General features: G+C 63.0%; 52 protein-coding genes and 1 pseudogene (1 of these 53 running past the window's edge). 25 read left to right on the plus strand and 28 right to left on the minus strand.

The annotated features are described in order from the left end of the window. Nucleotides 1–307: pseudogene (locus tag NKH16_RS08415) on the plus strand (transposase); the annotation flags it as partial. Nucleotides 308–555: 248 nt separating this feature from the next. Here the strand turns inward: NKH16_RS08415 and NKH16_RS08420 are convergent. The 5 genes from NKH16_RS08420 to NKH16_RS08440 form a co-directional block, all read right to left on the minus strand. Then, on the minus strand, nt 556–1308 hold the full coding sequence (locus NKH16_RS08420; RefSeq protein WP_023675240.1) for an SDR family NAD(P)-dependent oxidoreductase: 753 nt from the start codon (nt 1306–1308) through the stop codon (nt 556–558). Between the two features lie 61 nt (nt 1309–1369). Then, nucleotides 1370–3622, minus strand: a complete 2253-nt coding sequence (locus tag NKH16_RS08425) for a PBP1A family penicillin-binding protein (protein ID WP_352749825.1) — start codon at nt 3620–3622, stop codon at nt 1370–1372. 291 nt (nt 3623–3913) lie between these two features. Then, nucleotides 3914–4165 (minus strand): hypothetical protein, encoded by a 252-nt coding sequence (locus NKH16_RS08430; protein ID WP_352749827.1) that lies wholly within the window; start codon nt 4163–4165, stop codon nt 3914–3916. A 202-nt stretch (nt 4166–4367) separates the two neighbouring features. Then, nucleotides 4368–4988: a ribonuclease D gene (locus NKH16_RS08435; RefSeq protein ID WP_023675237.1), complete on the minus strand. Its 621-nt coding sequence runs from the start codon at nt 4986–4988 to the stop codon at nt 4368–4370. A gap of 103 nt (nt 4989–5091) precedes the next feature. Further along, complete coding sequence (locus tag NKH16_RS08440; RefSeq protein ID WP_352749828.1) at nt 5092–6477, minus strand: M20/M25/M40 family metallo-hydrolase; 1386 nt, start codon at nt 6475–6477, stop codon at nt 5092–5094. 444 nt (nt 6478–6921) lie between these two features. Here NKH16_RS08440 and polA point away from each other — a divergent pair, with 444 nt between their 5' ends. Continuing rightward, complete coding sequence (polA, locus tag NKH16_RS08445; RefSeq protein ID WP_352448350.1) at nt 6922–9870, plus strand: DNA polymerase I; 2949 nt, start codon at nt 6922–6924, stop codon at nt 9868–9870. Between the two features lie 317 nt (nt 9871–10187). Here polA and NKH16_RS08450 read toward each other — a convergent pair whose 3' ends face one another. Further along, nucleotides 10188–10592 carry a Fur family transcriptional regulator gene (locus tag NKH16_RS08450; RefSeq protein WP_023675234.1) on the minus strand — a complete coding sequence of 135 codons (405 nt, stop codon included), beginning with the start codon at nt 10590–10592 and terminating at the stop codon, nt 10188–10190. A 211-nt stretch (nt 10593–10803) separates the two neighbouring features. Here NKH16_RS08450 and NKH16_RS08455 point away from each other — a divergent pair, with 211 nt between their 5' ends. The 3 genes from NKH16_RS08455 to NKH16_RS08465 all read left to right on the plus strand — a co-directional run bounded on the left by NKH16_RS08455 (nt 10804) and on the right by NKH16_RS08465 (nt 14189). Then, nucleotides 10804–13005: a caspase family protein gene (locus NKH16_RS08455; RefSeq protein ID WP_352899051.1), complete on the plus strand. Its 2202-nt coding sequence runs from the start codon at nt 10804–10806 to the stop codon at nt 13003–13005. Between the two features lie 102 nt (nt 13006–13107). Then, a complete protein-coding gene (locus NKH16_RS08460; protein ID WP_352746435.1) occupies nt 13108–13488 on the plus strand; it encodes a hypothetical protein in 381 nt (126 codons plus the stop codon). Beyond that, complete coding sequence (locus tag NKH16_RS08465; RefSeq protein ID WP_352456781.1) at nt 13485–14189, plus strand: DUF4760 domain-containing protein; 705 nt, start codon at nt 13485–13487, stop codon at nt 14187–14189. The genes NKH16_RS08460 and NKH16_RS08465 overlap by 4 nt, the downstream gene beginning before the upstream one ends. Before the next feature lie 84 nt (nt 14190–14273). Here the strand turns inward: NKH16_RS08465 and NKH16_RS08470 are convergent, their stop codons facing one another. Next, nucleotides 14274–15356 carry a trypsin-like serine peptidase gene (locus tag NKH16_RS08470; protein WP_352746433.1) on the minus strand — a complete coding sequence of 361 codons (1083 nt, stop codon included), beginning with the start codon at nt 15354–15356 and terminating at the stop codon, nt 14274–14276. 392 nt (nt 15357–15748) lie between these two features. Between NKH16_RS08470 and NKH16_RS08475 the strand changes: the two genes are divergently transcribed. Further along, complete coding sequence (locus NKH16_RS08475) at nt 15749–16837, plus strand: S1 family serine peptidase (protein ID WP_352448356.1); 1089 nt, start codon at nt 15749–15751, stop codon at nt 16835–16837. A gap of 67 nt (nt 16838–16904) precedes the next feature. Here NKH16_RS08475 and NKH16_RS08480 read toward each other — a convergent pair whose 3' ends face one another. Beyond that, on the minus strand, nt 16905–17255 hold the full coding sequence (locus NKH16_RS08480; protein ID WP_352448357.1) for a hypothetical protein: 351 nt from the start codon (nt 17253–17255) through the stop codon (nt 16905–16907). Nucleotides 17256–17445: 190 nt separating this feature from the next. Between NKH16_RS08480 and NKH16_RS08485 the strand changes: the two genes are divergently transcribed. Then, a complete protein-coding gene (locus tag NKH16_RS08485; RefSeq protein ID WP_352448358.1) occupies nt 17446–17742 on the plus strand; it encodes a DUF2934 domain-containing protein in 297 nt (98 codons plus the stop codon). Nucleotides 17743–17789: 47 nt separating this feature from the next. Here the strand turns inward: NKH16_RS08485 and NKH16_RS08490 are convergent, their stop codons facing one another. The 8 genes from NKH16_RS08490 to NKH16_RS08525 form a co-directional block, all read right to left on the minus strand. Continuing rightward, a complete protein-coding gene (locus NKH16_RS08490) occupies nt 17790–18482 on the minus strand; it encodes a molybdate ABC transporter substrate-binding protein (RefSeq protein ID WP_352448359.1) in 693 nt (230 codons plus the stop codon). 117 nt (nt 18483–18599) lie between these two features. Beyond that, entirely contained in the window at nt 18600–19646 is a 1047-nt protein-coding gene (mgrA, locus tag NKH16_RS08495) for an L-glyceraldehyde 3-phosphate reductase (protein ID WP_352746430.1), read from the minus strand. 131 nt (nt 19647–19777) lie between these two features. After that, complete coding sequence (locus NKH16_RS08500) at nt 19778–20926, minus strand: Gfo/Idh/MocA family protein (RefSeq protein ID WP_352456787.1); 1149 nt, start codon at nt 20924–20926, stop codon at nt 19778–19780. A gap of 12 nt (nt 20927–20938) precedes the next feature. Beyond that, on the minus strand, nt 20939–21685 hold the full coding sequence (locus NKH16_RS08505; protein WP_023675224.1) for a sugar phosphate isomerase/epimerase family protein: 747 nt from the start codon (nt 21683–21685) through the stop codon (nt 20939–20941). An 87-nt stretch (nt 21686–21772) separates the two neighbouring features. Continuing rightward, nucleotides 21773–22885 (minus strand): ABC transporter ATP-binding protein, encoded by a 1113-nt coding sequence (locus tag NKH16_RS08510; RefSeq protein WP_352448362.1) that lies wholly within the window; start codon nt 22883–22885, stop codon nt 21773–21775. A 5-nt stretch (nt 22886–22890) separates the two neighbouring features. Next, nucleotides 22891–23820 (minus strand): carbohydrate ABC transporter permease, encoded by a 930-nt coding sequence (locus NKH16_RS08515; protein ID WP_023675222.1) that lies wholly within the window; start codon nt 23818–23820, stop codon nt 22891–22893. Continuing rightward, nucleotides 23813–24706: a carbohydrate ABC transporter permease gene (locus NKH16_RS08520; protein ID WP_352448363.1), complete on the minus strand. Its 894-nt coding sequence runs from the start codon at nt 24704–24706 to the stop codon at nt 23813–23815. Before NKH16_RS08520 ends, NKH16_RS08515 begins: the two co-directional genes overlap by 8 nt. 107 nt (nt 24707–24813) lie before the next feature. Beyond that, nucleotides 24814–26052: an ABC transporter substrate-binding protein gene (locus NKH16_RS08525; RefSeq protein WP_352456792.1), complete on the minus strand. Its 1239-nt coding sequence runs from the start codon at nt 26050–26052 to the stop codon at nt 24814–24816. Between the two features lie 394 nt (nt 26053–26446). Between NKH16_RS08525 and NKH16_RS08530 the strand changes: the two genes are divergently transcribed. Continuing rightward, entirely contained in the window at nt 26447–27496 is a 1050-nt protein-coding gene (locus NKH16_RS08530; protein ID WP_254816774.1) for a LacI family transcriptional regulator, read from the plus strand. Between the two features lie 283 nt (nt 27497–27779). Here the strand turns inward: NKH16_RS08530 and NKH16_RS08535 are convergent, their stop codons facing one another. The 10 genes from NKH16_RS08535 to NKH16_RS08580 all read right to left on the minus strand — a co-directional run bounded on the left by NKH16_RS08535 (nt 27780) and on the right by NKH16_RS08580 (nt 37731). Continuing rightward, nucleotides 27780–28775 carry a hypothetical protein gene (locus NKH16_RS08535; protein WP_352746425.1) on the minus strand — a complete coding sequence of 332 codons (996 nt, stop codon included), beginning with the start codon at nt 28773–28775 and terminating at the stop codon, nt 27780–27782. Continuing rightward, nucleotides 28772–29887: an AAA family ATPase gene (locus NKH16_RS08540; RefSeq protein WP_352746422.1), complete on the minus strand. Its 1116-nt coding sequence runs from the start codon at nt 29885–29887 to the stop codon at nt 28772–28774. Before NKH16_RS08540 ends, NKH16_RS08535 begins: the two co-directional genes overlap by 4 nt. Next, complete coding sequence (locus tag NKH16_RS08545; RefSeq protein ID WP_352746420.1) at nt 29884–31062, minus strand: GmrSD restriction endonuclease domain-containing protein; 1179 nt, start codon at nt 31060–31062, stop codon at nt 29884–29886. The genes NKH16_RS08540 and NKH16_RS08545 overlap by 4 nt, the downstream gene beginning before the upstream one ends. Before the next feature lie 443 nt (nt 31063–31505). Then, entirely contained in the window at nt 31506–31736 is a 231-nt protein-coding gene (locus tag NKH16_RS08550; RefSeq protein ID WP_352746417.1) for a hypothetical protein, read from the minus strand. 187 nt (nt 31737–31923) lie between these two features. Further along, on the minus strand, nt 31924–33348 hold the full coding sequence (gene gnd / locus NKH16_RS08555) for an NADP-dependent phosphogluconate dehydrogenase (RefSeq protein WP_352746415.1): 1425 nt from the start codon (nt 33346–33348) through the stop codon (nt 31924–31926). 140 nt (nt 33349–33488) lie between these two features. Then, nucleotides 33489–35114, minus strand: a complete 1626-nt coding sequence (locus NKH16_RS08560) for a copper resistance CopC/CopD family protein (RefSeq protein ID WP_352746412.1) — start codon at nt 35112–35114, stop codon at nt 33489–33491. A 56-nt stretch (nt 35115–35170) separates the two neighbouring features. Then, on the minus strand, nt 35171–35689 hold the full coding sequence (locus NKH16_RS08565) for a YcnI family copper-binding membrane protein (protein WP_352746410.1): 519 nt from the start codon (nt 35687–35689) through the stop codon (nt 35171–35173). A gap of 25 nt (nt 35690–35714) precedes the next feature. Beyond that, nucleotides 35715–36251: a copper chaperone PCu(A)C gene (locus tag NKH16_RS08570; RefSeq protein WP_352746407.1), complete on the minus strand. Its 537-nt coding sequence runs from the start codon at nt 36249–36251 to the stop codon at nt 35715–35717. Nucleotides 36252–36352: 101 nt separating this feature from the next. Beyond that, nucleotides 36353–36709 carry a DUF2946 family protein gene (locus NKH16_RS08575; protein WP_352746405.1) on the minus strand — a complete coding sequence of 119 codons (357 nt, stop codon included), beginning with the start codon at nt 36707–36709 and terminating at the stop codon, nt 36353–36355. Nucleotides 36710–36828: 119 nt separating this feature from the next. Further along, nucleotides 36829–37731, minus strand: coding sequence for a GntR family transcriptional regulator (locus NKH16_RS08580; RefSeq protein WP_352746403.1), 903 nt, complete (start codon nt 37729–37731; stop codon nt 36829–36831). A gap of 255 nt (nt 37732–37986) precedes the next feature. Between NKH16_RS08580 and NKH16_RS08585 the strand changes: the two genes are divergently transcribed. From NKH16_RS08585 to NKH16_RS08605, 5 genes are all read left to right on the plus strand, one after another. Beyond that, nucleotides 37987–39492: a UxaA family hydrolase gene (locus NKH16_RS08585; RefSeq protein WP_352577423.1), complete on the plus strand. Its 1506-nt coding sequence runs from the start codon at nt 37987–37989 to the stop codon at nt 39490–39492. 329 nt (nt 39493–39821) lie between these two features. Then, nucleotides 39822–40817 (plus strand): ABC transporter substrate-binding protein, encoded by a 996-nt coding sequence (locus NKH16_RS08590; protein WP_352746401.1) that lies wholly within the window; start codon nt 39822–39824, stop codon nt 40815–40817. A 104-nt stretch (nt 40818–40921) separates the two neighbouring features. Further along, the gene (locus NKH16_RS08595; RefSeq protein ID WP_352746398.1) at nt 40922–42475 is read left to right on the plus strand and encodes a sugar ABC transporter ATP-binding protein; all 1554 of its coding nucleotides are present in this window, start codon (nt 40922–40924) and stop codon (nt 42473–42475) included. Continuing rightward, nucleotides 42472–43437 carry an ABC transporter permease gene (locus NKH16_RS08600; RefSeq protein ID WP_352448376.1) on the plus strand — a complete coding sequence of 322 codons (966 nt, stop codon included), beginning with the start codon at nt 42472–42474 and terminating at the stop codon, nt 43435–43437. Before NKH16_RS08595 ends, NKH16_RS08600 begins: the two co-directional genes overlap by 4 nt. Before the next feature lie 70 nt (nt 43438–43507). Next, nucleotides 43508–44524 (plus strand): zinc-binding alcohol dehydrogenase family protein, encoded by a 1017-nt coding sequence (locus NKH16_RS08605; protein WP_352899060.1) that lies wholly within the window; start codon nt 43508–43510, stop codon nt 44522–44524. Nucleotides 44525–44542: 18 nt separating this feature from the next. On the opposite strand, the gene phnF is transcribed toward NKH16_RS08605, so the two are convergent. Beyond that, a complete protein-coding gene (gene phnF / locus NKH16_RS08610; RefSeq protein WP_352448378.1) occupies nt 44543–45286 on the minus strand; it encodes a phosphonate metabolism transcriptional regulator PhnF in 744 nt (247 codons plus the stop codon). A gap of 134 nt (nt 45287–45420) precedes the next feature. Between phnF and phnG the strand changes: the two genes are divergently transcribed. From phnG to phnE (NKH16_RS08670), 12 genes are all read left to right on the plus strand, one after another. Beyond that, nucleotides 45421–45882 (plus strand): phosphonate C-P lyase system protein PhnG, encoded by a 462-nt coding sequence (gene phnG, locus NKH16_RS08615; RefSeq protein ID WP_352899063.1) that lies wholly within the window; start codon nt 45421–45423, stop codon nt 45880–45882. After that, nucleotides 45882–46493: a phosphonate C-P lyase system protein PhnH gene (gene phnH / locus NKH16_RS08620; protein WP_352746390.1), complete on the plus strand. Its 612-nt coding sequence runs from the start codon at nt 45882–45884 to the stop codon at nt 46491–46493. Before phnG ends, phnH begins: the two co-directional genes overlap by 1 nt. Nucleotide 46494: 1 nt before the next feature. Next, nucleotides 46495–47607, plus strand: coding sequence for a carbon-phosphorus lyase complex subunit (locus NKH16_RS08625; protein ID WP_352746388.1), 1113 nt, complete (start codon nt 46495–46497; stop codon nt 47605–47607). Beyond that, nucleotides 47604–48515 carry an alpha-D-ribose 1-methylphosphonate 5-phosphate C-P-lyase PhnJ gene (locus tag NKH16_RS08630; RefSeq protein WP_352746386.1) on the plus strand — a complete coding sequence of 304 codons (912 nt, stop codon included), beginning with the start codon at nt 47604–47606 and terminating at the stop codon, nt 48513–48515. The genes NKH16_RS08625 and NKH16_RS08630 overlap by 4 nt, the downstream gene beginning before the upstream one ends. Then, complete coding sequence (phnK, locus tag NKH16_RS08635; protein ID WP_352746383.1) at nt 48512–49288, plus strand: phosphonate C-P lyase system protein PhnK; 777 nt, start codon at nt 48512–48514, stop codon at nt 49286–49288. The genes NKH16_RS08630 and phnK overlap by 4 nt, the downstream gene beginning before the upstream one ends. 2 nt (nt 49289–49290) lie before the next feature. Then, entirely contained in the window at nt 49291–49998 is a 708-nt protein-coding gene (gene phnL / locus NKH16_RS08640) for a phosphonate C-P lyase system protein PhnL (protein WP_352746381.1), read from the plus strand. After that, the gene (locus NKH16_RS08645) at nt 49995–50612 is read left to right on the plus strand and encodes a DapH/DapD/GlmU-related protein (RefSeq protein WP_352746378.1); all 618 of its coding nucleotides are present in this window, start codon (nt 49995–49997) and stop codon (nt 50610–50612) included. The genes phnL and NKH16_RS08645 overlap by 4 nt, the downstream gene beginning before the upstream one ends. A 551-nt stretch (nt 50613–51163) precedes the next feature. Continuing rightward, complete coding sequence (locus tag NKH16_RS08650) at nt 51164–51874, plus strand: DUF1868 domain-containing protein (protein ID WP_352539452.1); 711 nt, start codon at nt 51164–51166, stop codon at nt 51872–51874. Nucleotides 51875–52040: 166 nt separating this feature from the next. Continuing rightward, nucleotides 52041–52907: a phosphonate ABC transporter ATP-binding protein gene (gene phnC / locus NKH16_RS08655; protein ID WP_352746376.1), complete on the plus strand. Its 867-nt coding sequence runs from the start codon at nt 52041–52043 to the stop codon at nt 52905–52907. A 90-nt stretch (nt 52908–52997) separates the two neighbouring features. Beyond that, nucleotides 52998–53906 (plus strand): phosphonate ABC transporter substrate-binding protein, encoded by a 909-nt coding sequence (gene phnD / locus NKH16_RS08660; RefSeq protein WP_352746373.1) that lies wholly within the window; start codon nt 52998–53000, stop codon nt 53904–53906. Between the two features lie 159 nt (nt 53907–54065). Continuing rightward, nucleotides 54066–55022, plus strand: a complete 957-nt coding sequence (gene phnE, locus NKH16_RS08665) for a phosphonate ABC transporter, permease protein PhnE (protein ID WP_352746371.1) — start codon at nt 54066–54068, stop codon at nt 55020–55022. Nucleotides 55023–55089: 67 nt separating this feature from the next. Next, complete coding sequence (phnE, locus tag NKH16_RS08670) at nt 55090–56457, plus strand: phosphonate ABC transporter, permease protein PhnE (protein WP_352746368.1); 1368 nt, start codon at nt 55090–55092, stop codon at nt 56455–56457. 24 nt (nt 56458–56481) lie between these two features. On the opposite strand, the gene NKH16_RS08675 is transcribed toward phnE (NKH16_RS08670), so the two are convergent. Then, nucleotides 56482–57248 carry the 3' portion of a sugar phosphate isomerase/epimerase family protein gene (locus tag NKH16_RS08675; protein WP_352746366.1) on the minus strand. Its footprint extends 85 nt past the window's final position, so only the last 767 of its 852 coding nucleotides appear in the window; its start codon lies beyond the right edge, outside the window; it ends in the stop codon at nt 56482–56484.

The following is a 57248-nucleotide window of genomic DNA, read 5'->3' on the forward strand; positions in this document are numbered from 1 at the left end:
CGGAACCACTACGAAGATGACACGTCTGCGCGGCCGCTGCCTAAAGGGCCAACGGCTGCGCTCAAAGGCACCGTTCGGGCATTGGAAGACGCAGACCTTCATCGCCGGGTTGCGCTGTCATGGGCTCACGGCCCCTTTTGTTATCGACACGCCGATGAACCGGCGCATCTTCGAAACCTATGTCGAAACGCAGCTCGCTCCGACGCTGGCAAAGGGCGATGTCGTCATCCTCGACAATCTCGCTGCCCACAAGAGCCCGGCCGCCGAGGCAGCGATCCGGGCCAGAGGCGCATGGCTGCTCTTCCTGCTCTAGTCGCCATTCAAATGCTGGGTCGGCTCCGCCCGCGTCTGCACCCAAACTCAAACATAAGTCCTGTCGCCTTGGTGCTGCGCGTGAGGGTGGCTGATAGACATTCAAGGTCGCCGAGACTCCAGCCCGTGGTTCAAGGATGAGTGCCGATCATCTGCATTCAACAGGGAACTTGCGTATGGTCGGCAGCGCGTCCCTCAACCTCTCCCCCAGGGCAGCGCCGACGATTGATAAAACTCAGCCGCTCAAACGTGCTGGCCGCCATTTATGTGGATTTCCGAGCCGGTCACATAGGACGCCTGCTGCGAGCACAGGAAGAAGATGATGTCGGCGACTTCTGCCGTGGTGCCCAATCTTCTCAGCGGGATCGTCTCGACGATTTTTTCCGTGCCCGGCGACAGGATCGCCGTATCGATCTCGCCCGGCGCAATGGCGTTGACGCGAATGCCGTGGGGGCCGAAATCATGCGCCATTTCGCGCGTCAGCGAGCCGAGCGCCGCCTTCGATGTCGCATAGGCGGTGCCGGCGAAGGGATGCACGCGGGTGCCGGCGATCGAGGTGACGTTGACGATCGAGCCCTTGGCCGATGCCAATTCCTTGAACAGGCCACGCGCCAGCATGATCGGGGCGAAGAAATTCACCTGGAAGACATCGCGCCAGACATGCATCGGCGTGTCGATAGAGTTCATGCGGCTGTTGCCGTCCTTGAGCTTCGGCGAGATGCCGGCATTGTTGACCAGCGCATGCAGCTGCCCGCCATGCGCCTCCAGCCGGTGGCGGATCTCGGAGATGGCGATGCCGACATCCTCCTGGTCGGCGAGGTCGACCTTGATGTGGTCTTCCGGGCCGGCCGGCCACGGGCAGTCCTCGGCAAAGGCCTGGCGCGAGCAGGTGATGACGCGCCAGCCTTCGCGTGAAAAGCGCTTGACCGTGGCGTGGCCGATGCCACGGCTGGCGCCGGTCAGCACAATGGTCTTTCTGGTGTCGGTCTCTGCCATTCGCGGTCTCCAAACGGGAGATGTAGCGGAACGCGGCAGCGGTGGCGAGGGGGCCTGTTGTTCAGCCGCCTGTCAGGATGTCCAGGATCGACGTCTGCCGCTTCTTGACCGGGCCGCCGACATTGCCGGGCGGCACCGGGTGCTTGATCGATCCGGTGGCGCTGTCGACCCCCGGCATGGCCAGGCCGCCGGCATCGACCGTCTCGGCGGGACGCACGGGACGCGAAGCCGGCTGGGTAGCTGCCACAGGCGGCGCCGATTGGCCAACGGAAGCGACCGGCGCCGGCGGCGGCGTGTCGGACGGTATGTCGTCCGGGACGATGGTGTCGGGCGGCGTCGACTTCCAGGTTCCGGGCAGCGGCCGCACCGGCACGCCCTCATGCGCGGCGACCATGAACTCATGCCAGGCCTGCGCCGGCAGTGCGCCGCCGGTGACCTTCTTCATCGCGCTGCCGTCGTCATTGCCGAACCAGACGCCAGTGGTGAGATTGGCGGTATAGCCGATGAACCACGCGTCGCGCGAGTTCTGGCTGGTACCGGTCTTGCCGGCTGCCGGCCAGGCGAACGCCGCCTTCCTGGCGGTGCCGATCTCGACCGTGCCGGTCATCATCGAGTTCATCATGCCGACGACATCGGGCTTGACGACCCGCGGCGCGCCGCCGCCATTGTTCTCGTAGAGCACCTTGCCGTCGCTTGTCGTGACCCTGCGGATGAAATGGATGTCCGGCTTGTAACCGCCATTGGCAAAGGGAACATAGGCCGAGGTCAGTTCCAGCGGCGTCACTTCCGAGGTGCCGAGCGCAATCGAAGTGTTGGCCGTCAGCTCGGACTGGATGCCCATGCGGTGCGCCGCCTCGACCACCGCATTCGGCCCGACTTCCATGGTCAGCTGCGCGGCAACCGAGTTCAGCGATTTTGCCAGCGCCGTCGCCAGCGTCACCTTGCCGAAATATTTGCCGCCGTAATTGTCGGGCGTCCAGTTGCCGATCTTGATCGGCGCGTCGTTGCGCACGCTGTCGGGCGTGCGGCCGGATTCCAGCGCCGCCATGTAGACGAACGGCTTGAACGCCGAGCCCGGCTGCCGGCGCGCCTCCGAGGCGCGGTCGAACTGGCTGGTCGAATAGTCGTAACCGCCGACCATGGCGCGCACCGCGCCGGAATTGTCGATCGACACCAGCGCGCCCTGGCTGACATTGAGTTTTTTGCCGCTCTGGTCGATCAGCCGGCGGATCGATTGCTCGGCGAGCTTCTGCAGCGTCAGATCGACGGTCGTGTCGACGACGATATCGCGGCGCACGTCGCCGATCAGGTCGGGCAGTTCTTCCATGATCGTATCGGCGACATAGTTTTCCGAGCCGGTCCAGTAGGACGGCGAACGCGTCGCCGGCGCGCTCATCGCCGTGGTCATCTCCTTGGCGCTGATCTTGCCCTCGTCGCGCATCGCGGCGAGCACCAGCTGCGAGCGCTGCTCGGCCGCCTTCGGGTCGCGCGCCGGCGACAGCCGCGACGGCGCCTTGAGCAGGCCGGCGAGAAGGGCGGCCTCCGACAGCGTGACGTCACGCGCGCTCTTGCCGAAATAGCGGCGCGAGGCCGCTTCGACACCATAGGCCCCAGAGCCGAAATAAACCCGGTTGAGGTACATTTCGAGGATCTGGTCCTTCGTATGCTTGTGCTCCAGCCACAGCGCCAAGAGCACTTCCTGCACCTTGCGTTCCAGCGTGCGGTCCGGCGTCAGGAACAGGTTCTTGGCCAGCTGCTGGGTCAGCGTCGAGCCGCCCTGCGAAAAATGCCCGCCCAGCACATTGGTCACCATGGCCCGGGAAAGGCCGATCGGGTCGATGCCGAAATGCGAATAGAAACGACGGTCTTCAATGGCGATGACGGCCTCGGGAATATAGGGCGACATTTCGTGCAGGCCGACGGCCTCGCCGCCGCTCATGCCGCGATTGCCAAGCAGCTGGCCGTCGACCGAGACGATCTTGATGTTGGGGGCGCGATCGGGAATGGCCCAGGTGGTGGCCGCCGGCATTTTCGCGCCGTAATAGACGACGATGCCGGCAGTGGCGATGCCGCCCCAGATGGCCAGCACGAAGCACCAGTAGAACAGCCGGGCAAGCACGCCGAAGACGCCGCGCCGGCTTTTGCCGCGCCCGCCGCGGGGCGGCTTGACCTTGGACGATTTGCGCTTTGCAGCGGCTTTTCGGTTGCTCGGCACGACGCGGTCCTCCTCGCTTACCGAAAAACCAGCCGAGGATCTCGCCGCCGGCGATGCCTCGAAGCTGGGCTCGATGCGGCTGTCTTTCCGGTTCGCCATGCGCTGTGCTGTCTTCCCCATGCCTATGGCGTTGGGGTTGAAGACTAGATGCGGCGGTTTAAAGGCGGGTTAAGTCGGGAAAAATCGAAGTAAACTGTATTCAGTCGCTTGCCGAACGGCTGCGGCCCGCGACAGCGCCAAAGCCGGAAATGAAAAACCCGCCTCGGCGGGCGGGTCCTTGGAGCCAATGAGCACCACACCGAAATTAATAGCATAGCTGCCGGCACAAAGCAAGAACAAAATGCGCGTTGCCTCAGAATAATCACTTCAGTTCGGCGGTTGCGACAACCCTCAGTCGTCGGCTTCCGCATCGTCGGAGGCCGGCCGCCAGCTGATCGGCTCGATCTTCCTTTGCGTATGGCCGTCCGTATAGGCCCACCAGCCAGCGTCGCTTTCGTCCCAGTCGCCGCCTGCCGCCTTCAGCCGGTCGAGCGAACGGTATTGCGCGATGCTCTCGTTCATCACGCCGTCGCTGTCCTGCCAGTAGACGGTGACCTTGGAGCCGTCCTTCGGTGCCGTTTCGATTGATTTTCGGGCAGCCATTTTCATTTCTCCCGGTGAAGCGAACGGAACGCCGGGACAAGCGTCTGGTTCCTGGCCGATGGCCTTTAGGAGAATTCGCTCCGGCGAGACATATGGCGTGGTTTTCGAGAACCGGAGCGCAGCGGACATTTGGGTCCGTGAGCACCGGAAGCGGAGAAAACTGTGCCAGATGGCCGCCAGAGTAGAATTATCATGAAGGCCATTAGCTGTGGGCGAAGATATCCTCCTCATCCCAGCCCATCAGGTCGAGTTTCGCACGCGTCGGCAGGAAGCGGAAGCAGGCATCGGCCTCCCTGGTCCGGTTGTCGCGCGCCAGACGCGCGCTCAGCACGTCGCGCAGCCGGTGCAAATAGAGCACGTCGGAGGCGGCATATTCGAGCTGCTCGGGCGACAGCGTCTCGGCGGCCCAGTCCGATGATTGCTGCGCCTTCGACAGGCCGACGCCGAGAAGCTCGAAGCAGATGTCCTTCAGCCCGTGCCGGTCGGTGTAGGTGCGCGTCAGCCGCGACGCGATCTTGGTGCAGAACACCGGCTCCGGCATGACGCCGAAAGCGTTGTAGAGCACGGCGAGATCGAAGCGGCCGTAATGGAACAGCTTGGTGATGCTGCGGTTCTTAAGCAGGCTGACGAGGTTCGGCGCCTTCTTCTGGCCGGGCGCGATCTGGATGACGTCGGCCGAGCCATCGCCCGGCGAGATCTGCACGACGCAGAGCCGGTCGCGATGCGGGTTCAGCCCCAGCGTCTCGGTGTCGATGGCGACCGCCCCGACATCGTAATGCAGCAGGCCGGGCAGATCGTTTTTGTGGAAACGTATGTCGCTCATCGTCTTCTCCGGTCGCGGCCCCGTGCAGCGATGCGCGACAGACCATGCCCGTCCTTGCCGCGATCCGGCGAAAAATCAACAAAAACTTGAGTCTGGCGCAATTTCAGCGTGTCAGCGCCTCGAGAATGCGCGCCCAGGAGCGCTGGCCCTTGTGGAAGGAGCTCATCTCGTACTTCTCGTTCGGCGAGTGGATGCGGTCGTCGTCGAGGCCGAAACCGACCAGCAGCGATTCCATGCCGAGATAGGTCTGGAAATCGCCGACCACCGGGATCGAGCCGCCGCTGCCGGTCACCACCGCCGGCTTCGGCCATTCGTCGGACAGCGCTTGCTTGGCCTTGGCGAGGAAGGGCGAGTCGTAGGAAAGCTGGATCGCCGGCGAGCCGCCATGCGGATGGAATTCGACCGAGCAGTCGGCCGGAACGCGCTCCCTGACGAATGCCTGGAAGGCGGCGCGGATTTTTTCCGGATCCTGTTTGTGGACCAGGCGGAAGGAGACTTTTGCCGAGGCTTGCGCGGCGATCACCGTCTTGAAGCCCTTACCGGTATAGCCGCCGATAATGCCGTTGAACTCGGCCGTCGGTCGCGCCCAGGTGAGCTCGAGCACCGAGCGGCCCTTTTCGCCGGACGGGATCGACAGGCCGATCGGGCCGAGGAAGGTCTCTGCCGTCTCGCCGAGCGACAGCCACGACTGCAATATCTGCGACGGCGTTTCCTCGACGCCGTCATAAAAACCTGGAATGGTGACGTGACCATCCGCATCGTGGATGTCGGCCAGGATCTTTGCCAGGATGCGGATCGGATTGGCGGCCGCACCGCCATAGAGCCCGGAATGCAGGTCGCGGTCGGCGGCAGTCACCGTGATCTCCTCGCCGACCAGCCCGCGCAGCGAGACGCAGATCGACGGCGTATCGCGGTCCCACATGCCGGTGTCGCAGACCAGCGCGAAATCGGCCTTGAGCTCGTCAGCATTCGCCTCGAGAAACGGCTTCAGCGACGGCGATCCGGACTCCTCCTCGCCCTCGAACAGGATTGTGATTCGGCACGGCAATCCGCCATGCACCTGCTTCCACGCGCGGCAGGCCTCGACGAAGGTCATCAGCTGGCCCTTGTCGTCGGCCGCGCCGCGGCCGGTGATCACCTTGTGGCCGGGCTCGATCTCCTTGACCGCCGGCGCGAACGGGTCGCTTTCCCACAGCTCGATCGGATCGACCGGCTGGACGTCGTAATGGCCGTAAAACAGCAGATGCGGCGCGCCCGCCGGCCCGTCGTGATGCGCGACCACCATCGGATGCCCCGGCGTGTCGCGCACGCTGGCGTCGAAGCCGATCAGCTTGAGCTCGGCGACCAGCCATTCGGCGGCCTTGCGGCAGTCGGCGGCGTAGTCGGGATCGGTGGAGATCGACTTGATGGCGAGCAGGCCGAACAGGCGTTCCAGGCTCTGGTCGAAGTTCTTGTCGAGGCGGTCGAGGACGGGGGAAACTGCGGACATCTGGCGGGCCTTTCGATTCTGGCGGCGAATCTAGAGCCCATGCGGCGAAACGGAAAGCCCGCGACCGTTGGGCCACAGCTTCCTGTCCAAAGGCAAAAAAATGCCGCCGTGGTGGAGGGGAACCACGGCGGCCTTTACTCGAAACGATGCGGCAGCCCGGAGAGGGGGGATAGGCTGCCGCAAGTGTCCGGGATAGGCGGGGGACGGGCCTTGCTCCGGACTTCGGCGAAAACTGCCGATGGCGTTTATCTGTGTCTGCGAACGTGGCGATTCAAGGGCACAAAAATTACACTTTTGTAACATAGGCGTGAGCGAACAAAGCTCCGGCCAGGCCGCCATGGCCGGCCAGGCTCGCACGCCATTTGTCAGGGTGTTGCCGGAACCCTTGGCGCAAGCCGCCTTTGGCATGGACCGCGGCGCTGCGCCGCGCTATTCCCTCGTGCCATGAAAAAAGGCGATCATCTCTTCCTTGTCGACGGCTCCGGCTACATCTTCCGTGCCTATCACGCGCTGCCGCCGCTGTCCCGCAAGTCCGACGGGCTGCCGACCAGTGCCGTGCTCGGCTTCTGCAACATGGTCTGGAAGCTGACGCAGGACGCCCGCAACACCGATGTCGGCATCGTGCCGACGCATTTCGCCGTGATTTTCGACTATTCGTCGAAGACCTTCCGCAACGACCTCTACCCCGAATACAAAGCCAACCGCTCGGCGCCGCCGGAAGATTTGATCCCGCAATTCGGCCTGATCCGCCAGGCGACCAGGGCCTTCAACCTGCCATGCCTTGAGACGGAAGGCTACGAGGCCGACGATTTGATCGCCACCTATTGCCGGCTTGCCTGCGAAGCCGGCGCCGACACCACCATCATCTCTTCCGACAAGGACTTGATGCAACTGGTCGGCCCAACGGTTGCCATGTACGACCCGATGAAGGACCGCCAGATCGGCGTTCCCGAGGTGATCGAGAAATGGGGCGTGCCGCCACAGAAAATGATCGACCTGCAGGCGCTGACCGGCGATTCGGTCGACAATGTGCCGGGCGTGCCCGGCATCGGGCCGAAGACGGCAGCGCAATTGCTCGAACAGTTCGGCGACCTCGACACGCTGCTCGCCCGCGCCGGCGAGATCAAGCAGGACAAGCGGCGCGAATCGATCATCGCCAATGCCGACAAGGCACGCATTTCGCGTGACCTGGTGAGGCTGAAGAACGACGTGCCGGTGACCGAAGGGCTTGACGAATTCGTATTGCATGCGCCGGACGGCCCCAGGCTGATCGGCTTCCTCAAGACCATGGAATTCTCGACGCTGACCCGCCGCGTGGCCGAAGCGACCGGAACCGACGCCGGCGACGTTCCAGCCACCCCCGTCACCATAGAGCGTGCCGATACCGCGCATGGCCCCGATATGGGTTTTGGCGTGCCCGCGGCCGCCGAGAGCGCACCGCCGTCGGACGAAGCGGCACTCGAAGCTCCGGCCGCAGCCAAGCAAGGCGACACCCCATCCCTGCTTTCGGCGCTTCGCCTGGAGGCTGCCACCGCCCGCAAGATCGACACCGGCGCCTACGCCTGCATCCGCGACGCCGCGACGCTGAAGGCCTGGATCGCCGAGGCGATGGAGAGAGGCATTGTCGCCTTCGACGTTAAGACGTCCTCGCCCGATCCGATGCGGGCAGAACTGATCGGCCTTGCCATGGCCGTCGCGCCTGGCCACGCCGCCTACGTGCCGCTTGCCCACAAAAACGGCAATGGCGACCTGCTCGGCGGCGGCGCGGTCGAAAACCAGGTCCCGGTCCGCGACGCGCTGGCGTTGCTCAAGCCGCTGCTCGAGGACAAATCCGTCCTCAAGATCGTGCACGACATGAAATACCGCCTTGTCGTCATGAGCCGTCACGGCATCGAGGTCGGCCCCTATGACGACACCATGCTGATCTCCTACGTGCTCGAGGCCGGCACCCACGGTGGCCATGGCCTGGAGGCGCTGGCCGATAAATGGCTCGGCCACGCGACCATTCCGCTGAAGGAACTGGCCGGTTCGGGAAGAAGCTTCGTCGGCCTCGATCAGGCCGACCTCGGCAAGGCGACGGCTTACGGCGCCGAGCACGCCGACGTCGCGCTCAGGCTCTGGCAGGTGCTGAAGCCACGGCTTGCCGCCAAGGGCCTGGTCTCGGTCTATGAACGGCTGGAACGGCCGCTGGTGCCGGTATTGGCGCGGATGGAACAGCGCGGCATCTCCGTCGACCGGCAGATCCTGTCGCGGCTCTCCGGCGAACTGGCACAGGGTGCCGCACGGCTTGAGGACGAAATCTACCAGCTGGTCGGCGAACGCATCAACATCGGCTCGCCAAAACAGCTCGGCGACATCCTGTTCGGCAGGATGGGTCTGCCCGGCGGTTCAAAAACCAAGACCGGCCAGTGGTCGACCTCGGCGCAGCTTCTCGAAGACCTCGCCGCCGAAGGCCACGAATTGCCGCGCAAGATCGTCGACTGGCGCCAGCTGACCAAGCTGAAATCGACCTATACCGATGCGCTGCCCGGCTTCATCCATCCCGACACCAAGCGCGTCCACACCTCCTACGCGCTTGCCGCGACGACGACCGGGCGGCTGTCGTCCTCGGATCCCAATCTGCAGAACATTCCGGTGCGCACCGTCGAGGGTCGAAAGATCAGGACGGCCTTCATCGCGGACAAGGGCAACAAGCTGGTTTCCGCCGACTACAGCCAGATCGAATTGCGCGTGCTCGCCCACGTCGCCGAAATCCCGCAGCTCAAACAGGCCTTCGCCGATGGCGCCGACATCCACGCCATCACCGCGTCTGAAATGTTCAACGTGCCGGTCGAGGGCATGCCTTCGGAAGTGCGCCGCCGTGCCAAGGCGATCAATTTCGGCATCATCTACGGCATTTCGGCCTTTGGCCTCGCCAACCAGCTGTCGATCGCGCGCGAGGAAGCCGGCGACTACATCAAGAAATATTTCGAGCGCTTTCCCGGCATCCGCGACTATATCGATGCGACCAAGGCCTATGCCCGCGAGCACGGCTTCGTCGAGACCATTTTCGGCCGCCGCATCCACTATCCGGAAATCAGATCGTCAAATCCTTCGGTCCGGGCGTTCAACGAGCGCGCCTCGATCAACGCACGCCTGCAGGGCACCGCCGCCGACATCATCCGCCGCGCCATGATCCGTATGGACGAGGCGCTGGAAAAAGCCAGGCTTTCCGCCCGCATGCTGCTGCAGGTGCATGACGAACTGGTCTTCGAGACGGTCGAAGCCGAGGTCGAGGCGACGATCCCGGTCGTCTGCCACGTCATGGAGAACGCCGCCATGCCGGCGGTGTCGATGTCGGTGCCGCTGCACGTCGACGCCCGCGCCGCCAACAACTGGGAAGAGGCGCATTAGGGCCGTGCTTCGTCATCCTAGGGCGGAGCGAACGCGAAGCGAAGCGCAGACCCTAGGATCCATGCCGTGACATCAGAGTGTTGCTGCGGTGCAGAACTTTTGATGCAGGCTGGACAAGGAAGGTGTGAAGGATCGCTATAGAGCGCTTCATTCTGAGCCGCTACATTCTTCGGCTGATGTAACGGCATGGATCCCAGGGTCTCCGCGACGTCGCTTCGCTCCTGCTCCGCCCTGGGATGACGAAGCTTGGTGGGTATCAGCCAATCTCAAAAGATTGCGATAGTTCAAGCCCCGCAGCGGAACCATTGGCAGGCCCCTCAAGCCGCCTCGGCCAAACACTTCGCACATGTCCCACGAAACTCGATCACCGCCTTCTTGGCGGCGAAGCCGGTCGAGCGTACCCATTCGTCGAGCCGGTGTCCGACATCGTGGTCGGAGAACTCGGTCACCTGGCCGCAGGTGTCGCAGATGGCAAACGCCGTCATCGAATGGCTGTGGTCGTGCGGCTCGGCACAGGCGACGAAGGAATTGAGGCTTTCGAGCCTATGCACGAAGCCGGATTTCACCAGCGTGTCGAGCGCCCGGTAGACCTGCAGCGGCGCGCGAAAACCGCGCTCGCGCAGTTGGTCGAGCAACGTATAGGCGCTGAGCGGGCCGCTGGCGGCCTCGAGCTTCTCGAGAACGCAAAGCTGGTTCTTCGTCAGTACATCCCTTGCCGCCATGATCCTGTTCCAAGCCGCTCCGTGCCGATCGCTGCCATTTCGCAAGCAGTCGGACCTCTTCCCCTGAGATAGCGACGAACTGCCATTTTTGCTACTGTTTCTATTCGCAGCCGGTGGTCGGCTGGCCGGCGGCGCCATATTCAAAATACTGACAAAATCCTCGGCCAGGCTGGCCGTGCTTGGAAATTCGATCGGGCTTGGGGAAGCAATCATGATCAAAGTGACGCGGCGGACGCTGCTTGCCGGCACGTCCGCGCTGGCCGCTGCCGGCCTGGTGCCGTTTCGGGCATTCGCAGCGGCGCGCACCTACCATGCGCTGCTTGTTGCCTGCACCGATTACCCGAACCTGCCGAAGAAAAACTGGCTGATCGGACCGAAAAACGATGCCGGCCTGGTGCGCGATTACCTCCTGGGGAACACGCCCGCGCCGGTAAAATTCCTGGCCGAAAACGTCACGTTGCTCGCCAAGGATGTCGAAGGCGCCAACGGACCGCCGACACATGCGGCGATCAAGGCAGCACTCGCCGACCTTGCCGCCAAGGTCCAGCGCGACGATTTCGTCTACCTGCATTTGTCCGGTCACGGCGCGCAGCAGCCGGCAGCGAACAAGGGCGACGAGACGGACGGGCTCGACGAGATTTTCTTGCCGTCCGACATCGACAAATGGGTGAACCGCGAAAAGGGCGTGCCCAATGCGCTGGTCGACAACGAGATCGGCACCGCGCTCGACGCTATTCGCGACAAGGGCGCCTTTATCTGGGCCGTGTTCGACTGCTGCCAGTCCGGCACGGCGACGCGCGCCGCCGAGGTCGACGACGAGCTGGAACGCAAGGTCGAGTTCGCCGATCTGGTCGGCGGCGACGACGCTGCCAGGGCGGCTGCGGTGAGAGCCTATGACGAGATTGCGTCGGCCGCGCCGCGCGGCTTTGACGAGGACGGCCAGCGCAAGCCGGCCTTCAAGCTGACGCCGACCGGCGCCGAGCCGACCACCAAGGGCAAATTGGTCGCCTTCTACGCGGCGCAGACGGTGGAGACGACGCCCGAGATGCCGCTGCCCAAGGGCACGGCCGATGCACCGCGTTTCGGGCTGTTCACCTTCACCATCCTGTCGAAACTGGCCGAGAACCCCAACATCACCTATCGCCAGCTCGGCCAGGCCGTGCTGCAGCAATATTCGGCGGACGGCCGCACCCGGCCAACGCCGCTGTTCGAGGGAGAACTCGACGCACGCGTCTTCGGCACCGACAAGACAGACGCGGTCATGCAATGGCCGATCGTCATCGAGAACGACAAAGTCACGATCGGCGCCGGACTGCTGCATCGCCTCACCGCAGGCAGCAGGCTCGCAATATTGCCGTCGGCGCTGTCGCCGCTGTCCGACGCGCTTGGCTATCTCCAGGTGCAGTCGGCGAAAAACCTGGAAAGCCGGGTCAAGCCGGTCGAGTTCGGCGGCAAGCCGGCGCTCAAGCTGGCCGACATCCCCGCCAATGCCTATGCCCGGCTGGCCGAGCTCGCCGTCGACTACAAGCTCGTGGTCGCGCGGCCGGCAGCGGCCAAAGGCCTCGAGAAAGAGGCCGCGCTGGCGAACTCGGTTCTCGACGATCTGGCGGCCAGGGAGAACTCAGGGTTCCACATCGCGCTGGTCGAGCCGGGCAAGAGCGCAGATCTGCGTCTCGCAGTGCTGCGCGAGAACGCCATTGCCGGCGCCGCAGAAGATGCCACCGACGCGCCGGCGCTGTGGTTCCTGCCGGCTTCGGGCGACATGGCGCTCAAGGGCGGCAGCAAGCCGCCGTTGATCGTCATTCATCCGGACGGCGGCGAAAAGTTGATCGAGGCCGCCGCAGGGAATCTGACGAAAATCTTCCGCGCCATCGGACTGTCGAGGCTGGCCGCCGCTTCCGATTATCGGCCGGAAGAGGTCAGCGTCGAGTTCCGGATCAAGCGTTTTGACAGCGACACGCTGCAGCCGATCGAACCGGCGACGGTGCCGCGTGTTTCGCCCGACGATCAGGTCCACGTGCTGGCCAGGAACGGTTCGACCAACCTGGTCGACATCAACGTGCTCTACGTCGGCTCCGACTATTCCATCCAGCATTTTCTTGCCGAGCGCCTGACCGAAGGCGCCGTGCTCGAGGAAGGCCTGTTCAAATTCACCGATACCAGCTTCGGCATGGAGCGGATGATCGCCGTCCTGACCGAGGCGCCGCCGCAGAGCGAGAAGCAGGATCTGAGCTTCCTGGCGCAAGAGGGGGTTGTCTCGGTGACGCGCGGACTGGGACAGCCAAGCTTCGTCGATATGCTGGCTGATATCGGCATGGCGCCGGCGACGCGGTCGGCCATGCGGCTCACCGACGACAAGGGGTCGAAGGGCGCCGTGATGATCTTCCCGATGGAGACGGTGCCGCGCGCCTGAGATGGGGTCAGGTGCCCGGCCGGGCCTCTTGCCTAATCGGCTGATAATGAACATTCTTCGACCGCCGCTGTCGGCGGCCGAACGGAACGGATGAGGGCGTTCGTGAACAGGATCGTATTTTCGTGGCGCGCAACAACCGCCGGCCTTGTCGCCGGGCTGTTGCTGGCCGCGAATGCTTCGGCGGACGAGACTTGCGGCCTCTGCGCCAAGGAGGTCGTCATCAATTCCGAACTGGCGAGTTGCTTTCTCGACCAGTACGACCAGATCGCCAAAACCGGCAACACCGCCGTTGTCGTCGATCTCAGCAGCTGCGCCTCGCGCGGCGTGGTCGAGCCGTTGCCGTCGCCGGGCAAGGCGCAGGTGGCGCCTAACGTGCAGTTCATCGTTTCGCGGGCGCAGCTGGATTGCCTGAAGAAGAAGCTGGAGGCGCCGGGCATCGTGCTCGACCCCTCCGCCACCATAGAACTGGACAGCTGCGGATGACGAAAGCGGGGGGCAACGCAACGCAGCAGGCAGTGACGGCGCCGGTACCGCAAAAGAAGCCGGTGTCGCTGCCGGAAACCGTCGAAGGCCTGCCGTGGGTGAGCAATCACGAGGTCAAGAAGGAGGCGAACCCGTTCACCGATCGCGACTGGCGCATGCTCGTCTATGCCTGGTCCGGATTGCTGGTGCGCCTGGCGATCATCTTCACCTTGATCTTTTCGGTCTACCAGTTCCTGGCGAACCAGGAGCAGAAGCGCGTCGAGCAAACGATGTCGCTGGTCGAGCTCTGGGAAAGCAAGGATTACCAGCAGGCGCAACGGGCCCTCAAGCAACGCCTGGCGGCGCTCAACGCCAAATACGGCAATCTGCTCAGTGCCAATCCGACGCCGACCGAGGAACAGGTGTTCAGACAGCGCATCGGCATCGAAGCGATGAGCGCAACCGGCGGCGACATGCCGCTTGCCGAGTTCAGCGACAATTTCGACCGCATCGTCTATTTCCTCAACCGCCTTTCCTTCTGCGTCGAAGGCAGGCTGTGCTCGCGCGACGTCGCCGACTCCTATTTCCGCGACTATGCCGCTTCCTTCTGGAGCTATTTTGCCGGCTATATCGACAAGGAGCGCAAGGCCGGTTCACCGACCTTCGCCCAGCCGATCGAGAACTATGTGCGCCAGGCGCCACCCTCGGCCCAGTCCAGATAATTCCCGAAAGTGCGAAAGCCGGCGACGGAAATGCTCCGCCGCCGGCAGGTTTTCCGCGACGATCGCGGCCGAAATTCTGCAGGCCTATTTGTACAGGCTGTTGATCCACTGGACGTTGATGGCGTTCAGGCGCACGGCGGTATTGGCATCCGGGCTCTCGGCCACGTTCACGCCGGTGATGACGCGCTGCTTGGAGCCATTGTCGTAGGCGTAGACCGAGCTGCCGCTCGATCCTGGATACGTGTCGCAGTCGTACTGGAAATACTCGGTGGCGATGTGTTCGGCGAGCACTTCGCAGGTCGCCTTCCACATCGTGCCCATCGGCTTGTCGCCGGGATAGCCGACGATGTTGGCGGTGAAATCGCCAAGATCCACGTAATTGGCATAGCCCAGCCAGCCGAGATTGGTGCCGACATCCTGTTTCAGGGTGACGATGCCGAGATCCCATGGAACGACCGAGCCGTAAAAGCCCTGGTAATTGTCGATGAAGCCCTGGACGATATAGGCGCTTTCATAGGTGAAGGCGCCGAACGGTGCGTCGTCGGCAGTCTTGCCGTTGAGAGCCGGCACGAACAGGATATCGTCCAGCCAGGCCTTGTCTTCGTGGCTGTAGAGGCAGTGCGCCGCGGTGAGCACCGTGCGCGGGCCGATCAGCGTCGCCGAGCAGCTGCCATAGCTGCCGCTCTTCGATTTGCCTTCGAGATAACCGATCGCGGTGAACGGGTAGGTTTTGGTATTCTTGATCTGCTCGCGGTCGTCCGTCCCGAACACCTGGCGGCCGGCCTCTTCGCCTCCGCTCAGCCCGGAATTCTCGGACTTCTGTCCCTCGGCGGGCGCGTTCATTTCCTTGATGACAAGGTCCTTCAGCGTCTCGTTCGGATCGATCTTGATGTCCTTGCCATCGGCGGAGCGGCCGACGATGCCATAGGATTTGACGGCCGTTGCTTCGTCGGTGAGCGGCGCGGCGCGGTTGGCCTCGTCCTCGGTCAGTTTCGGCGGGGCGATCGGTTTCGCCCGGCCAGGCTTGTAATCGCCCGATGTCACATCCCGCATGCTTTCGCCGTTGCCGGCATTGGCGGAACCTGGCTCGGCAGCCAAGGCAGGAACCGCCCACATTGCGGTGGAAAGCAACGCGGACGCAATAATGCTATGTGTCAGTTTTGTCATGGTGAGACTCTCCCAAAAGTCAGCAAGGACTGGATCAAGATATAGAAATATTGTCGAGATCGTGGTGGCGCAGAAAAATGAAATTGGTTACAGGTGCCTTTACCGGGCCATTATTCAGTGCAGACAGTTTAGGTCCCCGCCAAAAATGCCTGCAACGGTATACTGCCTAAAATAATCCAACATTGGCAACGACAAATTGCTTCCACATAGCCCGTGGGGGGCTATAGGATTTTGGGCGGGTTTTGGCTCGACAGCACGACTAGCAGAAATGGTGCTCGGCTTTGTGACGGATCGTGCTTCGCCGTGGAGCATGATCTCACCGGCCGGTTCCATTTCAGTGGATCATGCGTCGGCGACTGACCTGTCGGGAACATCGTCTCAGGGGGTTCGAGGTGAAGATCATCCATAGGTTCAGACCGATTGCCGCCGCTGCGCTGCTCGGCATCGCGGCGGCCTTGCCGGCCGTCAATTCCGTTCATGCCACGGACGCGGTCGCCCGGCCGGAGGCGGCGATCTCGCCGATGAAACGCGTGGCGGAGGCCAGGGCCAAGGCCAGGGCGGAGAACCCCGACGGCGCCGATCGTGTCTACGGCGGCAAAGAGGCCGAGAAGGGCGCTTACCCGTTCCAGGTGGCATTGCTGACCACCGGCAAACTGGACAAAAGCCCGGCCTCCCAGGCGAATGCGCAGTTCTGCGGCGGCAGCCTGATCGCGCCGCAATGGGTGCTGACGGCGGCGCACTGCCTCAATGACGACGGCGAGCCGATTTCGCCTGATATGGTTACCGTGCTCACCGGCGCCACCGATCTCAGCGAGGGCAAGCGCTACAAGGCGGCGGAGATCGTCGTCAACGAGGGCTATAGCGAGCAGACGCTGGACAACGATGTCGGCTTGATCCGGCTGGCCGCGCCGGCCGATGCCCCGACCATCAAAATTGCCCGTGAGCCGACACCGGACACCGGTAAGACGACGGTCACCGGTTGGGGCAAGATGCAGGACGGAACGTTTCCCACCGCGCTGATGGTCGCCGACCTGGACCTCCAGCCGAACGCAACCTGCAACAGCGGCATCAAGGCGATTTATGCGCATGATTTGAAGGCAGCGCTCGGCGAGCTCGCCCGCCGCATGCGTTATTCGGAAAGGGGCATCGAGGCCGCCGCCAACGCGATTGCAGCCGATATGGCCGATCCGCTGACCGGCAACATGATCTGCGCCGGCACCGCAAGCGGCGAGCGCGACGCCTGCAATGGCGACAGCGGCGGACCGCTGTTCATGACCGGCGCCGATGGTCCGATGCAGGTCGGCGTCGTCAGCTGGGGCGAAGGTCCGGCCGACGGCAGCACCGCCTGCGGCCACAAGAACGCCTACGGCATCTACACGCGGCTGGCCAATTACACCGGCTGGATCGAGGAGAAGATGAGGACGGCAGCGCCCGCAGCGCCCAAAGCCCTCGGCACGGCGCAGAAGCCCGCCACGCCCTGACCGGTGTCATTTGCTGAATGACGGCGGGAGCAATCCCGCCGTTTCTGCCCGGAACCTTAGGTTGGGACTAAAACCAGCGATCGCGGCGCTGGTCTGTGGCGGCCAAGGCGAGGCCCAGTAACGCCCCTACGGCCGCTCCGAGTATGAAGGCGGACGATACTGTCCCAGGATTCTCCTGGACAACCCCGGACACCGTCTGCGCCCTGTTGCGCAGGGCTTGTGCCGTCCGCGAGGCGCGCTCAGCAGCGTTGCCATACCAATCGCCGGCGTCCTCGATCGCCTCTTCCGCGCGTTCCGCCAAGGTTCGGTTGATCTTGTTGATCTCGCGCCTCAGCTGCGCGACCTGCTTCTCCAGGGCTTCCTGAGCTTCACGTTGAGTCATCTTCGGTGCTGCGGATTCGTTCGGTTCGTCGGCCATTGTAATCTCCTTTGCTCAGGCTCGGCTCAACGGCCGGCCCACTGTGCAGGTTCCTCCGCAAAACGCGTATGTCCGGTGTTTGTTCGGTGAGAAACCGACTTTTGTCCGGCATGTCTGCGAATTCGGCATCAACATCGGATCGTTCCGGCGCTCCCCGCGTTGGTGAAAACGCCACAAGGGAGGAACCGCCATGGACGACGATCGGCATGAAAAAATTCGGCAGCGAGCCTATGAAATCTGGGTGCGCGAGGGCCGCCCGGATGGCGCGCATGAACGTCATTGGCAGCAGGCGAAGCAAGAGCTTGGCCTCGACGACGCGGACGTTCCGGCGGGAACGATCGCCAGCTCCGACGTTCTGACGGTCGAGGCACTGGCGATGCGCACCGGGATAACCGGTGATCAGGCGCAAGAGCTGATCGACAGGCTTGGCAACGACAGGGCGACGCTGGAGGAAGCCGCGCGGAACCTCAAGGCAGCCGAAAGTTAGAGCGTGTTTGAGAAGGGGATTCCCAGCGCTGCTTATCAAGCACGCTCTTAGCGGCGCTCGACACCCCTTGCCGCCAGCATGTCATCAACGGCTGCCGACATCAGAAATGCCGACAGCTGCTTGGCAGCTTCTGCGTCCGTCGAATCGGCGCTGATGCCGATGGCGAAGTCGACGTAACTTTGGAGTTCTTCCGGAAACCGACCGACAAGCACGACATCGGGAGCGGCCGCGAGAATCGAAGTCACGGGAACCACCCCCAACTCGGCTTCCCCACGGCCCACGGCCGGCGCTGTCTGCCCTCCTGGTATGGCCACCAGCTTGGGCTTCACCTCATCCGCTATCCCCAAACGTTCCAGCAAACCGGAGAAGTAGCCACCGCTGGTTCCTTCACTGGCGAAGGCGATCGATCTGGCGCTCTTCAACGCCTGTTCGAATGCTTCCACGGACCCGATATCGAGCGGTCGACTGCCTGCCTTGGCTGCCACCCCCATTGCTATCCGGCCAAACGCCACCTGGCTCCCCGCCTTGACCTTTCCCGAGGCAGTCAGATCCTGAACCAGGTCCGGATTGGTGATGACGAGGTCAAAAGCTTCCCCAGCTTCAATCTGCTTCTTTACTGTCGGATTGAGTTCCCACCTGACCGCAACTGTGAATCCCGTGCCCGTTTCGAACCGGGGTATGAGAGCTAGAATGGCGGGGCGGACCGCAATAGCGCCAAAAAGCCGGATTTCCTGATTCATCGCCTAACCCCGAATCGGACGAAACGACCTTCTTGCAGTACCCATCCAGCTGCCCGGCCATTCTATGCTCAGCGTCCCGGAAGCCGTCGCCCTTCGGCCACCGGATGCCGTCATCGCCTACTTCCTCGGCGGCCCCTTGCGCTCGGCCGATGCCGCCCAGAGATTGATGTCCGACTCGCGGGCAAAGGTGTCGATCTCGGCGAGTTCGGCATCGCTGAAGTCGAGCGCCTTCAGCGCGCCGACGCAATCCTCGACCTGTTCCGGCCGGCTGGCGCCGATCAGCGCCGACGTCACCCTGCCCCGGCGCAGCACCCAGGCCAGCGCCATCTGCGCCAGCGTCTGGCCGCGGCGACGGGCGATGACGTTCAGCGCCTCGATATTGGCGATCGACTTGTCGTTGATGAATGCCGGGCGCAGCGACTTGCCCTGGCTGGCGCGGCTGCCATCGGGGATGCCGCCGAGATATTTGTCGGTCAGCATGCCTTGCGCCAGCGGCGAGAACACGATCGAGCCGACACCAAGCCCCTCCAGCGTATCGAGCAGGCCATCATCCTCGACCCAGCGGTTGAGCATCGAATAGCTCGGCTGATGGATCACGCAAGGCGTGCCGAGCTGCTTCAATATGTCGGCGGCCTCGCGGGTGCGCTGCGAATTATAGGAGGAAATGCCGGCATAGAGCGCCTTGCCCGAGCGCACAGCGTGATCGAGCGCGCCCATCGTTTCCTCCAGCGGGGTGTCGGGGTCGAAGCGGTGCGAATAGAAGATGTCGACATAGTCGAGCCCCATCCGCTTCAGGCTCTGGTCGAGGCTGGCCAGGACATATTTGCGGCCGCCCCATTCGCCATAAGGCCCTGCCCACATTTCGTAGCCGGCCTTGGTCGAGATGATCAGCTCGTCGCGATAACCGGTAAAGTCCGTCCGCAGGATCTCGCCGAACGCCTGCTCCGCCGAGCCGGGCGGCGGGCCGTAATTGTTGGCGAGGTCGAAATGCGTGATGCCGAGATCGAACGCCCTGCGCGCGATCGCCTGCTTGGTTCTATGCGGCGTGTCGTTGCCGAAATTGTGCCACAGCCCAAGCGAGATCGCCGGCAGCTTCAGGCCGGACCGCCCGCAGCGATTGTAGACCATCTTGTCGTAGCGGTTTTCGGCGGGAACATACGGCATGGGAAATCCTCATATCGAAACGAGCCGACAGCTGCCGCCGCGACAGTGGGGCAAGTCGACTCCGGCCCACCCTTAGCCTCTCCCCGCGCAAACGGGGAGAGGCTTTTTGCGGTGCTTGGGAGGTGCGCCGCCTACTTGGTTTTCTTCTTCGCCAGCAGCTCCTTCGCCGCCTTGACGCCGAGTGCCGCGGGCCGCTCGCAGCTGGTCTGCATGGCGACGAACTTTCCGGTCTCGCCCGAACGCAACAGGCCGGTCATGACGTCGACGGCATGCAGCGCCAGTTCCATCGAGCAGCGGTGCGGCCGGCCTTCCCTGATCGCGATCGCCATGTCGGCCAAACCGGCGGTGCGGTAGTTGGCCATCATGCCTTGCGAATGCATCTCGTTGGGCACGCCGAACGGATGCGGCCATTTCGGCAGCTTCTTCACCGGTTTGGCGGCTTCGGTGTAGCGCACTTCGCCGCCGAAGAAGTTCGGATCCGGTACGAACACCGTGCCCGCCTCGCCATAGAGTTCCATCGGCGCGTGGCCATGGCTCCAGACATCCCAGCTGGTGTTGAGCGTCACCATGGCGCCGTTCTCGAATTCCAGCACGCCGTGGATCGTCGTTGGCGTGGAGACCGGGATCTTTTCGCCGGCGCGCGGCTTCGAGCTGATGATGCGTTCCGTCATCGGGATCGAAGCGAAGGCGGCGACCTGCTTCACCGGCCCGATCAGCTGGATCAGGTTGGTGATGTAATACGGTCCGATATCGAGCACCGGCCCGGCGCCCGGCTGGAAGAAGAAGTCCGGATTGGGGTGCCAATGCTCCATGCCATGGCTCATCACATGACAGGTGCCGCTGGTGATCCTGCCGAGCCTGCCGGTGTCGATCAGGTCGCGGACAAGCTGGTGCGCGCCGCCGAGGAAGGTGTCGGGCGCCGAACCGATGCGCAGCCCCTTGCTTTCCGCCCGTTTCTTCAGGTCGAGCCCTTCCTTGACCGACAGCACGAAGGGCTTCTCCGAATAGACGTGCTTGCCGGCGTCGAGGATCTGCTTCGACACCTCGTAATGCACCGCCGGAATGGTCAGGTTGACGATGATGTCGATATCGTCGGCCTTGAGCAGCCCCTCGACGGTCTCGGCGCGCAGCTTGAACTCTTTTGCCCGCGCTTTCGCCGCTTCCATGTTGATGTCGGCGCAGGCGCGCATCTCGATGCCGCGAAACAGCGGCGCCAGCGAGAAATACGCCTTCGAGATGTTGCCGCAGCCGATGACGCCGATGCCAAGTTTTGTTGCCATGCTGATGTGCTCCTAATAGGTCTTGGCGGCTGCGATCGAGCGGCGGGCGAAGCGCTCGATATCGTTGGGATTGTCCTGTTCCATGACGTAGTATTTTGCGGCGCTTTTGGCGCGTAGCGCCTTGATCAGGCCGGGCCAGTCGATGGTGCCGTGGCCGACGTCGGACCAGCCGTCCTCGTCGAGGCCCTCGCCCGGCTTGGCCAAGTCCTTGACATGGACGGCGACGATGCGCTTGCCGTGCTTCTCGATCCAGGGCAGCGGATCGACGCCGCCGCGCACCACCCAGGCGACGTCCATCTCCCAGCCGATGTCGGGCGCGGAGGACAGGATATGGTCCTGCGGCACCGAGCCGTCGGCAAGCGCCTTGAACTCGAAATCATGGTTGTGCCAGGCAAAGCCATAGCCGGCTTTCCTGGCCGTCTCGCCGACCTTGGCCAGGCGTTCGCCGAAGCCGCGCCAGCCGGCTGTGTCGGCCGGCCTGAACTCGGCGTTCAGGAACGGGCAGATGAGCAGCGTGATGCCGAGCGCGTCGGCCGTCCTGCGCACGCCGTCGAAATCCTTCTCGAGCGCGTCGATCGAGAAATGCCCGGTCGGCATGGCGAGCCCGTTCTTGTCGAGCTCGGCACGGAACGCCTTGGGATCGTCATAGACGCCGCCGAACCCTTCGACTTGGCTGTAACCAAGCTCCCCCAGCATCTTGAGCACGCCCTCCCAGGGCTGGAAATTGCGGGCGCTGTAAAGTTGGAATGACCAGTTCATCGTCTCTGTCCGTTTTCTTGTGGATGGTTAGTTTTGGGGGGATGAGTCTTGCGGGAGTAGAAGAGTCTTGGGAGGCTAAATCATGCTCTAGAGGCGGTTACCTGTGGCGGCGTCGAAAAGCGAGGCGCGCATCGGGTCAAAACCGATGCCGACCGCCTCGGCGTTGTTTGGCGTGCGCTCGGCTGTCACCCGCACCGTGAAATTCTGGCCGGCGAGCTTCAGCCAGACCAGCGTGTCGGAACCCATGGGCTCGACGACCTCGACATTTGCCGTGGCTGCGAATGGCCATCCCGTGCCGCTGTTGAACGCCACGTGCTCGGGGCGAATGCCGAACACGGCCGGCCCTGGCACCGGGTCCTTCTCGAAAGCATAGGTGGCAAGCGGTATCCGCACATCCTCGGCGACGAAGTGCCAGTCGCCTGCCGCTTGCTCCAGTCTGCCGTCGAGGAAGTTCATTGCCGGCGAGCCGAGGAAGCCGGCGACAAACCGGTTGACCGGCCGGTTATAGATGGTCTGCGGCGCATCGAGCTGCTGGATGACGCCGCCCTTCATCACCGCGATACGGTCGGCCAGCGTCATCGCCTCGATCTGGTCGTGGGTGACGTAGATCATGGTGTTCTCGAGCTTGCGATGCAGCAGCTTGATCTCGACGCGCAATTCCGCGCGCAGCTTGGCGTCGAGGTTGGAGAGCGGTTCGTCGAACAGAAAGACATCGACGTCACGCACAAGTGCGCGCCCGATCGCCACGCGCTGGCGCTGGCCGCCGGACAGCGCCGCCGGCTTGCGATGCAAAAGCGGTTCGATCTGCAGGATCTCGGCGGCCCGGGCGATGCGCTTGGCGATCTCGTCCTTGGCGAGGCCGGCAACGCGCAGCCCGAACGACAGGTTCTTCTCCACCGTCATCTGCGGATAGAGCGCGTAGGACTGGAACACCATGCCGATGCCGCGATCCTTGGGCTCTTCCCAGGTGACGTTCTTGCCCTTGATGAAGATGCGGCCTTCGGAAACGTCGAGCAGCCCGGCAATGCAGTTGAGCAAGGTCGACTTGCCGCAGCCGGACGGACCGAGCAGCACGATGAATTCGCCTTCGGCAACATCGAGGTTGAGCGTCTGCAGCACCGATATCGCACCGAAATTCAGCGACAGGTTCTGGATCGAGACGCTGGTGCCGTTTGCCGCAATGCTGCCGTTTGCGTTCATCGCCATCATCCTTTCACCGCGCCGGCGGCGATGCCGCGCACAAACAATTTTCCGGACAGGAAATAGACGATCAGCGGCACCAGGCCGGTCAGGATGGTGGCTGCCATGTTGACGTTGTATTCCTTCACGCCTTGCACCGAGTTGACGATGTTGTTGAGCTGCACCGTCATCGGATAGGTGTCGGGGCGGGTGTAGACGACGCCGAACAGGAAGTCGTTCCAGATGCCGGTCACCTGCAGGATGATGGCGACGACGAAGATCGGCAGCGACATCGGCAGCATGATGCGGAAATAAATGCCCCAGAAGCCGGCGCCGTCGACACGCGCTGCCCGGAACAGCTCCTCCGGCATGGAGGTAAAGTAGTTGCGGAACAACAGTGTGAGGATCGGCATGCCGAAGATGGAATGGACGATCACCAGGCCGCTGAGGCTGCCGTAGAGGCCGACTTCGCGCAGGATGATGACGATCGGATAGATCATCACCTGATAGGGGATGAAGGCGCCGACGATCAGGATGATGAAGAAGGTGTCGGCACCTTTGAAGCGCCAGTTGGCAAGCGCATAGCCGTTCACCGAGGCGAGCGCGATCGACAGGATCACCGACGGGATCGTGATGCGCACCGAATTCCAGAAGCCACGCGACAGCCCGTCGCAGTTGAGCCCGGTGCAGGCGCTCGACCAGGCCTTGACCCATGGCTCGAAGGTGATCTCCATCGGCGGCGAGAAGATGTTGCCGAGGCGTATCTCGGGCATGCCTTTGAGCGACGTCACCACCATCACGTAGAGCGGCAAAAGATAGTAGAGCGCCACCACGATGAGCGTGCCGTAGAGGAAGATGTTGCGGCGCGAGAACATATGCCGCGGCTTCGGCCCGCTCGGCCCGTACGCTTCGAGCGTGCCGGGGCCGGCCGGCAAGGAAACGGTATGGTCAGACACGCTTCTTGCCTCCGAACTCGAGATAGGCCCACGGCACGATGACGATGATCACCGACAGCAGCATCATGGTCGAGGCGGCGAACCCCTGACCGAGGTTCTGGGCGAAGAACATGTAGTCATAGACATATTTGGCCGGGACTTCGGAGGCGATGCCGGGCCCGCCGCTGGTCTGGGCGACAACCAGGTCATAGATCTTGACGATACCGGCAGCGATGATGACGAGCGTGGTGATAAACACCGGCCGCATCATCGGTATGATGATGAACAGATAGGTCTTCCAGGTCGGTATCCCGTCGACCCTTGCGGCCTTCCAGATATCCTCGTCGATCCCGCGCAGGCCGGCCAGCATCAGGCACATGATGAGCCCGGTGCCCTGCCAGAGAGCGGCGATCAATATGCCGTAGATGACGATGCTGGAATCATAGAGCGGATTGAAGCTGAAGCTCGTCCAGCCGAGGCTGCGCACCACTCCCTGGATCCCGAACTCGGGGTTGAGCAACCACTGCCAGACGAGGCCGGTGACGATGAAGGACAGGGCGAAGGGATAGAGGAAGATGGTCCGGAACGTGTCCTCGAACCGGATCTTCTGGTCGAGCAGGGCGGCAAGCAGGAAGCCGATCACCAGCGAGAACAGCAGCGACAGCACGCCGTAGATCAGCAGGTTCTCGATCGAGACCAGCCAGCGCGGCACCGACCACAGACGGTAGTACTGGTCGAGCCCGACGAAATTCAGCCGTGGCAGGAGCTTCGAACTGGTGAAGGAATAAAGCACCGTCCACGCGCTGCCGCCGACAAAGATCACCAGCGCGGTGAGGATCATTGGGATCGAGGCGATTTTCGCATTGAGGTTGCGAAAGAGTTGGCTCGGGCGTTCGCTCTTGCTCATCTGCACAGCCGCGCTGGATCGGGTAAGGGCCGGAGGGTCAAGAGGCCTTGACCCGAGCTCCCGACCCTGCGTTTGCAGGGGCGGGAGTGAGGCGGTCGGTCGATCGCTCAATCGGCCGAACCGACAATGGCGGCGAAGCGCTTCTGCGCATCTTCCACGGTCATGTCCTGCTTGGCGAAGAACTCGGAGAAAAGATCCTCCTTCTGCTTCTGCGTATCCTGCGAAAGCAGCTGGTCGGTCCAGGGCATGACATTGCCCTTGGCGAGAATTTCGAGCCCCTTCTTCATGCAGTCGTTCGCCGCCTTGAGGTCGACGTCGCCGCGCACCGGCAGCGAACCTTTCTTGAGATTGAAGGCGACCTGCGTCTTGGGATCGAGCAGCGTGTGGGCCAGCACTTCCTGTGCCTTCGATTTTTCGGGATCCTTCAGCAGCGGGAAGTAGAAAGCGTCGCCGCCAGTGGCGATGACCTCGTTGAGACCGAGGCCCGGAAGGCAAGTATAGTCCTTGCCGGCGGTCTGGCCGGCAACCTGGAACTCGCCCTGCGCCCAGTCACCCATGATCTGGCCGCCGGCCTTGCCGGTGATGACCAGATTGGTGGCCTGGTTCCAGTCCTGCACATTGGTGTTCTTGGCCATCTTGCGGGCATCGTCCGCGGCCTTGAAGACCTTGGCGACCTCGGGCCCGGCGGCGAATTCCGCGTCCTTGTCCTTGTAGACCTTGAGGAAGGCGTCGGTGCCGCCGACCGCCGCAAGCAGCACGTCGAAAGCGCCGGAGGCCTGCCAGGGCTGGCCGCCGACCGCGAGCGGCTGGATGCCTGCCTTTTCAAGCGCGGGCGCCGCAGCGACATATTCATTCCAGTTCTTCGGCACCGGCACGCCGGCTTTTTCGAAGGCCGCGTTCGACAGCCACAGCCACTGCCAGGAGTGGATGTTGACCGGCACGCAATAGATCTTGCCGTCGAGGGTACAGCCGTCGAGCAGGCTCTTCGGCTGCACGATTTCCGTCCACTTTTCCTTGGTGGCGAGATCGGTGAGGTCGCGCATCAGCCCGGCCTGCACCAATTCTTCCGCCTGCCGGCCGTGATTGAACTGGGTCGCGCCCATCGGGTCGCCGCCGGTGATGCGGCTGATCATGATCGGCCGCGCCGTACCGCCGGAGCCGGCGATGGCGCCGTCAACCCAGTGATTGCCGGTTGCGTCGAAAGCCTTGGCGAGTTCGGCGACCGCTGCCGCCTCGCCGCCGGAGGTCCACCAATGGGTGACTTCCAGATCCGTCGCGGCCGCCGGGCCGGCAAATTGCAGCGCGACCGTCGCAGCCAGCGCAGCAGTCATGAGTTGGTATCGCATTTCGTTCCTCCCAGAATCTGAAACGTTACAGATTTTCGATACGGCAATTGCTTGAGGCGCGCAACCCCTCAGGCGAAGGTGGCATCAAGTTTTTTCGAAGCGCGAATAAAATCGCGCGGCTGCCGACCTACCGCACCGCAACAAGAGAGGTTGCACTGCAAAAAGTTGATGCTGCGACGCCAGAAACCCGGAAAAGCCCCTTCTGTCGCTCTTTTTTGCGCCGACCGGAGTGCCGCTCGTTTTGCGCCTGTCACCAGTGATATCGCCACGGCAGTGACAATCTGTAACGTTTCAGTATATAGCGGTGTCATTCGGTGAAGGCCCGCGGCGTACCCGCGGCCCGCCGATTGCCGGCCTGCCCGGCAACTGCTATGTGCCTGACGGGGCGGGATGAATGAACAGGCATCAAAAAGAGAAGGCCGACGAAGCGTCGGGCCAGGGCCGGCCGACACTGAAGACGCTCGCCTTCATGACCGGGCTGGGCGTCACCACCGTGTCGCGCGCGCTGAAGGACGCGCCCGAGATCGGCGCCGAGACCAGGCGGCGCGTCCAGCTTGTCGCCAAGCAGATCGGTTATCGGCCCAACCGTGCCGGCGTCCGCCTGCGCACCGGCAAGACCAATGTCATCAGCCTGGTGCTCAACACCGAGCACGAGATCATGAGCTTTGTCTCGGATATCATCTACGGCGTTTCCGAAGTCATTGCCGACACGCCCTACCATTTGATCGTGACACCCTACTCGCGCTCGCAGGATCCGCTCGACCCGATCCGCTACCTCGTGGAAACCGGTTCAGCCGACGGCGTCATCATTTCGCGCACGCAGCCGAACGATCCGAGGGCCCGTTATATGCTGGAGCGCGGCATCCCCTTTGCCACGCATGGCCGCACCGATATGGGGCTGATCCATCCCTACCATGATTTCGACAATTACGCTTTCGCAGCCGAGGCAGTGCGCCATCTGGCCGGCCTCGGCCGCCGCCGCCTGGCTCTGTTGGCGCCGCCGGTCGAGCTGACCTATCACGGCCACACGCTCGCCGGCTTTGCCGATGCGCTGAGCGAGGTCGGCGCCAGCGAGATTCCGTTCAACACCGTTTCGATCGATCATTCGATCGAGCAGATCAGAATGCGGACCGCGCAGCTGATGCGCCGCGAAAGCCGCCCGGACGGTTTCATCAGCAGCGCCGCCGCCGCGACGCTCGCCATCGTCGCCGGCATCGAAGACGCCGGCCTCAAGCTTGGCCGCGATGTCGATGTGGTGTCCAAACAATCGTCGGAGCTTCTGCACCTGTTTCGCAGCGAATTGCTGGTCGTCAACGAGAACTTCCGACTGGCCGGCGCCGAACTCGCCCGCTCGGTGCTGGGCTGGATCGGCGGCGCCGCCCCCGGCACCCTGCAAAGCCTGAGCGAGCCGGGCGAAGTGCAGGCCTATCGCCGCCCCGACTAGAGCGGGATATGTTCAAATTGAACTGGCACCCGCTCCATCTGTTTGTCCTAGCCGCATTTCTGCGACACCGAGGGATTCCACTTGGCTGCAAAATGCGCGCTGCTGACTGGCAACCTTGGGCCGTTTGCTGCCTGTCCGGTTCTGGCCGAGAAACGGAGTAAGCCGCCTTTCCATTGACCACCACGTTCGGTCATCCGGCGCGAACTACAGCCTGGCCGCCTTCGTCAGGTTGGCGCGGCATGGCTGCGCCGGCCAGTGCTGGAGCGTGATCGTTTGAGGTTCCTTACGGTAGCGGAAGGTGTTCGGTGATCATACCTATGACTACCCTGTCCCCACTTTCCGGGACGGGCGCGTGGAAGTGAATACGGTTTCGATGCGGCTCAAGCTTGACATGCCATTCACAATATAGTGTGCGGCCGCCTAGTACGATCTCGCGTGCCTCGCGGCTGACGCGGTGGTCGCGCACATTTGGCTTCTCCGGTGCGGCGTTCAGACCAAAGCCTGTAAAACGATGCTCTACGAGCTGGTGACTGGGTTGGGCATCGGAAACATGCAGTGGTGCCTCTCCGGGTGCGATCGCAGGCGGAGGCCAAGTAAACGTCCAATGTCCCCAGTCATTTAGAGCTGCCAACGCAGCTCGGACCCGCTGCCTTGACGCAAGATAACCACCGGACAGGTGATCGGCATGCGTAATCACACCATCGACGAAGTGAAGGTCCGGATAGGCGTGGGGCGCGTGGCACACCAAGCTTTCGAGATTGTCTCCCTCAAGCACGATCATGTCTCGCCAGTAGCGCTTGCGGCCAACATCGTCGCTGACGAAGTGTACGGCGGCGTTTCCGGTAGCTGTAGTGGTGGTCCCGATGCTATTTGCGTAGAGCGTGACACAGGCCGCTGCCCTCCCCGCCCGGTTGCTGTAGTGGACCCAAGCGACGTCTTCGTTGTAGGTGGGCGGTCCTCCGTCAATTGAAACCATCGGGTCCTCGAACCCCTCCGGCCAATCGTCTGTGTCGGCGTAGCGCTGTGCCCGGCCGAGCCAACCTGCTAATTCCTGCGCCATCTCCCCTCGCAGATGTAACGGTGACTCTTCCGAGAACAAATCCCAGAGGGTGAGGGCTCCATGCATAAGCTTTATTTGAAAGTCGTCCCCGATCATCACCTCCTCGGCGCGATCGGCTGAAACCGCTACGAAGTCCAAGGCCCGATCGATCAGACGCCCAACATCGCCGGCAGACATGCCGCTAAAATTCCAGTCCGCTCCATTGACTATGAACGTCACGGCTCGCGTCTTCCGCGCCTGATCCGACCGAGGGATGCGACGTCGTTCTGGTATTGATCAAAGAAGCCCTTGGGCCACTTCGAGACACTGCCCGTTTCGGTGATCGACAGCGTTTCGAAGACCGCCTCGCTCTCGTTGTCGCTACCACCAAACCAATGCAGGACCGCGGAAGTTGGTTTGAGATAGCCTTGCTCGGCAATTGCCCTCCGGATGCCATTTACCACGTGATCCGAATGCGTTTCGATAATCATCTGCACGCCGCGGCCCGCAAGCCAAGCGAGAAACACGCCTATGCGCGACTGACCCGCGGGATGTAGGTGAGCCTCTGGATTTTCCACGAGAATCAGGCCGCCTTTGTCGGCAATCAGACCAGCGAGTATTATCGGAAGCGCGTAGGTGACGCCGAACCCCATGTTCGTGGATTTCACCCAAGTCGACCTCGGCAACCTGTACCTAAGCTCGGCCACCGTTGTGCCCGGCGCGCGCTCGCCTGTAACCTCGATCGGCCGCGCTATCTCGCTTAGCCACTCCTCTACTTCGTATTTTAGCAGGCGCGGTGTTGTAGCATCGTTTAGAGGATGGGCGCGCTCAACAGCCTCGATCACCCGATCACCGAGCACGCTAAGCACGTGGGCACAATACTCGCCGTGAGTTCCTACCTCCAACTCGGCTTCGGGAAGGGGCGACGCTGCCGTGTATCCTCGCGGACCAAGCCGTTCCGCACTAAGATACGTGAACACCCGTGGTTTACCCGAGAATGGCCGGGGTAAGTTGCTCGGCGCTTCGACGATGTCTAGGTATAGCGCTTCCTCTGACGGGACGGCGAGCCGCCAACACGCAGTTTCGCCTCCCGCCTCCTCCAACGCGATTTCTATCGGGCTGGCGCTCTCCCAATTCAGAACATCCTCGGCCGTGCCGAGATGGAGGCCGAACGGGCCGTTCAGACTCAGGGAGGAAGATTTGGTTGTGCTGGCCTCAACCGCCATTAGGATGGCCTGTAGCAGCGATGTCTTGCCGGACCCGTTGAGTCCGGTGAGGACGGTGAGTGGGGCCAAGGCGAAGCGCTCGTCTTTCAAACGCTTCAATCCCTTAATCCTAGCTCCGACGATCACTTCAGTACCTCTCGGAGGATGGCGCGGGTACGTTCAAGCCGGTGGGCGACTCGGTTTGGGTCGCCGGTGCTAACGGTTACTGCCCGTAGGTAATCGGGTTCTAGGAAGGCTTGTCGGAATGCACGCACGATTTCCTCCCGACGAGGAGTCAGTACGCCGAGGTCATGATCTGCCAGAGCGTTCGCTTGGGACTCGAAGACCGCGCGGTTGATCGGACCCCGACGTTCCGCCCCAAGAGGCCAGCGTCTGAACGCGGCAGGCCCGAGGATGTTGTAGGCAGCTGTCATGGCCCGGCCGAAATCTACCTCGAGTACTGTGAGTTCGCCATCTGAGATGGCGGCTCCAGCTGTACCGTCGATGCGTTTTGTGAAGTTCATTAGAAATGCATCGAGGCTTGGAAACTGTCGATATTGATCGACGCTGCTAATGCGAAATGCACAGAATCGCAGTGCGAGCTCGCGGTTCGCCATTCTGCCGCTGTCCCGGACAGTTCTCCCATCAGGGAGCTTCTTCCAGTAATGGCCCTCCGTGGCGACATCGAACGCAGAGCTTTCTGACAAGCGTCCGAGGAAAGTTCGAGAGCGTAAATCGCTCATCGCATGGCGAATCTCTTGGGCGGACAGCGGGCTTCCCAAAGTATTCACACGGTTAAAGATGTCGTATTTGACCTCGTCGGGCGTCTGTGGCTCGATCACGTGTACGACGATTTGGGCGCTCCTGAAACGTCTCAGTGCCGCGGGGTCGAGTTGTCGATAGGTACGGTCGTGCAGGTCCGAAAGGTATTCCAAATCGACATTGGAAAGCCTGTGCTCGCCGCGCATAAAGAGTGAGATCGTGGAGAGACGCTGAACGCCATCGACGACTTGGTACGAGCCGTTTTCGGCCTGATTGAAGTAAAACGCTGGTAATGGAATTCCGAGAAGAATCGACTCGATTAGGCGGGTTCGTTGGCGCGTCTTCCATACGTACTCGCGTTGAAAGTCTGGAGACAGATCAATATCTCCGTCCGCTATCTGTTCTACCACCTCACGCAACGTGAAAGATTTAGTCGTAATACGGATCTTCCCCGGATCCCACGGCTTGATCGAACCCACGTGCCCCCCTGGGTCCTCGACATTGTCGAGGCCATCCAGGTCCTCTTGATCTAGTATGTCTTCAGGGATGTCTTCGCTCATCTGCTCTCTCGAGTATCTGCCTCAAACGCCTTCTTGCCGGAATTGCGTTAATGAGCCGCTATTGGTTCGACGAAGAATTAGACGGCTGGGTTCGCCCCGCAGGAGGCTGACGAAATCGCGCGAATACCGCCCGGACAGCTGCCCCGTGCCCCTGACTGAGGCGAGCTCGGTCTTTGCTACATAACTCCCGACCTCAACTTCCACAAGCTGTCGGACGCAACCGGACCTGATCAACACGTCCGACAAATTCGAGCCAGACGCCCGCTGTTGGCGCAACCACGCCCTCAAGCGTGCACGATCTCCGCTTCAGGGAGGTGGGAAACATACTCGCTACGACCGAATTTAGGCGCAGTCCCGACGTCCAGATGGCGAACCGCCGGACCGGCCCGAGAATTCCCAACGGCGCGCTTGAGATCACCCGCGCGCGGCTCTACGCGGCTCTACTAGTCCGAAAACCTCACGCTCACGCCGCGCTGCCGAAAATAGGCCTGCATCAACTTGCGCCCCGAGCGGTTGTTCTGCGCCAACTTGGTCGGATCGAACACCGCCTGTTTTATCCCTTCTCGTGTCAGCGCCGCTTTAAGCGTCGCGATATGTGCGTCGATGTCGGCATTGTCCGCCCGGAGGGAGGCATAGATAGTTTCGGTCGCCTGGGCCACGGTCGGTTCGGTCACAGGTGTCGTCCTTTGGTTGGTTGAGCGGCGGCTTACCACAGATTCGCGGCTCCGCCGATACCGATGAGACCGTCAATCGTCTCTACCGGCATAGCAGGTTCCTGGCGCGACCCGACACCCAGTTGGTCGCTGGAGATATCTGCTTTCTGGCAACCGCAAAATTGGACTCTACGTCCAAGTTCAGGCGCTAACCCGCCGCGCCGCTCCCCCATGGGCCATGGAAGGCGCCCGGCCCATCGATGCGCTCGAAGCCGTGCGCGCCGAAGAAATCGCGCTGCGCCTGGATCAGGTTCGAAGTGCCGCGGCCCTGCCGGTAACTGTCGAAATAGGCAAGTGCCGATGACAGGGCCGGCACCGGCGAGCCGGCTTCGGCTGCCCTTGCCACGACACGGCGAAGCGACGGATGTGCCTCCTGCATCAACGAGACGAAAGCCGGCGCCATCAACAGGTTGGTGGCCGCACCGCCGGCGCCGAAGGCCTCCGCCATTGTATCCAGCAATTGCGAGCGGATGATGCAGCCGGCCCGCCAGATCTTGGCGATGACCGGCATCGGCAGGTTCCAGTTGAATTCCTTCGACGCGCCGCTCATCACCGCGAAGCCTTGCGCGTAGGCGGCGATCTTGCCGGCAAACAGCGCCAGCTCGAGATCGCCGAGCAGAGCGTCCCTGTCCCCGGAAATCCTGCTCACGCCGCCGCCATAGACCTTTTCGGCGGCAAGCCGCTCGTCCTTGATCGACGACAGCACGCGCGCCGCCACCGCCGCCTCGATCGCGGTGGCCGGGATGCCGAGCTGCTGCGCCTCGATCACCGACCATTTGCCGGTGCCTTTCTGGCCGGCGCGGTCGAGGATGATGTCGACCACCGGTTTGCCGGTCTTGGGATCGTCGGCGGCCAGCACCTTGGCGGTGATCTCGATCAGGTACGAGTTGAGCCTGCCCGTGTTCCACTGGGAAAACACCTCAGCGATTTCTTTCGGGCCCATGCCCAGCCCGTCACGCAAGATGCCGTAGATCTCGGCGATCATCTGCATATCGGCATATTCGATGCCGTTGTGGATGGTCTTGACGAAATGGCCGGCGCCGTCGGTGCCAAGCCACGCCGCGCAAGGCTCGCCCTTGAACTTGGCCGAGATGGCGGTCAGCACCTTTTCGACGCGCTTCCAGGACTCTTCGGTGCCGCCGACCATGATCGAGGGACCGTGGCGTGCGCCCTCCTCGCCGCCGGACACGCCCATGCCGATGAAGGTCAGGCCCGAATCGGTAAGCTCGGAAAAGCGCCGCATCGTATCGCGGAAATTGGCATTGCCAGCGTCGATGACGATGTCGTTGGCCGACAGCACGCCGCGCAATGCCGTGATCTGCTCGTCGACCGGCTTGCCGGCCAGCACCATGATGATGATCGGCCGCGGCGGCCGGATCGCGGCCGCCAGTTCCTCGAGGCTGTAGCAAGGCACCACCCTATCCCTGAGCGCGCCGGCATTTTCGACAAAGGCATCGGTGCGCGCCGCGGTGCGGTTGAAGACGGCGATGCGGTGCCCCTTCTCGGCGATATTGAGCGCCAGGTTGGAGCCCATCGTGCCAAGGCCGATCAGGCCGATTTCGGCTTTTTCCATCGTTTCTTCCCTGCTTTCGGATCTTGTTGGTTTGAGCCCGCGATTGGGTTGGACGCCCATTCTTGATGGCGATGATTGACGGGGGTTCGCGGCCGCGTCAACCGCCTCGCCGAATTGTCTTGCGTGGACCAGCGCTGTCGTCACGGCCTGATGTCGATCGGCGCCTCTATCTTCACCATCTCGAAATCCGAGACCAGGATATCGAGCCGCGCCGTCCACCGGCCGGCGACCGGAATGACGAGATCGTCGACGCGCCAGGTGCCGTCGCCGGGATTCGTCGCCGGGCGTTTGATGGGCTCGATGCCGGAATCGGGCTTTGACAGGACCAGCGTTAGCTGCTTGGCGTCAAGCGGGCCGAAATCGCCGGTCATGATGAAGATCGAAGCGGCAGCAGGTCCGGTGTGGCCGGGCGCAATGCTGAGATCGGCCATCGCTTGCAGCGTGTGGATATGCACCGATGCCGGCTGTGCCGCGGCGATCGCCAGCGCCCGCGGCGGCGGCGTGAAGCGCCAGCCGGCGGCAACGCCGAAGATCGCCACCACGATCAGCAGCTCGATAAAGATCGAGCGGGCCAGCCGCCGCTCGACTTCCGTTTCGCCCGCCCCAGCCGGAGCCGTAAGCTTGAAGCGATTGATGGCGGCGAGCGTGAACAGAAAGACGAGCAGCACCAGCTTGAGCAGCAGCAGCCGGCCGTAAGCGGTATGGACCAGCGCCGACGGCGTTTGCACCTGGATGACGGCGAGCACGATGCCGGCTGCCGCAAGCACCGCCACGACGAACAGGATCGCTCGTGAAAACCGGCGCAGCAACGGCCCGGCTTCGGCCGGCTGCCGTTTCAAGGCTAGACCGAGCGGCGTCAGCGCTCCGGCCCAGACAGCAATGCCGACGCCGTGCAGAAACACCATCGGCCTTGTCAGCCATTGCGGCTCGGCGGCACTGGCATGCCCGCTGGCGGCAAGTGCAGCGCCGACGCCGACCAGTCCGGCCAAGGCGAGCGGCCTTGCGTCGGCGGGCGACACGACCAGCGATAGCAGGCCAAGGGCGAGCGCCATCAGCGCGATCAGCACCGTCCAGCCGAAGCTGGTACCGAGCGCGGTCTGCCAGATGACCGGCTGCGCCAGCAGGGCAAGCGGCGCGCCGAGTGCATCCAGCCCCTGGAAACCGAGCGACAAGAGTGCGGCGGCCAGCCCGCACAGGATCGCGGCGACGATCATGTTCTGGCCGGATCGGCCGCCTTGCGCCAGCCAGCCTAGCGCAAAGGCACCGCCGACACCGAAAAACAGGCCGATGTATAGAAAAACCTTGCCGATCCAGATCGCCGTTCGAAGCTCCCGGTCGACAGCTTCGGAGGCGGCCGGCGCAGCACTCGGCGCACCGACCGAGAACAGCACCGAGCCGCCGACCGGATGCCCGTCGGCGGAGATTACCCGCCAGCTCAGCACATGCGTGCCCGACGTCAGCGCCTGCGGATTGTCGATCTCGACGGTCTGGCCGCTGAGCCGGAAAGAGCTCAGCGGGATCGACGTACCGTCGGGCCGCACCAGCGTCAGCACCAGCGGCGAAACCGGCTCGCTGAAGGTCAGCGACATCTGCGACGGGCTCTGCGCCAGCACCGCACCGTCAGCCGGCTCGGCCTTGATCAGCGCCGCATGGGCGAAGGCTGCGTTTGGCGCGGCAATGGTGGCAAGCAGCACAATCGCAGCCAGCAGGCCGATGGCAAGCCGGCCGGTTGTGCAGGCCGTTCGCAGGATGGATGTCGCGCTCATGTCACCGCCACAAAGACAGCGGCGCGCTCTTTCGGATAGAGCGCGCCGCGTAAGGATCACGTCTTCGGCAGCAGCTTGAGGCCGGGCGCCGGAAATTCCAGCGCGTCCTCAGCCTGCCCGGCCGCCGGAATCTCGATCCAGCGATCTGCAATGCCGTCACATTCCTGCACCACCGGGAAATGCAGCATCTGGCCTGCCGGCAGGTCGGACGCCAGCGTCGCGCGAAAGACGAATTCGTCATAGAACTCGTCCGGCAGGCTGCCGGCGCTCCAGTCGATCTCCTTGACGCCGCTGGTCACTGCCTGGCCGTAGAGCTGGTAGGACTTTTCGTATTTGCCGTTCTTGACCTGCAGTGTCCAACCCGGCTTCGGCATCGGTTTGACCGAGAGCACCCCTTCCGGGATCTGCACGCGCAGCGCGGTCGTCGCCTTGCCCTCGCAGCCATGCGGCACCCGAAGAACCGCCTTGTAGGTCGAGCCCACCGCCGCCTCCGGCGTTTCGAGCGTGATGTGGGCAAAGGCCGCGCTGGTCCCGAGGACAAGAAGCACGCAGCCGGGCAAAAGAGATTTCTTCATGAGGCTACCTCTCGAAGCGGCCAAGTCAGTCGTCGTCCTGGGGCGCCGCGCTGCCGATGCCTTGCACGGCGAATTCAATCTGCACGGGCCCGGCTTTCTCGAAGGTCAGCGTGGCGGAGAACGTTTCGCCCTCCTTGGGCTGCCGCTTCAAATCCATGAACATCAAATGATAGCCGTTGGGCGCCAGCGCGACCTTGCCGCCAGCCGGGACTTCGAGGCCGCCGGTGACCGGCCGCATGGTCATCACGCCATTGCTGACGCCCATCTCGTGCAGTTCGGCCTTGGCCGAAATGTCGGAGGTGATCGACAGCAGGCGATCCGCCGCACTGCCTGTGTTGGTGATGGTGAAGTAGCCGCCGGCCACCTTGGCGCCGGCTGGCGTGGCGCGCGACCAGGCGTGCCCGATCTCGAGATCGCCAAGCTTGAACTCGTGTGCCAACACCGTCTGGGCGCTGGCGAACAGGAGGGCAAGAGCGCAAAGGGCGATGCCGAGACGCTGCTCGAAACTACCCAGTGCGAAGCGCCTGCGGCTGGATGCGGCAGCGCGAAAACAGTGAGACATGATTGCTCCGTGGACTTTAAGGGGGATCGCGCCGATGGCCGATCGCGAACGATGTCGATAAACGCGCCGGCAAAGCGTTGCGCGGCGCGAACCAGAACGGATCAGGCCGTCGCCGGTGGTGCACGCGGATTGGACGGAGTGCGGGCGCGGGCGAAATCGCGATGCCGGAAGGCCGGCAGGAAAAAGGCGATGGTTTCGATGGAAAGGCTGCGAGCCAGGCTCCCGGCGGCATCGGGCGGCGCGTAGACCGCCGAAACGAGGTTGCAGCCAAGCATGCAGCAAGCCGGCATGTGCTGCTGATGCGGATCACCGGCGGGGAGTTGCGCCGCACCGCCATGGGTGCAGATCGTGTTGCCGAAAGCATCGAATTGCGAGGCGTTCGGCTCGACGCCGGAAGCAACCGCGCCGAATATCGACTGGAGCACGAAAAGCCACGCCGCGGCGAACACGACCGGCATGCTCCATCGTCTCCGGCGTATGGTCAAGAACCAGCCTCTTCACGCAGCAACGTCAGCTCTCTACCACGGAGCCGGCGGCCGGAAAATCGCCAAAACGTTGCTGCGGCAACGCAACACAATCACGCGCGTTGCGGCTGCCTGCCCTCGGGAATGGACGTCAGCAGCGTGTGGCGGGCCGATTTCAGGTGCTTGCGGCAGGCGGCGTCGACCTTGGCGAGATCGCGCGATTTGAGTGCGGCGATATAGGCGAGATGCTCCTGGACCGCGACTTCGTTGCGCTCGCGCTCCTGCGCCTTGTTCCACTGGTAGTGGTAGTGGAAGATCATGGCGATGACGTCGTAGAAATCGACGATGAAGCGGTTGTGCGATGCCCGATGGATCAGCCGGTGAAAGCGCTCGTCAAGCTCGGAGAATTCGTTGAAGCGCACGGCGATCTCGCGCGCCAGCCGGTGATGCTCGTCTTCCAGGCGGTCGAGGTCGTCCCACACCGGGCTGTCCTCGGGCAGAGCGGCAAAGGCTGCGGCCGAGCGCAGTTCGAACATCTCGCGGATTTCGGTAAGCTCCAGCGCGAAGGCGCGGGTAAAGCCTTTCAGCACCCAGTGGCTGTTGCGGCGCTTCTCGATCAGCCCGAAGCGCGAGAAGCGGATCAGGAATTCGCGCACGCTAGTGGTGCCGACGCCGATCTCGCGCGCCAGTTCGAGCTCGTTGATCTGCATGCCGGCTTCGGCACCGCTGGCAAGCAGCCGCCGCATGAAGGAGCGCTCGATGATCTCGGCCAGCGTATCGGTTTCTTCCTCGGGGAAGAAATCGTCCGGTCGCGGTTCGCGCAGGACCGTCTTGCTGCGCTTGTTCCAGTCGATCAGCCCGGTTTCTTCCATGCGCGCAAGGATAGTGCGGACCGTCGTGCGGCTGACGCCGAGCAGCGTACCCAGCTCCGGCTCCGAAGGCAGGCTCCTGGTTTCGTCGAGCAGCCTCAGACCGCGATTATAGGCGTCCTTGTAAACGTTGTTGCTCTTCGACATCCCCTGCCCCGTGGCGCATCGGCGTTTGCGGCCGGTGTGAAGCGTTTCTCGCGCATGAAACCGGTACCTTTTCGGAAAACATCATGCGCAACGCTAGTTTTGGTTGTAGAGCCTACTTCTCGCATCCAAAGACGCGTCGCGCTCTGGCGAAAAAACAATTGACGCAAAAATGTTTTTTCACGATAAAAGACATTATATGTTAAGAGCCGCGTGTCAATCCGCTCGCGCACCCAGGAACACACCCAGGAAGCTCCCGTGAACGCCGCAAACAGCATTCTTCTGTCTCCCGCCGACAATGTCGCGGTCGCCAATGGCCGCATCGAGATCGGCACCGTGCTGCCGGGCGGCGCCGTCGCCGCCGCAGTGATCGAGCCGGGCCACAAAGTGGCGATCAAGCCGATTGCGGCCGGCGAGGCCGTGGTCAAATACGCCCAGGCGATCGGCCGCGCCACGCAAGACATCGCGCCCGGCGAGCATGTCCATTCGCACAATCTGGTCTTCGAAAGCGGGCGTTTGCCGGTGGTGCCGCCGAGCGAGGCAGTGCATGCGACCGAGGCCGACCGCGCCCGCACCTTCATGGGCTACCGCCGCGCCGACGGCCGCGCCGGCACGCGCAACTTCATTGGCATTCTCGCCAGCGTCAATTGCTCGGCCACCGTCTGCCACGCCATCGCCGACGCGGCGAACCGCACGCTTTTGCCGCAATATCCCGGCATTGACGGCTTCGTCCCGATCGTCCACGGCCAGGGCTGCGGCATGAGCGCCACCGGCGACGGCATGATGGTGCTACACCGCACGCTGGCCGGCTACGCCCGTCATCCGAATTTTGGTGGTGTGCTGATGGTCGGGCTCGGCTGCGAGGTCAACCAGCTCACCCTCTACGGCCAGAAGGGCGTTGCCGCGGGAAAACGTCATTTCAACATCCAGGAAGCCGGCGGCTCGCGCAAATCGGTCGAGAAGGCGCTGGTCGTGCTGGCCGAGATCGCCGAGGAGGTCGGCAAGCTTCAGCGTGAGCCGATCCCGGTCAGCGAGATCGTCGTCGGCCTGCAATGCGGCGGCTCCGACGGCATGTCCGGCATCACCGCCAATCCGGCGCTGGGTGCCGCGGTCGACATTTTGGCCGGCGTCGGCGGTGTCGGCATCCTCTCCGAGACGACGGAGATCTACGGCGCCGAGCACCTGCTCGCTTATCGCGCCGCAACCCCCGAGATCGCCGCCAAGCTCGACGGTTATGTGAAATGGTGGGAAGACCACGTCGCCAAGCATGGCGCATCGATCGACAACAATCCCTCACCGGGTAACAAGCGCGGCGGCCTGACCACCATCCTGGAAAAGTCGCTCGGCGCGGTCGCCAAGGGCGGCCAGACGCCGCTCAACGGCGTCTTCGGCTATGCCGAAAAGGTCACCGGGCACGGGCTGGTGTTCATGGACACGCCCGGCTACGACCCGGTCTCGGCCACCGGCCAGGTGGCGGGCGGCGCCAACGTCATCGTCTTCACCACAGGCCGCGGCTCCTGCTTCGGCTGCCGGCCGACGCCGTCGATCAAGGTCGCCAGCAACTCGACCATGTATCACACGATGGAGGAGGACATGGACGTGAATTGCGGCGTCATCGCCTCGGGCGAAAAGACCATCGCCGGCATGGGCCGCGAGATCTTCGAACTGATCGTCGAGACGGCTTCGGGCCGCAAGACCAAGAGCGAAGAGTTCGGCTACGGCGACAACGAGTTCGTGCCTTGGCATCTCGGAGCGACGCTCTAAGCCGGACATGCGCAATAATCGCGAACACCGGACGTGATCGCCAGGCGTCACAGTTCCAACGCTCCCGAAAAAGAATGAACATTCCATATTGACTGGATGATGGAATTAATATTCCATGCGACATATTGGAGGAGATTGGCAGCGGAGTTCCGAGGGAGCAAGCTTTCCCGCCCAGCCATTCGAGCGGCCATCAAACATCGCTTGCGCCGACCGAGGTGATGCACTATCAAAATGCGGTAAATGTTTTTTATTGATAAAGTTCCGTTTGGGCCGCGCCATCCGAATGGAGCTTCCGTAACATTCACCGGGCGACTTAGGGAGGACTCCTAATGAAATTCGTGACCAGCATTCTCAATCGCCGCGCCTTCGTGGCACTCGCAGCCGCCTCGATGATTGCCGGCGTGATGCACTCGGCCCCGGCATCCGCGGCCGACGCGACCATTCCGATCATCGTCAAGGACACCACGTCCTTCTACTGGCAGATCGTTCTGGCCGGCGCCCGCAAGGCCGGCAAGGATCTCGGCGTCAACGTGCCGGAACTCGGCGCCCAGGCCGAGACCGACGTCAACGGCCAGATCTCGATCCTCGAAAATGCCGTCGCCGGTAACCCGGCCGCCGTCGTCATCGCGCCGACCGAAGCCAAGGCGCTCGGCAAGCCGATCGACGAGGCCGCCACCAAGGTCAAGATCATCGGCATCGACTCCGGCGCCGACTCCAAAGCCTTCACCTCGTTCCTGACCACCGACAACATCCAGGGCGGCCGCGTCGCCGCTGACGGCCTTGCCGCAGCCATCGGCGAAGCCAATGGCGGCAAGGTCGAGGGCGACGTCGCCCTGATCACCGCTCTTCCGGGCGCCGGCTCGCTCGAACAGCGGGCCCAGGGTTTTAAGGAACAGCTCGCTGCCAAATATCCGGGCCTCAAGCTGGTCGCCGACAAATACGCCGACGGCCAGGCCACCACCGGCCTCAACATCGCCACCGACCTGATCACCGCCAACCCCAACCTCAAGGGCATCTTCGCCTCCAACCTGATCATGGCGCAGGGCGTCGGTCAGGCGATCGCCGAGAACAGTCTTGCCGGCAAGGTCGGGCTGGTCGGTTTCGACAGCGACGAGAAGCTGATCAAGTTCCTCAACGACGGCGTCATTTCGGCTCTCGTCGTTCAGGATCCGTACCGGATGGGCTATGACGGCATCAAGACGGCGCTCGCCGCCTCGAAGGGCGAGAAGGTCGAGGCCAATGTCGATACCGGCGCCAATTTGGTTACCAAGGCCAACATGAAGGATCCGAAGATCGACGCGCTGCTCAACCCGAAGCTCGACTGAGCATAGCCGCAAGTGAACTGTTTCCGGGGCCTTTTCGCCCCGGAAACATCCCACTCGTGCCAATCGCGAGGCCAATCTTTGGTGGCCAATCTGGGAGGATTGTCATGATGTCGACGGCGCAGGAACTCCATCCGGCCCCAACGCTGGAACCGGGCAGGACCATCCTCGAACTCCGCGGGCTGGAAAAGCGCTATCCCGGCACCCATGCGCTGAAGCCGGTCGATCTCGCCTTTAAGGCCGGCGAGATCCACGCCATCGTCGGCGAGAACGGCGCCGGCAAATCCACCCTGATCAAGCTTCTTACCGGCGTCATGCCGCGCACCTCCGGCGATGTCATCTGGGAGGGCAAGCCTGCCGCATTGGCAACGCCGCATGAGGCGATGGCGCTCGGCATCAATGCCGTGCATCAGGAAGTCGTCCTGTGCCGCCATCTCACCGTCGCCGCCAACATGTTCCTCGGCGAGGAGGATTCCCGCTTCGGCATCCTGCAGCAGCGGGCGATGGTCAGGCAGGCGCAGAAGATCATCGACGATCTCGGCTTCGACCTGCCGGCGCATGTCATGCTGGGTGACCTGACCATCGGCCAGCAGCAGTTGATCGCCGCCGCCCGCGCCACGGTGCGCGGCACCAAATTCCTGATCTTCGACGAGCCGACCGCCTATCTTACCCGTAAGGAGGCCGACCAGCTGTTCACGCTGATCCGCCGGCTGAAGGGCGAAGGCGTCACCATCATCTACATCAGCCATCGCATGGAAGAAGTGTTCGAGCTCGCCGACCGCGTCTCGGTGCTGCGCGACGGCACGCTGGTCGGCACCAGGAACATTGCCGAGACCAATGACGCCGAGCTGGTCAAGATGATGATCAACCGCTCGATCGAGCAGGTCTACCACAAGGAGCATTTCACCCCCGGCGCGACCATCGTCGAAACCAGGAACCTGTCCGGCAAGGGTTTCGAAAATGTCTCGATGTCCGTCCGCGCCGGCGAGATCGTCGGCCTCTACGGCCTGATCGGCGCCGGGCGCAGCGAGTTCGTCACCACGCTCTATGGCCGCCACCGCAAATCGGCCGGCCAGATCCTCTGGGGGGGCAAGGAGGTCAAGGTCAATTCCGAACATGACGCGATCAGGCTCGGCATGGCGCTGGCCCCGGAAAGCCGCCGCGACCAGGGCCTCTGCCTCAACCTGCCGGTCGGACTCAACCTCAATCTGCCGATCTACAAGCGCATCTCGAGCAATCTGCTGATCTCCCGCGCGCAGGAAAAGGCGCAAGCCGATCGCCAGATCGCCGACCTGCGCATCAAGACGCCGACGCGCGGCGCGCTGGCCTCCAGCCTGTCCGGCGGTAACCAGCAGAAGATCGTCATCGGCAAATGGCTCGCCCATGGCGCCAAGCTGTTCATCTTCGACGAGCCGACTGTCGGCGTCGACGTCGGCACCAAGGCCGAGATCTACCGCCTGTTCGGCGCGCTGTTGTCCAAGGGAGCCGGCATCATCCTGATCTCGTCCTACCTGCCCGAGGTCTATGAACTCGCCGACACGCTGCACGTGTTCCGGCGCGGCAAGCTGGTGGCCACGCACGGCTTTCGTACCGCTGATCACGAGGAGATCCTCACCCAGGCGCTGGCCGAGAAACAAGAAAGACCGGGAGGGAAGATATGAGCACCGAGGCGATCGCTGCCGAAAGGCCGAAACGCAACTACAACGCCCTGTTCGGGCTGACACTGCTGGCGCTGCTGGTTCTTTTATGGATCATCCTGTCGGTGGCGACGCCGAGCTTCGCCTCCGCCAACAACATCTCCAACCTGTTGCGGCAAGGGTCGATGATCGCCATCCTGGCGGTCGGCCAGACCTTCGTCATCATCACCGGCGGCATCGACCTTTCCGTCGGCGCCGTGGTCGGCTTCGCCACCGTCATCGTCGCGATGCTGATCAACGCCGGCACACCGGTTTTCCTCGCCATCCTGATCACCTTGCTGGTCGGCGTCGCCATCGGCATGTTCCATGGGTTCGGCATCGTCAAGATGGGCCTGCCGCCCTTCATCATCACCCTGGCAACGCTGACCTCGCTGCGCGGCATCGGTCTGTTGATGACCAATGGCAACTCGATCTCGATCAACAACGACGCCTTCCAGACGTTCTCGCGCAGTTCCTTCGCCGGCGTTCCCAATCTGTTCTGGATGGTGATCCTGGTCGGCATCCCAGCCTACATCTTCCTGCACCACAGCCGCTGGGGCCGCTATCTGTTCTCGGTCGGCTCCAACGCCGAGGCGTCGCGCCTGTCAGGCGTCAACGTCCAGCGCACCATCTACATGGCCTACACGCTGTCGGGCCTGTGTGCGGCCTTCGTCGGCGTGCTGCTTGCCTCGCGCATCGGCATCGGCAATCCGACGCAGGCCGAGGGCTGGGAATTGCAGGCGATCGCCTCCTCGGTGATCGGCGGCACCTCGCTGTTCGGCGCTGTCGGCTCCGTGCACGGACCGCTGCTCGGCGCCTTCATCCTTGCCACCATCAACAACGGCGCCAATCTGCTCAACGTCAACGCCTTCTGGCAGCGCATCATCACCGGCGTGCTGATCATCGTCATCGTCTATTTCGACGGACTGCGCCGCCGCGGCAAATAGACCGCCTCCCAACAACCGCCGGCCTCGCGACAGCAGGGCCGGCGGTGCCATGAACCGACTGGATTGAAGCATGAAAGCCGTCGTCTGCCGCTCGCCCGGCGAACTTGTCCTCGAAGATCGTCCGGCGCCTGACGCGCCCCCCGCCGGCTGGGCGCTGGTCGCCGTCAGCCATGTCGGCATCTGCGGCACCGACTATCACATCTTCGAAGGCAAGCACCCGTTCCTCGCCTATCCCCGCATCATGGGCCACGAGGTTTCCGGCACCGTGATCGAGGTTGGCGAGGACGTCGATCTCGCCGTCGGCGAAGCGGTGATCGTCAATCCCTATCTCGCCTGCGGCAAATGCATCGCCTGCCGGCAAGGCAAGCCGAATTGCTGCGTCAGGATCGAGGTGCTCGGCGTCCACCGCGACGGCGCTATGTGCGAGCAGATCCTGGTGCCGGCGCAAAATCTTTATCCGGCAAACGGCCTGTCGCTGGCCGATGCCGCCGCCGTCGAATTCCTGGCGATTGGCGCCCATGCCGTGCGGCGCTCGCTCGCTGATCCAGGTGCGCGCACACTGGTCATCGGTGCAGGCCCGATCGGGCTCGGCACGGCGCTGTTCGCCCGCATCGCCGGGCTCGACGTGACGCTGCTCGACATGAGCGCTGAACGGCTTGGCTTTGCCGAAAGCGAACTCGGCTTCGCGACGCTCGACGGCTCGCGAGGTACCGCTGCCGACCTGGTGCGGGAAGCAACCGGCCGCGACGGCTTCGACGTGGTTTTCGATGCCACCGGCAACACCCAGTCGGTGCAGTCGGCCTTCGCCCATGTCGCGCATGGCGGGGCGCTGGTCCTGGTCAGCGTCGTCAAGGACGACGTCGCCTTTTCCGATCCCGAATTCCACAAGCGCGAGATGATGCTGATCGGCAGCCGCAACGCCCTGCGTGCCGATTTCGACCATGTCGCCGCCTCGATCCGCAACGGCGCGCTGCCGCTGGCAAAGCTGGTCACCCACCGCACCACGCTTGGCGAGACGCCGCACGACCTCGCCCGCTGGGCGCATGAGAAGTCCGGCCTGATCAAGGCCGTCATTCAAGTCGGATGATGCCAGGGCTGCCGCATCTCAGAGCGCCGACAATTTGAGCTCGATCCGCTCGGCCGGGAAGCGCGACTCCGAAAACTGTATCGGCTGACCGTCGGGCGTGACGTTGACGGCGACCGTCACCAGCACGATGGCGCCGGGCTGCAGCTCGAGGTCCGCAAGGTCGGCGGCATCGGCATGGCGCGCCGACAGCACGGTCGATTGCCTGAGATAGTCGTCGATGCCGAAACGTGCCAGCGATGCGGTGATCGAACCGGTTTCCGCCATGGCGGCATCGATGCCGGCAAAGCGCCTGGCATCGAACCAGCCGGCCGCGCGGGACACCGGCATTCCATCGGCTTCGCCGCGCGTTTCCAGGCGTATCACATCGGCCCCCGTCGCAAGGCCTAAGCCCTCTGCGACACGACGGTTGGCCGGCTCGATCGATGACGCGAGCAAGGTGATATGCCGCTCGGACGCCTGTCCTTGCAATCCCTCGGAAAAGCGGGTGCGGGCGCCGATCGGATAAGACAGCCGCTTGCGCGACAGCACGAAGGTGCCGCGCCCCTGCTCCGCCCTGAGCACACCCTCCTGCACCAGCGCTGCGATAGCGCTACGCACCGTGTGGCGGTTGACGCCATAGCGTCCGGCCAACGCGATCTCCGGCGGCAGCGCGGCATTCTCGGGAAAATCGCCGGCGGCGATCGAATGCAGTATCTGGTCGGCGATCTGCCGCCACAGCGCGACACCGCTGCGCCGCTCGATGCTGTTGGCTTGTCCGATCATCTCCCGCCCCAATTCCTTGCGCCGATCTTTTGGCCCGTGTCACGTGCCCGTCATGGACACGCGCTAGATAATGGATATGATTTGTATAGTTGTCTATATCAATAGACAAATGCACGCAAACGAGGAGTACGGCCATGCCAGGACGGGAAGCGCGAGAGCAAGCCGAGCGCAAGGCCGTGATGGCGACGCTGGCGCAATCGGCCGGCGAAGACATCGTCCGCCTGTGGGACGAAACCGGCCTGCCTTGCGAAGCGGAACTTCTGCGTGGCCCCGAAACCGGCTTGGTTACGGTACGCGGCCGCATCGGCGGCGGCGGCGCGCCCTTCAATGTCGGCGAGGCGACGGTCACCCGTGCCACGGTGCGGCTTGCGTCCGGCCATGTCGGCCACTGCTACGCGCTTGGTCGCGACAAGCAGAAGGCAAGGCTGGCTGCAATCGCCGACGCGCTCTGGCAGGATCCTGCCCACCGCAACGAGGTCGAGACCAGGATCGTTGCGCCCTTGCAGGCGGCACTGGCCAAGGCGCGTGAACAGCGCCGCGCCGAAACGGCGGCGACCAAGGTCGATTTCTTCACCATGGTGCGCGGAGAAGACTGATGGATATCGCCACTCAATCCATTGAAGGCGGCTTCGCCGATCCGGTATTCAATGCCCAGACCGTATTCCGTGCCGTGATGGACGCGATGGCGCGGCCGGGCAGCGTCCAGCCCTTGCCGGCCCTTGCCCACCCCCCGGTGCCGCTGTCGGCCACCGCCGGCGCCGTTGCGCTGACGCTGTGCGACAACGACACGCCGCTCTGGCTCGACCCGGCTTTGCAGGGGTCGGCGGCGGTGAAATCCTGGCTTGGCTTCCATACCGGCGCGCCGCTGGCCAACACCCCGGCCGACGCGCATTTCGCGCTGATCGCCACGCCGGCCGAGATGATGGCGCTCGACGGGTTTTCGCAAGGCACCCAGGATTATCCCGATCGTTCGACGACGCTGATCCTCGAGGTCGGCGATCTCGTCTCCGGCGCTCCGCTGCTGCTCGAAGGCCCGGGCATCGAGAAGACTGCGACGATCGCGCCGGCGCAAATGCCACGCCATTTCGTCGAACAATGGAAGCAGAACAACCAGCGCTTTCCCCGCGGTGTCGACATCGTCCTCGCCACCCCTGACGGCGTTGCCTGCCTGCCGCGCACGACGCGCATCAAGATCATGGAGGCGTAGCATGTATGTTGCGGTAAAGGGTGGCGAGACGGCCATTCGCAATGCTCACAAACTGCTCGCCGACCGCCGGCGCGGCGACCGTTCGGTGCCCGCACTTCGTCTCGACCAGATCGTCGAGCAACTGGCGCTCGGCGTCGACCGGGTGATGAGCGAAGGTTCGCTCTACGACAGGGAATTGGCGGCACTCGCCATCGTCCAGGCGCGCGGCGACATGATCGAGGCGATCTTCCTGGTTCGCGCCTATCGCACCACGCTGCCGCGTTTCGGCTACACCAGGGCGATCGACACCGGCACGATGCTGGTCGAGCGGCGGGTGTCGGCGACCTACAAGGATCTGCCCGGCGGCCAGTTGCTCGGCCCGACTTTCGACTACACCCACCGGCTGCTCGATCCCGAACTTGCTACCGGCGGCGATGTCGCCGAGCCGGAACAGCGTGCAGGCGAAGCGCAGGCCATGCCGCGCGTCTCGGCGATCCTTGCCCGTGAAGGCCTGATCGAGCCGGATGGCGAAATGCCTGGGGACCACGTTCCTGGCGACATCACCCGCGAACCGCTGGAATTCCCGATGGCGCGTGACGTCCGGCTGCAGGCGCTGTCGCGCGGCGACGAGGGTTTTCTGCTGGCCCTCGGCTATTCCACCCAGCGCGGCTATGCCCGCAACCATCCCTTCGTCGGCGAGGTCCGCATCGGTGAGGTCGAGCTGGAACTCGACGTGCCCGAACTGCCCTTCGCGGTACCGCTCGGCAGCGTGCGCGTCACCGAGTGCCAGATGGTCAACCAGTTCAAGGGTTCGGCCAAGGCGCCGCCGCAGTTCACCCGCGGTTACGGCCTCGTCTTCGGCCAGAGCGAGCGCAAGGCGATGGCCATGGCGCTTTGCGACCGTGCCTTGCGGGCGAGCGAATTCGCCGAGGATGTCGTCGCCGCAGCCCAGGACGAGGAGTTCGTCATCTCGCATTCCGACAATGTCCGGGCGACCGGTTTCGTCGAGCATCTGAAACTGCCGCACTATGTCGACTTCCAGGCCGAGCTCGACCTGGTGCGTCGCATGCGCGCAGAGCATGACGCCCGCGAGAATACCGGCAAGGTGGAAGAGAAGAGAGAGGCCGCCGAATGACCGCGCAAGCAGCCGACATCGCCACCTACAACTTCGCCTATCTCGACGAGCAGACCAAGCGCATGATCCGCCGCGCAATCCTCAAGGGCATCGCTATCCCAGGCTATCAGGTGCCGTTCGCCTCGCGCGAAATGCCGATGCCCTATGGCTGGGGCACCGGCGGCGTCCAGGTCACCGCCTCGATCATCGGCCCCGACGATGTGCTGAAGGTCATCGACCAGGGCGCCGACGACACCACCAATGCCGTTTCGATCCGCGCCTTCTTCAAGAAAGTCGCCGATGTCGCCGTCACCACCGAGACGGCGAAGGCGACCATCATCCAGACCCGCCACCGCATCCCCGAGCACCCGCTGACGGCGGGCCAGGTGCTGGTCTATCAGGTGCCGATCCCCGAGCCGCTGCGCTTCCTCGAACCGCGCGAAACCGAAACGCGCAAGATGCATGCGCTGGAGGAATACGGCCTCATGCATGTGAAGCTTTACGAGGACATTGCCAAGCACGGCCGCATCGCCACCACCTACGCCTACCCGGTCAAGGTCGAGGGCCGCTATGTCATGGACCCGTCGCCGACGCCGAAATTCGACAATCCGAAGATGCATCGTTCGCCGGCTTTGCAATTGTTCGGCGCCGGCCGCGAGAAGCGCATCTATGCGCTGCCGCCCTTCACCGAGGTGGTCAGCCTCGACTTCGAGGATCATCCCTTCGAGGTGCAGACCTTCGACCAGCCCTGCGCGCTGTGCGCGGCCGAGAACGTCTATCTCGACGAGGTCATCCTCGACGACCATGGCGGCCACATGTTCGTCTGCTCCGACACCGACCACTGCGAGAAGCGCCGCGAAGAGGGCCATCGCGGCCATCTCGCGCCTGAAACTCATCTTGCCCCAGAAAAAACGGAGCCGGCGCAATGACCGACGAACCGCTGCTGCGCGTCTCGGCACTGTCCAAATTCTACGGCTCGCGTGTCGGCTGCGAGAACGTCAGCTTCGACCTGTGGCCGGGGGAAGTGCTGGCTGTCGTCGGCGAATCCGGTTCCGGCAAGACCACATTGCTCAACTGCCTGTCGACCCGGCTGCTGCCGAGCTCCGGCACCGCCAGCTACCGCATGCGCGACGGCCAGTTCCGCGAGCTCTACCGCATGAGCGAGGCGGAACGCCGGTTCCTGATGCGCACCGACTGGGGCTTCGTCCACCAGAATCCGGCCGACGGGCTGCGTATGACTGTATCGGCCGGCGCCAATGTCGGCGAACGGCTGATGGCGGTGGGCGACCGCCACTACGGCAACATCCGCGCCACTGCCGTCGACTGGCTGTCGCGCGTCGAGATCGACGAGGACCGCATCGACGACGAGCCGCGCGCCTTTTCCGGCGGCATGCGCCAGCGCCTGCAGATCGCCCGCAACTTCGTCACCGGGCCGCGGCTGGTGTTCATGGACGAGCCGACCGGCGGCCTCGATGTCTCGGTGCAGGCGCGCCTGCTCGACCTGCTGCGCGGACTAGTCACCGATCTCGGCCTGGCGGCCATCGTCGTCACCCACGACCTTGCGGTGGCGCGGCTGCTATCGCAGCGCATGATGGTGATGAAGGACGGGCGTGTCGTCGAAAGCGGCCTGACCGACCGCGTGCTCGACGATCCGCGCGCGCCCTACACCCAGCTTCTCGTTTCCTCGATACTTCAGGTGTAACCATGGCAACCCCGCTCGTCGTCTCCGATGTCGCCAAGAGCTTCACCATGCATCTGCGCGATGGCATCAAACTGCCTGTCGTCGCCGGCGTGTCGTTTTCGATCAGGAGCGGCGAATGTGCAGTGCTCGGCGGCCCGTCCGGCGCCGGCAAGAGCTCGATCCTGAAGATGCTCTACGGCAACTATGCGGTCGACGAAGGCCAGATCATCGTCCAGCACGAGGACGGGCTCATCGATCTCGCGACGGCCAGCCCTCGCACCGTGCTTGCCGTGCGCCGGCTCACGATCGGCTATGTCAGCCAGTTCCTGCGCACCGTACCGCGCGTCTCCGCCCTCGATGTCGTCGCCGAACCGCTGGTCGAGCGCGGCGAGGAGCGCGAGGTCGCGCACGGCAAGGCACGTGCCTTGCTGGCGCAGCTCAACCTGCCGGAGAAGCTCTGGGCGCTGCCGCCGGCGACGTTCTCCGGCGGTGAACAGCAGCGCGTCAACATCGCGCGCGGCTTCATCACCGAGCATCCGATCCTGCTGCTCGACGAGCCGACCGCTTCGCTCGATGCCAGGAACCGCGACGTGGTGATTGCGCTGATCGCGGCCAAGAAGGCGGCCGGCGTTGCCCTGCTTGGTATCTTCCACGACCGCGACGTGCGCGAGGCGGTGGCCGACCGCGTCATCGACGTGACAGCTTTTGCCGCCGGGAAAATTGCCGCATGACAAGAAAGCTGTCGGAAACGCCGCTGGTCCACGAGACGGCGCAAGTCGAGAACTCGACGCTCGGCCGCTGGACCGAGATCGCCGAGCGCTGCCGGGTGTCGGAAAGCACGCTCGGCGACTATTCCTACATGATGCAGGACTGTGGCGTCTGGTGCGTGACGATCGGCAAATTCGCCAACATCGCCGCCAGCGTGCGCATCAACGCCACCAACCATCCGACCTGGCGGCCGACGCTGCACCATTTCACCTATCGCGCCTCGGATTATTGGGACGACGCCGAGCACGAGAGCGAATTCTTCGCCAAGCGCCGCGCCAAACGCGTCACCATCGGCCACGACACCTGGCTCGGCCACGGCTCGACCATCCTGCCCGGCGTCACCGTCGGCCATGGCGCGGCGGTCGGTGCCGGCGCGGTGGTGTCGAAGGACGTCGCGCCCTACACCGTCGTCGCCGGCGTACCGGCCAAGCCGATCCGCGAACGCTTCGACCGCCGCACCGCGGAGCGCTACCAGGCGCTCGGCTGGTGGGACTGGGACCATGCAAGGCTGCGCGCCGCGCTCGACGATTTCCGCGAGCTGGAGGCCAATCAGTTTTTGGAGAAGCATGGGGGTTGACGCCCTGAATAAGTCAGCCGCTCAGGCAAATGTCCAAAATAATAGAAAGAAATCCTAACGTAATAAGAATAGCAACACCAGTCTGATTTAACCTGATAAGTTCTATAAATTTTTTGTCACAACCAATATCTATAAGCGATTTGGTTTTTCCTCAACTTTATTTGCAAAATTTATCGTAACTAGAACGATTAAAAAAATGAGAATCATTAGAATAATGGCCGCGTCACGCCCATTTCCATAATTGTACAAGTATCCAGATATTGGATGGTTCAAGCTAACAACCCGATATAATGGACGTCAAAACCAGGGCCACTGTGAAACTCATCGCAGCGACTACCCCTGCAGCATACAGTCGCAACCACTGGCGCCAACGTAGCAATTAGGAAGCCTCTCTTTGATACGAGTTTGAATCTTTATTTCAATCTTGATGATGTGGAAACCCCGGCAGCATCACTTGGCGAATCATGCCTTTGATATTCTACTTCTTGGCACGGTTTTCATGTCCCTGACACATCGTCGGGGCAGGACGCGGCCTTCCTTTGGAGATCGCAATGCCTGTTTCAGTCAGACCTTCGCTCGCCGGATTCTTTGCCGGCTCGAACCCGACCCCTCCGGTGCATCTCGGCAGGCGCTACGACACCTCTGGTAATTTTCTCAACGAGCCCGGCAACACGGTCGTCTGCCATCTCGTCAACGGCTCGGCTTCGGAAGCGGTGATCATCGACGTGCGTGAGCGCATGCGCGCCATGCCTGATGCCGACGGGCTGGCCTTCACGCCCGTCTCCAGCCTGCACATGACGCTGTTCCAGGGCATCATCGAATACCGCCGCCGGCTTCCCTATTGGCCGGAGGATGTGCCGCTCGACACCAGCATCGACGACATGACCCGCCTCTATCAGGAACGCCTGAACGGCTTCGAAGGCTACGGCGCCTTCAAGATCAAGGTCGTCGATGTCGTGCCGACGGGCTTGACCGTTGCCGGCGCAACCGATGAGGACGTGCATATCCTGCGCGCATGGCGCGATGCCTTGTCGGCGCCTTTCGGATACCGGCATCCCGACCACGACACTTACGTCTTCCACATCACGTTCGCCTACCAGATCCGGCGTCTGGCGGACGAAGGGGCGTCCGAGTGGCAAGATCTGTTCGACGATTGCCTCTCGCTGTTTGCCCGCCAGGCTCCGGTGATCGAGCTGCGGCCACCTGCCTTTTGCCGCTTCAGGGACATGGAGCATTTCGAGGAGTTGCTGATCCTCGGCTGATCCCATCCAAGCCGCCCGGACGGCAGCGGTTTGGGTCAACTCGCCTTCGCGCCAAACGCGCCTGTGGGCAGTAACAAAACTGACATCAATCCGACACCGCAGGTTCATGCCGTTGCGCTAGCGAGGGTTAACAGACCTTCAACCGCGACTGGACTGGAACTTACCCATGTCAGCAACGCCAGAAATGTCAGCAACGCTCGAAATTCGCGGCGTCACCCGCCGGTTCGGCAAGAACACCGCTGTCAGCAATGTCGACATCTCGATTCCGCACGGTCAGATGGTCGGCATCATCGGTCGCTCCGGCGCCGGCAAATCGACGCTTCTGCGCATGATCAACCGCCTCATCGATCCGAGCCAAGGATCGATTTTTTTTGACGGCGCCGAAATTTCCCGGTTGCGCGGCTCGCCGCTCCGGCGATGGCAGCGCGACTGCGCCATGATCTTCCAGCAGTTCAATCTCGTGCCGCGCCTCGATGTGCTGACCAATGTGCTGCTCGGCCGGCTCAACCACCGCTCGACGCTGTCCAACCTATTTGGCATGTTCTCCCGCGGTGAATGCGCCGAGGCGGTTGCAGCCCTCGAGCGCCTCGACATCGCCCGCACCGCCCTGCAGCCGGCCGGCACACTTTCCGGCGGCCAGCAGCAGCGCGTTGCGATTGCGCGCGCCATGATGCAGCAGCCGAAGGTGTTGCTGGCGGATGAGCCGATTGCCTCGCTCGATCCGCTCAACGCCAAGGTGGTGATGGATTCGCTGCAGGACATCAATTTGCGCGAGGGCATCACCGTCATCACAAATCTGCATACGCTGGATACGGCCCGCACCTACTGCAACCGCATCATCGGCATGGCCGCCGGCAAGGTCGTCTTCGACGGCCCGCCCGAAGCCCTCAACCGCGAGGCCGTGCGCATGGTCTACGGCGCCGACAGCAATGGCGGCGAAATCTCCGAGGCCATCACCTCCACCAGTGTCGCCATCAAACAGAAAATCGCTGCATCCGCCGGACCGCTCGAGCCCGCATTCCCGGGATATTGAGAACGGCCTGATCGCCCGCCCGCGTCAAAGGCACCTGTCAAAAAATTCGAACGCTACCGGCGCGAGGCCGGGACCAACAGGAGAGAGATAATGTTCAGGAAGATGGTTTTTGGCGCCGTTTCATTGCTCGCCATCGCGGCAAGCGCCGCTCACGCCCAGGATATCAAGGAATTCCGCATCGGCATCCTTGGCGGTGAAAACGAAGCGGACCGGCTGCGCAACTTTCAGTGCCTCGCCGATCACATGAAGTCCGAATTCGGCTTCGAGAAGGTCTCGCTGTTCCCGGCCGCCGACTATGACGGCGTTATCCAGGGCCTGCTCGGCGGCACGCTCGATTTCGCAGAGCTTGGCGCGTCGGGCTATGCCAGCGTCTACCTCAAGGATCCGACCGCCGTGACCCCGATCCTCACCACCCAGCAGACCGACGGCGCGACCGGCTATTATTCGATCGGCCTTGCGCTGAAGTCGTCCGGCATCACCGACATCAAGTCGGCCAAGGGCAAGAAGCTCGGCTATGCCGACCCGGATTCGACCTCCGGCTACCTGATCCCGCTGACCCAGATCCCGAAAGACACCGGCGCTTCGAACGAAACCTTCTTCGCCTCGACACAGTTCAATGGTGGCCACGAGAACAACCTCCTCGCCGTTCGCGACGGCAAGGTCGATGTTGCGGTTGACGATTCCTCTGGCATCGGCGACTTCAAGAACGGCTACACCTCCGGCACCTTCCACAAGGAAGTCGCCAAGGGCGCCGTGGACCCCAACGATTTCGTCGAAGTCTGGCGCTCCGGCTTGATCCCGAACGGCCCGCTGGTCGTGCGCACCGCACTCGGCGGCGATATGAGCGCCAAGCTCGCCAACTTCTTCACCAGCCTGCCGGCCAAGGACAAGCCTTGCTTCGAGGCCATCGAAGGGGGCGATTTCACCGGCTATGTTCCGGTGAAGCCGGACTTCTACAGCGTCATCGTCGAAGCCCGCAAAGCCGCGATCGGCGGCTGACGACAATTGCGGAAAGGGCGGCGTCCATTAGAGCGACGTGCGTCCACTTGGACGCACAAAGTACGCTCTAACACTTAGATGCCGCATCGTGCTTTCCGAAAGTCGACTTTCGGGCCGATGCGGTCGCCGCCCTTTTTGCGTGTCCGCTCGTGACCCCGTATGACCTTCGCCGCTACAATTCGTTCAGACGCGGTCTGGCAGGCAGCAGACGCCTGGCGACGCCAGACGTCCTTGCGCCGGTTCTACACGGCGCTCGGCATCGGCTCACTGCTTGTCGCCATGTGCACAGCCATGTGGTTCGCCGACGAGGCCAATGCCGGACATTTCTTCGATCGGCTGCCGCACATACTGGATTTCCTTAGTTGGCTTGTTCCCAAGGACTGGAACGACGTCTGGCGGGCGCTGTTCGACATCGCATCGCCGCACGACAAGGGCAGCCAAGAGTTCAACTTCCCGCTTGGCCGCGTCTATCTCTGGGGCGGCTTTTATCTACCCGAATATTTCGAGCTGATGCTCACCACGCTTAACGTGGCGCTGGTTTCCACTTTCATCGGCTTTGTCTTTGCGGTGCCCTTTTCCTTCATCGCCGCGCGCAACTTGACGCCCAGTCCGGTGCTCAGGCTCGTCGTCAAGCGCTTCATGGAACTGCTTCGCGCCTTCCCCGAGATCGTCATTGCCGGCCTGTTCGCAGCCATCCTCTCGACCGGCCCGGTCGCAGCCATCATCGCCATCGGCCTGCATTCCATCGGCGCTCTCGGCAAGCTCTTCTACGAGATCAACGAAAACATCGACATGCGCGCCGAAGAAGGCCTGCGCGCGGTCGGCGCCAACTGGTTCGAGCGCGTGCGCTTTGCCGGCCTGCCGCAAGTGCTGCCCAATTTCATGTCCTACACGCTGCTCAGGATCGAGATCAATGTGCGTATCTCGACCATTATCGGCGCGGTCGGCGGTGGCGGCATCGGCGAGGAACTGAAGCTCTCCATCTCGCGCGGCTTCGGCGCCAAGACGCTGGCATTGGTGCTGCTGCTGTTCACGACGATCTTCCTCGTCGACCAGTTTTCCGCCTGGCTACGCCGCAAGCTCGTCGGCGAGCAGGCATTCATGATGGGTGCCTGACCATGATCCCAAAAAGTGGATTCCGGTTTTTGGAAAAGATCATGGCAAATCAACAAGAAGACTGCCCATGGCCGCAATGACCGCCGATGAGATGCGGTCGATCGAGGAGCGCTTTCCCCAAGTGTTCCGGCGGCCCTTGTACAAACGCTTCGGCCCGCTGGTCCTGTTCACCGGCATCCTACTCTATCTCCTCTACGCCTTGTGGTTCTTCAGCCTGCCGCAAGTGCTGAGGGAATCGCACTGGGAGCGCCTGCCGCTCTTCCTGACGCAATGGATCAGCTACGATCTGCAGCCGGAATTCCGTCTCGACCAGCCTCAGATCACACCCAGATACCCGCGTTTTTCGGCGCTCGGCGAAGATCCGCATCCCGATTGGGTCATCACCAACGCCAACGGCTCCTACACCATCCTGATCGACGGCCGGGCCAAATCGGTCATCTTCGACAAGACCGAGGCGACGCTGGTCGCCAATGGCCAGACGGTGCCGGTGTCCTTGGCCAGCGGCAAACCGGTAATATCCGGCCCGGTGCCGGAGTGGATCACCGCGCATGACGATGAGATCGTCGCCAGGATGGGCTTTGCCGGCGAGGTCCGCATAACCGTCGATCGCGTCAAGGTCCGCAAACGTTTCCTCGGCTGGGCGAATTTCGTCTTCGACACACGCTCGCCCTTCTTCGGCAAGTCGCCCGGCGAGGTGGTCTCGTTGCTGATGTCCGGACCCCAGCTCAAGCCGGGCACATCAAACATTGCGCTGGCCGCCGACAATATCTGGAACAACGCCCAATGGCAGCATGGCGACGTCTGGACGAAGCTGTTCCAGACCATCGCCATGGCGTTTCTCGGCACCTTGCTCGGCGGCATCGTTGCCTTCCCGCTCGCCTTCTTCGCCGCCCGCAACATCACCCCGAGCGGCCTGCTTAGCCAGGTGCTAAAGCGGTTCTTCGATTTCATGCGTTCGGTCGACATGCTGATCTGGGCGCTGTTCTTCACCCGCGCCTTCGGCCCGGGCCCGCTTGCCGGCAGCGCCGCGATTTTCTTCACCGAGATCGGCACGCTGGGCAAAGTCTATTCGGAGGGCCTCGAGAACATCGACGACAAGCCACGCGAGGGCATCCAGTCGACCGGCGCCAACGGCTTGCTGGTGCAGCGCTATGGCGTGCTGCCGGAAGTGATCCCGGTCTTCATCAGCCAGACACTCTATCAGTGGGAATCCAACACCAGGGGCGCGACGATCATCGGCGCCGTCGGTGCCGGTGGCATCGGCCTGAAGCTCTGGGAGGCCATGCGCACCAATTCCAACTGGGCCAATGTCTTCTACATGGTGCTCTTGGTCCTGCTCGTCGTTTTCATCTTCGACAACATTTCCAATTTCCTGCGCCGCCGGCTGAGCAGGACGATCCACGACTACAACAGGATCCAGGCCAGCCGGGGCTGACGGGGGCGTTGCGCAGGCGTGCGGTTAGGGCGCCTTCCTCCATCCATTCCTGATATGCTTGTAGCCGTCGCGGTAGACGGCTTCCGGGCCTTCGGAAAAGTCGCGCCACACCTTGGTGGCCGCGGCCAGATCCTTCAGCGAGCGGCCGAACGCCTCGATCGTCAGCCAATCGTCATAACCGCTCTTGCGGATGGCAGAGAACGTCTCTTTCCAAGGGACGTGGCCGCGGCCCGGCACGCCGCGATCGTTCTCCGAAATGTGGATATGGACGATGTTCTTGCGGTTGCGCGTATAGGCCCCGATCGGGTCAGCCTCTTCGATGTTGGCATGGAACGTGTCGTACATCGCCTTGATGTGCGGCCGGTCGATCGCGTCGATATGCGCCGACAAATCGTCCATCGTGTTGAGCAGATAGCATTCGAAGCGGTTGAGCGCCTCCAGCCCGACGGTGACACCCTTGTTGCCGGCATGGTCACCGATGGCGCGCTGCGAAGCGATCGAACGTCTTTTCTCGGTCGCCGTCGGCCCGCTGCCGGAGAAGGCCCCGAGTGTCGAATGGAGCGGGCCGCTCAACGTTTTCGCGCCAAGCGCCTGAGCGCAGTCGATCGCCGATTTCATGTAGTCGATACCGGCCTTGCGCGTCGAGGCATCCGGCGAGATCAGGTTCATCGCCGGATCGCCCATCGCCGAGACGGCGGTGCGTTGCAGCCCGATACGGTCGAGCAGCTCGCCGAGTTTCCTGTAGTTGTCCGGCGTGCCGGAGAAGACCGGTATTTCGACGCCGTCGAAGC

It is taken from the genome of Mesorhizobium sp. M1307 (assembly GCF_040318155.1).
GTDB lineage: Bacteria > Pseudomonadota > Alphaproteobacteria > Rhizobiales > Rhizobiaceae > Mesorhizobium.

Bases quoted from the DNA above. Each gene is read 5' to 3' on its own strand.
- NKH16_RS08420 (WP_023675240.1), bottom strand. From the start codon at position 1,308: ATGGCAGAGACCGACACCAGAAAGACCATTGTGCTGACCGGCGCCAGC.
- NKH16_RS08425 (WP_352749825.1), bottom strand. From the start codon at position 3,622: ATGGCGAACCGGAAAGACAGCCGCATCGAGCCCAGCTTCGAGGCATCG.
- NKH16_RS08430 (WP_352749827.1), bottom strand. From the start codon at position 4,165: ATGGCTGCCCGAAAATCAATCGAAACGGCACCGAAGGACGGCTCCAAG.
- NKH16_RS08435 (WP_023675237.1), bottom strand. From the start codon at position 4,988: ATGAGCGACATACGTTTCCACAAAAACGATCTGCCCGGCCTGCTGCAT.
- NKH16_RS08440 (WP_352749828.1), bottom strand. From the start codon at position 6,477: ATGTCCGCAGTTTCCCCCGTCCTCGACCGCCTCGACAAGAACTTCGAC.
- polA (WP_352448350.1), top strand. From the start codon at position 6,922: ATGAAAAAAGGCGATCATCTCTTCCTTGTCGACGGCTCCGGCTACATC.
- NKH16_RS08450 (WP_023675234.1), bottom strand. From the start codon at position 10,592: ATGGCGGCAAGGGATGTACTGACGAAGAACCAGCTTTGCGTTCTCGAG.
- NKH16_RS08455 (WP_352899051.1), top strand. From the start codon at position 10,804: ATGATCAAAGTGACGCGGCGGACGCTGCTTGCCGGCACGTCCGCGCTG.
- NKH16_RS08465 (WP_352456781.1), top strand. From the start codon at position 13,485: ATGACGAAAGCGGGGGGCAACGCAACGCAGCAGGCAGTGACGGCGCCG.
- NKH16_RS08470 (WP_352746433.1), bottom strand. From the start codon at position 15,356: ATGACAAAACTGACACATAGCATTATTGCGTCCGCGTTGCTTTCCACC.
- NKH16_RS08480 (WP_352448357.1), bottom strand. From the start codon at position 17,255: ATGGCCGACGAACCGAACGAATCCGCAGCACCGAAGATGACTCAACGT.
- NKH16_RS08485 (WP_352448358.1), top strand. From the start codon at position 17,446: ATGGACGACGATCGGCATGAAAAAATTCGGCAGCGAGCCTATGAAATC.
- NKH16_RS08490 (WP_352448359.1), bottom strand. From the start codon at position 18,482: ATGAATCAGGAAATCCGGCTTTTTGGCGCTATTGCGGTCCGCCCCGCC.
- mgrA (WP_352746430.1), bottom strand. From the start codon at position 19,646: ATGCCGTATGTTCCCGCCGAAAACCGCTACGACAAGATGGTCTACAAT.
- NKH16_RS08500 (WP_352456787.1), bottom strand. From the start codon at position 20,926: ATGGCAACAAAACTTGGCATCGGCGTCATCGGCTGCGGCAACATCTCG.
- NKH16_RS08505 (WP_023675224.1), bottom strand. From the start codon at position 21,685: ATGAACTGGTCATTCCAACTTTACAGCGCCCGCAATTTCCAGCCCTGG.
- NKH16_RS08510 (WP_352448362.1), bottom strand. From the start codon at position 22,885: ATGAACGCAAACGGCAGCATTGCGGCAAACGGCACCAGCGTCTCGATC.
- NKH16_RS08520 (WP_352448363.1), bottom strand. From the start codon at position 24,706: ATGAGCAAGAGCGAACGCCCGAGCCAACTCTTTCGCAACCTCAATGCG.
- NKH16_RS08525 (WP_352456792.1), bottom strand. From the start codon at position 26,052: ATGCGATACCAACTCATGACTGCTGCGCTGGCTGCGACGGTCGCGCTG.
- NKH16_RS08530 (WP_254816774.1), top strand. From the start codon at position 26,447: ATGAACAGGCATCAAAAAGAGAAGGCCGACGAAGCGTCGGGCCAGGGC.
- NKH16_RS08545 (WP_352746420.1), bottom strand. From the start codon at position 31,062: ATGAGCGAAGACATCCCTGAAGACATACTAGATCAAGAGGACCTGGAT.
- gnd (WP_352746415.1), bottom strand. From the start codon at position 33,348: ATGGAAAAAGCCGAAATCGGCCTGATCGGCCTTGGCACGATGGGCTCC.
- NKH16_RS08560 (WP_352746412.1), bottom strand. From the start codon at position 35,114: ATGAGCGCGACATCCATCCTGCGAACGGCCTGCACAACCGGCCGGCTT.
- NKH16_RS08565 (WP_352746410.1), bottom strand. From the start codon at position 35,689: ATGAAGAAATCTCTTTTGCCCGGCTGCGTGCTTCTTGTCCTCGGGACC.
- NKH16_RS08570 (WP_352746407.1), bottom strand. From the start codon at position 36,251: ATGTCTCACTGTTTTCGCGCTGCCGCATCCAGCCGCAGGCGCTTCGCA.
- NKH16_RS08575 (WP_352746405.1), bottom strand. From the start codon at position 36,709: ATGCCGGTCGTGTTCGCCGCGGCGTGGCTTTTCGTGCTCCAGTCGATA.
- NKH16_RS08580 (WP_352746403.1), bottom strand. From the start codon at position 37,731: ATGTCGAAGAGCAACAACGTTTACAAGGACGCCTATAATCGCGGTCTG.
- NKH16_RS08590 (WP_352746401.1), top strand. From the start codon at position 39,822: ATGAAATTCGTGACCAGCATTCTCAATCGCCGCGCCTTCGTGGCACTC.
- NKH16_RS08595 (WP_352746398.1), top strand. From the start codon at position 40,922: ATGATGTCGACGGCGCAGGAACTCCATCCGGCCCCAACGCTGGAACCG.
- NKH16_RS08600 (WP_352448376.1), top strand. From the start codon at position 42,472: ATGAGCACCGAGGCGATCGCTGCCGAAAGGCCGAAACGCAACTACAAC.
- NKH16_RS08605 (WP_352899060.1), top strand. From the start codon at position 43,508: ATGAAAGCCGTCGTCTGCCGCTCGCCCGGCGAACTTGTCCTCGAAGAT.
- phnF (WP_352448378.1), bottom strand. From the start codon at position 45,286: ATGATCGGACAAGCCAACAGCATCGAGCGGCGCAGCGGTGTCGCGCTG.
- phnG (WP_352899063.1), top strand. From the start codon at position 45,421: ATGCCAGGACGGGAAGCGCGAGAGCAAGCCGAGCGCAAGGCCGTGATG.
- phnH (WP_352746390.1), top strand. From the start codon at position 45,882: ATGGATATCGCCACTCAATCCATTGAAGGCGGCTTCGCCGATCCGGTA.
- NKH16_RS08625 (WP_352746388.1), top strand. From the start codon at position 46,495: ATGTATGTTGCGGTAAAGGGTGGCGAGACGGCCATTCGCAATGCTCAC.
- NKH16_RS08630 (WP_352746386.1), top strand. From the start codon at position 47,604: ATGACCGCGCAAGCAGCCGACATCGCCACCTACAACTTCGCCTATCTC.
- phnK (WP_352746383.1), top strand. From the start codon at position 48,512: ATGACCGACGAACCGCTGCTGCGCGTCTCGGCACTGTCCAAATTCTAC.
- phnL (WP_352746381.1), top strand. From the start codon at position 49,291: ATGGCAACCCCGCTCGTCGTCTCCGATGTCGCCAAGAGCTTCACCATG.
- NKH16_RS08645 (WP_352746378.1), top strand. From the start codon at position 49,995: ATGACAAGAAAGCTGTCGGAAACGCCGCTGGTCCACGAGACGGCGCAA.
- NKH16_RS08650 (WP_352539452.1), top strand. From the start codon at position 51,164: ATGCCTGTTTCAGTCAGACCTTCGCTCGCCGGATTCTTTGCCGGCTCG.
- phnC (WP_352746376.1), top strand. From the start codon at position 52,041: ATGTCAGCAACGCCAGAAATGTCAGCAACGCTCGAAATTCGCGGCGTC.
- phnD (WP_352746373.1), top strand. From the start codon at position 52,998: ATGTTCAGGAAGATGGTTTTTGGCGCCGTTTCATTGCTCGCCATCGCG.
- phnE (WP_352746371.1), top strand. From the start codon at position 54,066: ATGACCTTCGCCGCTACAATTCGTTCAGACGCGGTCTGGCAGGCAGCA.
- phnE (WP_352746368.1), top strand. From the start codon at position 55,090: ATGGCCGCAATGACCGCCGATGAGATGCGGTCGATCGAGGAGCGCTTT.